The organism is Streptomyces sp. NPDC093801 (assembly GCF_040701585.1).
Taxonomy (GTDB): Bacteria; Actinomycetota; Actinomycetes; order Streptomycetales; family Streptomycetaceae; genus Streptomyces.
In genome coordinates, this window is sequence record NZ_JBFBDP010000003.1 from 1 (window position 1) to 56,472 (window position 56,472).

The 56,472-nt window shown below is 73.4% G+C and carries 53 protein-coding genes and 1 pseudogene (1 of these 54 only partly in view); 24 read left to right on the forward strand and 30 right to left on the reverse strand.

The genetic code is table 11. The annotated features are described in order from the left end of the window. The first annotated feature begins 779 nt into the window (after window positions 1–779). Window positions 780–1,778, forward strand: a complete 999-nt coding sequence (gene trpS / locus AB0469_RS03465; protein WP_366449637.1) for a tryptophan--tRNA ligase — start codon at window positions 780–782, stop codon at window positions 1,776–1,778. 60 nt (window positions 1,779–1,838) lie between these two features. Here trpS and proC read toward each other — a convergent pair whose 3' ends face one another. From proC to AB0469_RS03490, 5 genes are all read right to left on the reverse strand, one after another. After that, the gene (gene proC, locus AB0469_RS03470) at window positions 1,839–2,648 is read right to left on the reverse strand and encodes a pyrroline-5-carboxylate reductase (protein WP_366449638.1); all 810 of its coding nucleotides are present in this window, start codon (window positions 2,646–2,648) and stop codon (window positions 1,839–1,841) included. Window positions 2,649–2,752: 104 nt separating this feature from the next. After that, on the reverse strand, window positions 2,753–3,490 hold the full coding sequence (locus AB0469_RS03475) for an ABC transporter permease (RefSeq protein WP_366449639.1): 738 nt from the start codon (window positions 3,488–3,490) through the stop codon (window positions 2,753–2,755). Further along, a complete protein-coding gene (locus tag AB0469_RS03480; RefSeq protein ID WP_366449640.1) occupies window positions 3,487–4,329 on the reverse strand; it encodes an ABC transporter ATP-binding protein in 843 nt (280 codons plus the stop codon). The genes AB0469_RS03475 and AB0469_RS03480 overlap by 4 nt, the downstream gene beginning before the upstream one ends. A gap of 84 nt (window positions 4,330–4,413) precedes the next feature. Beyond that, complete coding sequence (locus AB0469_RS03485; protein ID WP_366449641.1) at window positions 4,414–4,944, reverse strand: hypothetical protein; 531 nt, start codon at window positions 4,942–4,944, stop codon at window positions 4,414–4,416. Window positions 4,945–5,023: 79 nt separating this feature from the next. Then, a complete protein-coding gene (locus AB0469_RS03490) occupies window positions 5,024–5,329 on the reverse strand; it encodes a peptidase (RefSeq protein WP_366449642.1) in 306 nt (101 codons plus the stop codon). A gap of 106 nt (window positions 5,330–5,435) precedes the next feature. Between AB0469_RS03490 and AB0469_RS03495 the strand changes: the two genes are divergently transcribed. After that, window positions 5,436–7,583 (forward strand): PQQ-binding-like beta-propeller repeat protein, encoded by a 2,148-nt coding sequence (locus AB0469_RS03495; protein WP_366449643.1) that lies wholly within the window; start codon window positions 5,436–5,438, stop codon window positions 7,581–7,583. Between the two features lie 85 nt (window positions 7,584–7,668). On the opposite strand, the gene ilvD is transcribed toward AB0469_RS03495, so the two are convergent. The 5 genes from ilvD to AB0469_RS03520 all read right to left on the reverse strand — a co-directional run bounded on the left by ilvD (window position 7,669) and on the right by AB0469_RS03520 (window position 11,868). Next, the gene (ilvD, locus tag AB0469_RS03500; RefSeq protein WP_366449644.1) at window positions 7,669–9,519 is read right to left on the reverse strand and encodes a dihydroxy-acid dehydratase; all 1,851 of its coding nucleotides are present in this window, start codon (window positions 9,517–9,519) and stop codon (window positions 7,669–7,671) included. Between the two features lie 186 nt (window positions 9,520–9,705). Beyond that, window positions 9,706–10,323 (reverse strand): TetR family transcriptional regulator, encoded by a 618-nt coding sequence (locus tag AB0469_RS03505; RefSeq protein ID WP_366449645.1) that lies wholly within the window; start codon window positions 10,321–10,323, stop codon window positions 9,706–9,708. Next, a complete protein-coding gene (locus tag AB0469_RS03510) occupies window positions 10,320–11,141 on the reverse strand; it encodes a sugar phosphate isomerase/epimerase (protein ID WP_366449646.1) in 822 nt (273 codons plus the stop codon). Before AB0469_RS03510 ends, AB0469_RS03505 begins: the two co-directional genes overlap by 4 nt. A gap of 86 nt (window positions 11,142–11,227) precedes the next feature. Further along, window positions 11,228–11,434 carry a hypothetical protein gene (locus AB0469_RS03515; protein ID WP_366449647.1) on the reverse strand — a complete coding sequence of 69 codons (207 nt, stop codon included), beginning with the start codon at window positions 11,432–11,434 and terminating at the stop codon, window positions 11,228–11,230. Beyond that, the gene (locus AB0469_RS03520; protein WP_366449648.1) at window positions 11,395–11,868 is read right to left on the reverse strand and encodes a hypothetical protein; all 474 of its coding nucleotides are present in this window, start codon (window positions 11,866–11,868) and stop codon (window positions 11,395–11,397) included. Before AB0469_RS03520 ends, AB0469_RS03515 begins: the two co-directional genes overlap by 40 nt. A gap of 149 nt (window positions 11,869–12,017) precedes the next feature. Here AB0469_RS03520 and AB0469_RS03525 point away from each other — a divergent pair, with 149 nt between their 5' ends. Continuing rightward, window positions 12,018–12,500: an SLATT domain-containing protein gene (locus AB0469_RS03525; RefSeq protein ID WP_366449649.1), complete on the forward strand. Its 483-nt coding sequence runs from the start codon at window positions 12,018–12,020 to the stop codon at window positions 12,498–12,500. Between the two features lie 59 nt (window positions 12,501–12,559). Here the strand turns inward: AB0469_RS03525 and AB0469_RS03530 are convergent, their stop codons facing one another. Continuing rightward, window positions 12,560–13,486 (reverse strand): Ppx/GppA phosphatase family protein, encoded by a 927-nt coding sequence (locus AB0469_RS03530; protein WP_366449650.1) that lies wholly within the window; start codon window positions 13,484–13,486, stop codon window positions 12,560–12,562. 62 nt (window positions 13,487–13,548) lie between these two features. Here AB0469_RS03530 and AB0469_RS03535 point away from each other — a divergent pair, with 62 nt between their 5' ends. Further along, entirely contained in the window at window positions 13,549–14,349 is an 801-nt protein-coding gene (locus AB0469_RS03535) for a hypothetical protein (protein ID WP_366449651.1), read from the forward strand. Window positions 14,350–14,456: 107 nt separating this feature from the next. Here the strand turns inward: AB0469_RS03535 and AB0469_RS03540 are convergent, their stop codons facing one another. Further along, complete coding sequence (locus AB0469_RS03540) at window positions 14,457–16,580, reverse strand: hypothetical protein (protein ID WP_366449652.1); 2,124 nt, start codon at window positions 16,578–16,580, stop codon at window positions 14,457–14,459. A gap of 148 nt (window positions 16,581–16,728) precedes the next feature. Here AB0469_RS03540 and radA point away from each other — a divergent pair, with 148 nt between their 5' ends. Further along, window positions 16,729–18,153, forward strand: coding sequence for a DNA repair protein RadA (gene radA, locus AB0469_RS03545; protein ID WP_366449653.1), 1,425 nt, complete (start codon window positions 16,729–16,731; stop codon window positions 18,151–18,153). Window positions 18,154–18,317: 164 nt separating this feature from the next. Beyond that, a complete protein-coding gene (gene disA / locus AB0469_RS03550) occupies window positions 18,318–19,442 on the forward strand; it encodes a DNA integrity scanning diadenylate cyclase DisA (RefSeq protein WP_366449654.1) in 1,125 nt (374 codons plus the stop codon). A 77-nt stretch (window positions 19,443–19,519) separates the two neighbouring features. Here disA and AB0469_RS03555 read toward each other — a convergent pair whose 3' ends face one another. Beyond that, on the reverse strand, window positions 19,520–20,308 hold the full coding sequence (locus tag AB0469_RS03555; protein ID WP_366449655.1) for a hypothetical protein: 789 nt from the start codon (window positions 20,306–20,308) through the stop codon (window positions 19,520–19,522). Between the two features lie 159 nt (window positions 20,309–20,467). On the opposite strand from AB0469_RS03555, the gene AB0469_RS03560 reads away from it, so the two are divergent. The 7 genes from AB0469_RS03560 to AB0469_RS03590 all read left to right on the forward strand — a co-directional run bounded on the left by AB0469_RS03560 (window position 20,468) and on the right by AB0469_RS03590 (window position 26,777). Further along, window positions 20,468–21,082 carry a phosphatase PAP2 family protein gene (locus AB0469_RS03560; protein WP_366449656.1) on the forward strand — a complete coding sequence of 205 codons (615 nt, stop codon included), beginning with the start codon at window positions 20,468–20,470 and terminating at the stop codon, window positions 21,080–21,082. A gap of 22 nt (window positions 21,083–21,104) precedes the next feature. Continuing rightward, window positions 21,105–22,007, forward strand: coding sequence for an A/G-specific adenine glycosylase (locus tag AB0469_RS03565; RefSeq protein ID WP_366449657.1), 903 nt, complete (start codon window positions 21,105–21,107; stop codon window positions 22,005–22,007). A 245-nt stretch (window positions 22,008–22,252) separates the two neighbouring features. Then, window positions 22,253–22,813, forward strand: a complete 561-nt coding sequence (locus AB0469_RS03570) for a SigE family RNA polymerase sigma factor (RefSeq protein WP_366449658.1) — start codon at window positions 22,253–22,255, stop codon at window positions 22,811–22,813. Beyond that, window positions 22,801–23,502, forward strand: coding sequence for a hypothetical protein (locus AB0469_RS03575; protein ID WP_366449659.1), 702 nt, complete (start codon window positions 22,801–22,803; stop codon window positions 23,500–23,502). The genes AB0469_RS03570 and AB0469_RS03575 overlap by 13 nt, the downstream gene beginning before the upstream one ends. 37 nt (window positions 23,503–23,539) lie before the next feature. Further along, complete coding sequence (cseB, locus tag AB0469_RS03580) at window positions 23,540–24,253, forward strand: two-component system response regulator CseB (protein ID WP_366449660.1); 714 nt, start codon at window positions 23,540–23,542, stop codon at window positions 24,251–24,253. Between the two features lie 10 nt (window positions 24,254–24,263). Then, the gene (cseC, locus tag AB0469_RS03585) at window positions 24,264–25,577 is read left to right on the forward strand and encodes a two-component system sensor histidine kinase CseC (RefSeq protein WP_366449661.1); all 1,314 of its coding nucleotides are present in this window, start codon (window positions 24,264–24,266) and stop codon (window positions 25,575–25,577) included. A gap of 108 nt (window positions 25,578–25,685) precedes the next feature. Beyond that, a complete protein-coding gene (locus AB0469_RS03590; RefSeq protein WP_366449662.1) occupies window positions 25,686–26,777 on the forward strand; it encodes a LamG-like jellyroll fold domain-containing protein in 1,092 nt (363 codons plus the stop codon). 10 nt (window positions 26,778–26,787) lie between these two features. On the opposite strand, the gene AB0469_RS03595 is transcribed toward AB0469_RS03590, so the two are convergent. Beyond that, the gene (locus tag AB0469_RS03595) at window positions 26,788–27,348 is read right to left on the reverse strand and encodes a M23 family metallopeptidase (RefSeq protein ID WP_366449663.1); all 561 of its coding nucleotides are present in this window, start codon (window positions 27,346–27,348) and stop codon (window positions 26,788–26,790) included. A 446-nt stretch (window positions 27,349–27,794) separates the two neighbouring features. Next, window positions 27,795–30,320 carry an ATP-dependent Clp protease ATP-binding subunit gene (locus AB0469_RS03600; RefSeq protein ID WP_045949250.1) on the reverse strand — a complete coding sequence of 842 codons (2,526 nt, stop codon included), beginning with the start codon at window positions 30,318–30,320 and terminating at the stop codon, window positions 27,795–27,797. 451 nt (window positions 30,321–30,771) lie between these two features. Here AB0469_RS03600 and AB0469_RS03605 point away from each other — a divergent pair, with 451 nt between their 5' ends. Continuing rightward, a complete protein-coding gene (locus AB0469_RS03605; RefSeq protein WP_366449665.1) occupies window positions 30,772–31,365 on the forward strand; it encodes an SCO3374 family protein in 594 nt (197 codons plus the stop codon). Here the strand turns inward: AB0469_RS03605 and AB0469_RS03610 are convergent. The 12 genes from AB0469_RS03610 to AB0469_RS03665 form a co-directional block, all read right to left on the reverse strand. Further along, entirely contained in the window at window positions 31,344–31,682 is a 339-nt protein-coding gene (locus AB0469_RS03610) for an Lsr2 family protein (RefSeq protein ID WP_042811087.1), read from the reverse strand. The two genes, AB0469_RS03605 and AB0469_RS03610, sit on opposite strands and share 22 nt — an antisense overlap. A gap of 164 nt (window positions 31,683–31,846) precedes the next feature. Next, entirely contained in the window at window positions 31,847–32,377 is a 531-nt protein-coding gene (locus tag AB0469_RS03615; RefSeq protein ID WP_366449666.1) for an amino-acid N-acetyltransferase, read from the reverse strand. A gap of 10 nt (window positions 32,378–32,387) precedes the next feature. After that, window positions 32,388–32,876 carry a BlaI/MecI/CopY family transcriptional regulator gene (locus tag AB0469_RS03620; RefSeq protein ID WP_366449667.1) on the reverse strand — a complete coding sequence of 163 codons (489 nt, stop codon included), beginning with the start codon at window positions 32,874–32,876 and terminating at the stop codon, window positions 32,388–32,390. 79 nt (window positions 32,877–32,955) lie between these two features. Further along, window positions 32,956–33,120 (reverse strand): hypothetical protein, encoded by a 165-nt coding sequence (locus AB0469_RS03625; protein ID WP_366449668.1) that lies wholly within the window; start codon window positions 33,118–33,120, stop codon window positions 32,956–32,958. A gap of 14 nt (window positions 33,121–33,134) precedes the next feature. Next, a complete protein-coding gene (locus AB0469_RS03630) occupies window positions 33,135–33,764 on the reverse strand; it encodes a hypothetical protein (protein WP_366449669.1) in 630 nt (209 codons plus the stop codon). 88 nt (window positions 33,765–33,852) lie between these two features. Next, on the reverse strand, window positions 33,853–34,044 hold the full coding sequence (locus AB0469_RS03635) for a DUF397 domain-containing protein (RefSeq protein ID WP_366449670.1): 192 nt from the start codon (window positions 34,042–34,044) through the stop codon (window positions 33,853–33,855). A gap of 129 nt (window positions 34,045–34,173) precedes the next feature. Next, the gene (locus AB0469_RS03640) at window positions 34,174–34,926 is read right to left on the reverse strand and encodes a GntR family transcriptional regulator (protein ID WP_366449671.1); all 753 of its coding nucleotides are present in this window, start codon (window positions 34,924–34,926) and stop codon (window positions 34,174–34,176) included. Between the two features lie 223 nt (window positions 34,927–35,149). Continuing rightward, window positions 35,150–35,959, reverse strand: coding sequence for a type III pantothenate kinase (locus AB0469_RS03645; RefSeq protein ID WP_366449672.1), 810 nt, complete (start codon window positions 35,957–35,959; stop codon window positions 35,150–35,152). Window positions 35,960–35,962: 3 nt separating this feature from the next. Continuing rightward, a complete protein-coding gene (gene nadC, locus AB0469_RS03650) occupies window positions 35,963–36,931 on the reverse strand; it encodes a carboxylating nicotinate-nucleotide diphosphorylase (RefSeq protein ID WP_366449673.1) in 969 nt (322 codons plus the stop codon). A 2-nt stretch (window positions 36,932–36,933) separates the two neighbouring features. Then, window positions 36,934–38,724, reverse strand: a complete 1,791-nt coding sequence (locus tag AB0469_RS03655) for an L-aspartate oxidase (RefSeq protein WP_366449674.1) — start codon at window positions 38,722–38,724, stop codon at window positions 36,934–36,936. Then, window positions 38,721–39,728 carry a pantoate--beta-alanine ligase gene (gene panC, locus AB0469_RS03660; RefSeq protein WP_366449675.1) on the reverse strand — a complete coding sequence of 336 codons (1,008 nt, stop codon included), beginning with the start codon at window positions 39,726–39,728 and terminating at the stop codon, window positions 38,721–38,723. Before panC ends, AB0469_RS03655 begins: the two co-directional genes overlap by 4 nt. Beyond that, complete coding sequence (locus AB0469_RS03665; protein ID WP_366449676.1) at window positions 39,725–40,669, reverse strand: DUF2520 domain-containing protein; 945 nt, start codon at window positions 40,667–40,669, stop codon at window positions 39,725–39,727. Before AB0469_RS03665 ends, panC begins: the two co-directional genes overlap by 4 nt. A gap of 327 nt (window positions 40,670–40,996) precedes the next feature. On the opposite strand from AB0469_RS03665, the gene AB0469_RS03670 reads away from it, so the two are divergent. Next, the gene (locus AB0469_RS03670) at window positions 40,997–42,133 is read left to right on the forward strand and encodes a beta-eliminating lyase-related protein (RefSeq protein WP_366449938.1); all 1,137 of its coding nucleotides are present in this window, start codon (window positions 40,997–40,999) and stop codon (window positions 42,131–42,133) included. Between the two features lie 32 nt (window positions 42,134–42,165). Here the strand turns inward: AB0469_RS03670 and AB0469_RS03675 are convergent, their stop codons facing one another. Then, entirely contained in the window at window positions 42,166–42,375 is a 210-nt protein-coding gene (locus AB0469_RS03675; RefSeq protein ID WP_366449677.1) for a hypothetical protein, read from the reverse strand. A gap of 183 nt (window positions 42,376–42,558) precedes the next feature. Between AB0469_RS03675 and AB0469_RS03680 the strand changes: the two genes are divergently transcribed. Then, entirely contained in the window at window positions 42,559–43,677 is a 1,119-nt protein-coding gene (locus tag AB0469_RS03680; RefSeq protein WP_366449939.1) for a DUF5937 family protein, read from the forward strand. Between the two features lie 182 nt (window positions 43,678–43,859). Then, a complete protein-coding gene (locus AB0469_RS03685; protein ID WP_366449678.1) occupies window positions 43,860–45,401 on the forward strand; it encodes a M28 family metallopeptidase in 1,542 nt (513 codons plus the stop codon). 87 nt (window positions 45,402–45,488) lie between these two features. Here the strand turns inward: AB0469_RS03685 and AB0469_RS03690 are convergent, their stop codons facing one another. Next, a complete protein-coding gene (locus AB0469_RS03690) occupies window positions 45,489–46,247 on the reverse strand; it encodes a hypothetical protein (protein ID WP_366449679.1) in 759 nt (252 codons plus the stop codon). A 320-nt stretch (window positions 46,248–46,567) separates the two neighbouring features. Between AB0469_RS03690 and AB0469_RS03695 the strand changes: the two genes are divergently transcribed. The 5 genes and pseudogenes from AB0469_RS03695 (at window position 46,568) to AB0469_RS03715 (ending at window position 53,940) form a co-directional block, all read left to right on the forward strand. Further along, window positions 46,568–47,836 (forward strand): CapA family protein, encoded by a 1,269-nt coding sequence (locus tag AB0469_RS03695; protein WP_366449680.1) that lies wholly within the window; start codon window positions 46,568–46,570, stop codon window positions 47,834–47,836. A gap of 215 nt (window positions 47,837–48,051) precedes the next feature. Continuing rightward, window positions 48,052–50,340: a HAMP domain-containing protein gene (locus tag AB0469_RS03700; protein ID WP_366449940.1), complete on the forward strand. Its 2,289-nt coding sequence runs from the start codon at window positions 48,052–48,054 to the stop codon at window positions 50,338–50,340. Window positions 50,341–50,346: 6 nt separating this feature from the next. After that, window positions 50,347–51,534 (forward strand): annotated as a pseudogene (pgsB, locus tag AB0469_RS03705) (poly-gamma-glutamate synthase PgsB); the annotation flags it as partial. An 806-nt stretch (window positions 51,535–52,340) separates the two neighbouring features. Next, on the forward strand, window positions 52,341–52,823 hold the full coding sequence (locus AB0469_RS03710) for a poly-gamma-glutamate biosynthesis protein PgsC/CapC (RefSeq protein WP_042813656.1): 483 nt from the start codon (window positions 52,341–52,343) through the stop codon (window positions 52,821–52,823). Between the two features lie 31 nt (window positions 52,824–52,854). Beyond that, window positions 52,855–53,940 carry an NlpC/P60 family protein gene (locus AB0469_RS03715; RefSeq protein ID WP_366449681.1) on the forward strand — a complete coding sequence of 362 codons (1,086 nt, stop codon included), beginning with the start codon at window positions 52,855–52,857 and terminating at the stop codon, window positions 53,938–53,940. Here AB0469_RS03715 and AB0469_RS03720 read toward each other — a convergent pair. Then, window positions 53,937–54,953, reverse strand: coding sequence for an SAM-dependent methyltransferase (locus AB0469_RS03720; RefSeq protein WP_366449682.1), 1,017 nt, complete (start codon window positions 54,951–54,953; stop codon window positions 53,937–53,939). The genes AB0469_RS03715 and AB0469_RS03720 overlap by 4 nt on opposite strands. 107 nt (window positions 54,954–55,060) lie before the next feature. Here AB0469_RS03720 and AB0469_RS03725 point away from each other — a divergent pair, with 107 nt between their 5' ends. Both AB0469_RS03725 and AB0469_RS03730 read left to right on the forward strand, forming a co-directional pair. Continuing rightward, the gene (locus AB0469_RS03725) at window positions 55,061–56,272 is read left to right on the forward strand and encodes a sensor histidine kinase (RefSeq protein WP_366449683.1); all 1,212 of its coding nucleotides are present in this window, start codon (window positions 55,061–55,063) and stop codon (window positions 56,270–56,272) included. Continuing rightward, window positions 56,272–56,472 carry the 5' portion of a response regulator transcription factor gene (locus AB0469_RS03730; protein WP_042813661.1) on the forward strand. 477 nt of this gene lie beyond the right edge of the window, so the window shows 201 of its 678 coding nt (coding positions 1–201); the start codon lies at window positions 56,272–56,274; its stop codon lies beyond the right edge, outside the window. The genes AB0469_RS03725 and AB0469_RS03730 overlap by 1 nt, the downstream gene beginning before the upstream one ends.

The window sequence follows — 56,472 nt, forward strand, 5'->3', positions numbered from 1 at the left end:
CCCGACAGGTCTTTTTCAAAGGAACCTCATCCACCGGAGTGGACGGGGTATCAACTTCTGGCGTTGATTTTTGGCACGCTGTTGAGTTCTCAAGGAACGGACGCTTCCTTTGTACTCACCCTCTCGGGCTTTCCTCCGGGCTTTCGTTCTTGTGATTCAGACTCTATCAGAGTCTTTCTCACTCGCTTTCCAGGTCCTTCGCTTTCGCGTTTTCCCTTTCCGGCGGTTCCGACTCTATCAGATCCTTTCGGGCCTGACTCCCAGTCAGCGGGATGTGCTTTCCGGGCCGTTGGGCCCTTCCGGCGAGTGAGACAGTAGCGGATTCCCTGCCCCCGAAGCCAATCGGCGGCTGCGTCCTGGAACGCGGATTCCTCATTCGCAAATACGCATGAAAACGAGACGACACAGTGCGTCGTTCGTTCGAATGAGTAGTGCGGGATGGCTGTCCGGGGACCGACCGGAGTCGGCGCTCACGTCGGACAACTCGAAGAACCTTACGGACCTGGCACAGGCGTGTCAACCCCTGGCCGGCCGTCCAGCGAAACCCACCCGCTCCTCATGTGCCGGCGGCTACGCTGCCTCCCATGACCACGCATGCACCCACGCTCAGCCTTCGTTGGTGGCCCGCCTGACGGCGGCCGACCATCCACGCGAGCACGCATGCGCTCACGGCCGCCGCTACGGCGGCCGTTTCTGTTCCTCCCCCTCCTGGGAGTGGCTCGGTCGCCCGACGCGGCGGCCCCGACACCACACCGCAGGACACGAAGGAGAGACAGGACATGACGAGGATCTTCAGCGGGATCACCCCGTCCGGGCACCTGACGCTGGGCAACTACCTGGGGGCGCTGCGGCAGTGGGTCGCGGCCGAGCACACGCCCACGGACGCGCTGTTCTGCGTCGTCGACCTGCACGCCCTGACCGTGGAGCACGATCCGGCGCGGGTGCGGCGGCTCACCCGGCAGAACGCCACGCTGTTCCTCGCCGCCGGGCTGGATCCACGGCGGTGCACCCTCTTCGTCCAGAGCCACGTCGCCGAGCACACCCGGCTGTCCTACCTGCTGGAGTGCACCGCCACCGACGGCGAGCTCCGGCGGATGATCCAGTACCGGGAGAAGTCCGCGAAGGCGGAGTCGGCCGGCCACGGCGTACGGCTGTCGCTGCTGACGTACCCCGTGCTCATGGCCGCCGACATCCTGGCCTACGCCGCCGACGAGGTGCCGGTGGGTGAGGACCAGCGGCAGCACGTGGAACTGACCCGGGACCTGGCGGTGCGGTTCAACCAGCGGTACGGGCATGCCTTCACCGTGCCCAGGGCGACGCTGCCCGCCGTGGGCGCGCGGGTCATGGACCTCCAGGACCCGACGTCGAAGATGGGGAAGTCCAGTGAGAACGGCGCCGGGATCGTCTATCTCCTGGACGAGCCCGCGGTGATCACCAAGAAGGTGATGCGGGCCGTGACGGACAGCGGCGCGGACGGGGTGGTCTACGACCGTGCCGCGCGGCCCGGGGTGGCGAACCTGCTGGACGTCCTGGCCGCCTGTACGGGCGGGGACCCGGAGAAGCTGGCCGAGGGCTACGCCCAGTACGGGCCGCTGAAGCGGGACGTCGCCGAAGCCGTCGTGGAGCTGCTGCGGCCGCTGCGCGAGCGGCACGCCGGGCTGGCGGCGGATCCGGGCGAGGTGGACCGGGTGCTGCGGGAGGGGGCCGAGCGGGCGCGGGGCATCGCGCGGCCCGTGGTGGACCGGGCGTACGAGGCCATCGGGCTGCTGCCCGCATGAGAGCGGGGGAGGCCGGTCCCGGTGCGGGGCCGGCCTCCGTCCCCGCGTGCGTGCTGTACGTCAGCTGTTGCCGGTGGCGAGTTCGCGGCTGCGGTCGCGGGCCGCTTCGAGGGCGGCGATGAGGGCCGCGCGGACGCCGTGCTTCTCCAGTTCGACGATGGCGTTGATCGTCGTACCGGCGGGGGAGGTGACGGCCTCGCGGAGCTTCACGGGGTGTTCGCCGCTGTCGCGGAGCATGACGGCGGCGCCGATGGCGGCCTGGACGATGAGGTCGTGGGCCTGGGCGCGGGGCAGGCCGAGGAGGATGCCCGCGTCGGTCATGGCCTCGACGAGGAAGTAGAAGTAGGCGGGGCCGGAGCCGGAGAGGGCGGTGGCCGCGTCCTGCTGGGACTCCGGGACCCGCAGGGTCTTGCCGACGCCGCCGAAGATCTCCTCGGCGTGGGCGAGGTGCCCGGCGGTGGCGTGGCTGCCGGCCGAGATGACGGACATGGCCTCGTCGACGAGGGCGGGGGTGTTCGTCATGACGCGGACGACGGGGGTCCCGGGGGCCAGCCGCTCCTCGAAGAAGGCGGTGGGGATGCCGGCGGCGCCGCTGATGACGAGGCGGTCGGCGGGGACGTGGGGGGCGAGCTCTTCGAGGAGCTTGCCCATGTCCTGCGGCTTGACGGTGAGGATGAGGGTGTCGGCGCGCTTGGCGGCCTCCGCGTTGCTGACGGCCTCGACGCCGTAGCGGGTGTGGAGTTCGGCGGCGCGCTCCGGGCGGCGGGCGGTGACGAGCAGTTTGGCCGCGGGCCAGCCGCCGCGGATCATCCCGCTGAGCAGGGCCTCGCCGATCTTGCCGGTACCGAGGACTGCGACTGTCTGGGTCATGCCCGATTCACCTCGCCGAACGAACGTGGAGACGTACGGGATCATCCTCGCACCGGGCGGCGTCCGGCGGGACGGGTGTCCGGTCCGTGGGCGCGGGGCCGGTGTCAGGGGGTCCGGCGGCGGAGGGTGGCGGCGCCGAGGGCGAGGACGAGCAGGGCGCAGGCGGCGACGATGACGGCGTCGCGGACGAAGGCGGCGGTCATGTCGGTGTGGGTGAGGACCTGGGTCATGCCGTCGACGGCGTAGGACATCGGCAGGACGTCCGAGATGCCTTCGAGGACCGGGTGCATGGTGCTGCGGGCGGCGAACAGGCCGCACAGGAGCAGCTGGGGGAAGATCACGGCCGGCATGAACTGGACGGCCTGGAACTCGGACGCGGCGAAGGCGGAGACGAACAGGCCGAGGGCGGTGCCGAGGAGGGCGTCGAGCAGGGCGACGAGCAGCAGCAGCCAGGGCGAGCCGATGACGTCGAGGCCGAGGACCCAGAGGGCGAGGCCGGTGGCGAGGAGGGACTGGACGACGGCGACGGCGCCGAAGGCGAGGGCGTAGCCGGCGATGAGGTCGCCCTTGCCGAGGGGCATGGCGAGGAGGCGTTCGAGGGTGCCGGAGGTGCGTTCGCGCAGGGTGGCGATCGAGGTCACGAGGAACATCGTGATGAGGGGGAAGATGCCGAGGAGTGAGGCGCCGATGCTGTCGAAGGTGCGCGGGCTGCCGTCGAAGACGTAGCGGAGCAGGGTCAGCATCAGGACGGGGACCAGCAGCATCAGGGCGATGGAGCGCGGGTCGTGGCGCAGCTGGCGCAGGACGCGGGCGGCGGTGGCGAGGGTGCGGGCGCCGTTCATCGCTGGGTCTCCCGGGTGAGTGCGTCGTCGTTCTGGTCCGTGTTCCGGTCCGTGTTCCGGTCGCGGGTGGCGTTGGCCTCGTCGACGAGGCGGAGGAAGCCCTCTTCGACGGTGGCGCTGTGGGTGCGGGCGCGGAGGGCTTCGGGGGTGTCCTGGGCGAGGATGCGGCCTTCGCGCATGAGGAGGAGGTCGTGGCAGCGCTCGGCCTCGTCCATGACGTGGGAGGAGACGAGGAGGGTGGTGCCCCGGGCGGCGGCGAGGTGGTGGAAGAGGTCCCACAGGTCGCGGCGCAGGACGGGGTCGAGGCCGACGGTGGGTTCGTCGAGGACGAGGAGCTCGGGGGTGCCGAGGAGGGCGACGGCGAGGGAGACCCGGCTGCGCTGGCCGCCGGAGAGGTTTCCGGCGAGGGCGGTGGTGCGGCTGGTGAGGTCGACGTCGGCGATGGCCCGTTCGACGGCGGCGCGGCGGCGGTCGGCGGCGGCGCGTCCGGGGTCGAGGACGGCGGCGAAGTAGTCGAGGTTCTGCCGGACGGTGAGGTCGTCGTAGACGGAGGGGGCCTGGGTGACGTAGCCGACGCGGGCGCGGAGCTCGGGGTGGCCGGCGGGGCGGCCGAGGACGTCGAGGGTGCCGGTGACGTGGGCCTGGGTGCCGACGACGGTGCGCATGAGGGTGGACTTGCCGCAGCCGGAGGGACCGAGGAGGCCGGTGATGCGCCCGCGGGGGACGTCGAAGGCGATGTGGTCGAGGACGGTGCGGGGGTGGCGGCCGGTGCCTCGGCGGACGGTGAGGTCGCGGGCGTGGACGGCGGGCGGGGGTCCGTCCGACTTCTTATTCATCATGCGATGAATAATGCTCCCGGGGGTGCCGGGGCGTCAATCGGCCTGACGTCGGAAGGTGCGGATGCTCCGTGCGCCGGGGTGCGGCTACTTCTTGCGCTTCGGGCGGCGGCGGGCGGCAGGGTTGCCCGTGCGGGCGCTGCGGCGGCGGTCGTACTCGGCGGCGGCGCGCTCGTACTCGGCGCGGCGGAGCTTCTCGCCGGGGGCCTCGGTGAGGCTGCGCAGGAAGTAGGCGAGGAGGGAGCCGATGAAGCCGATCGTCTTCAGGCCCTTGAGGGCCGCCTCGTCGGAGGACGGGGCGGGGCGGCGGCCGAAGGACTCCCAGGTCTTGGCGAAGGCGATGGCGGTGGCGATCGCGAAGAGCACGATCACGGAGATGCTGAGGAAGGGACCGACGTTGCCGATCTCCAGGCCCTGGTAGGCGAGGCGCAGGAGGTACGCGCCGATGGCGGCGGCGACGAGCGAGCCGACGGCGACGGCGGCGCGGCGCGGGGCGTAGCCGCCCGTGTGGTCCACCCAGGTGGTGCCGAAGAACCGGATCGGCTCGGGCTGCGGCCCGGCGGGCGGCTCGGCCGGCGCGGCGGGGGTGCTCTGGTCTCGCTGCTGCTCTTCGCTCACGTCCGCGATTATCCCCCGGCGGGCGGAACCCGCCGGGGGTGTCTCAGCTGGCAGAACGGGTGACCGTCCGGCTACGGGGTCAGCCGCAGCGGCCGGCGACGTAGCCGTCGGAGCCGGTGTGGACGTAGGCGTCGGAGACGAACTGGCCGTTGCCGATGCAGTCCCACAGGTCGGTCGTGCCGTACGGGCCCGAGACCGTGGTGCCGGGGCACTGGCAGCGGATCGTGACGCTGGCGCCCAGGGGCAGGACCCGGACGAGGGAGTAGTTGGTGCCCGGGCCGGAGCGGACGTTCACCTGGTAGCCCGGTGCGACCTGGTAGCTCTGGAAGCCCGAGTCGGCGGCCGCGAGGCTCTCGATCTGGCTGGAATCGTTCTCTACGGACATATGGATTCTCCCCCCATGGGTGTTGCTCCGCGCAACGCGCGCAGGGTAGCAAGCCCTTGGATGTTCCCATGGGGCATCGACTAGGCTCCGTCGGGGGTGATGAGCGGTGCAGTCGCTGCGCGCGGAATCCGCCGGGTTTCCGGAGTATGCCGGGCAGTACCGGCTCGAATCCGTGCTCGGCTCCGGCGGCATGGGCGTCGTCCACCTGGCCGCCTCCAGTTCGGGGCTGAAACTCGCCGTCAAGGTCGTGCACGCGCAGCACGCCGTGGACCCGGAGTTCCGGGCACGGTTCCGGCAGGAGGTCGCGGCCGCGCGCAGGGTGAGCGGGGCCTTCACCGCTCCCGTCGTGGATGCCGATCCGGATGCCGAACGGCCTTGGATGGCCACCCTGTTCATCGACGCGCCGACCCTTTCCGAGCGGGTACGGGAGCGCGTGCTCGACGCCGTCGAGCTGACCCGGCTCGCGGCCGGGCTGGCGGAGGCGCTGCGGGACATCCACCGGGCCGGGGTGGTGCACCGGGACCTGAAGCCGAGCAACGTGCTGATGGCCCCGGACGGGGTGCGGGTCATCGACTTCGGCATCTCGCGCCCGGCGGACAGCGACCTGCGGACGGAGACCGGCAAACTGATCGGGACCCCGCCGTTCATGGCGCCCGAGCAGTTCCAGCGGCCGCGCGAGGTGGGGACGGCGGCGGACGTGTTCGCACTGGGCGCGGTGCTGGTGCACGCGGCGACCGGGCGCGGGCCCTTCGACTCCGACAGCCACTACCTCGTGGCGTACCAGGTCGTGCACAGCGAGCCGGACCTGACGGGGCTGCCGGCCCGGCTCGTGCCGATCGTGACGCGCTGCCTGGCCAAGGACCCGGCCGAGCGGCCGACCGCCGAGGCGCTGATCGCGGAGGTCCGGGCCGCGACGAGCCCGACGGCCGAGGACACCCAGGCCTTCATACCGCGACCGCGCCTGCCCGTCGCCGACGAGGTCCTGACCCACCAGCGCGACGGCGGGACCGCACCCGCCGCGGGACCGGCCCCGGAGGCGGGTCCCCCGCCGAAGACGCGCAGGCGCCGCCCCGCGCTGCTCGCGGTCGCCGCCGGGCTGGCCCTGGCCGTCACGGCCGCGGGCGGGTACCTGTACCTGGAGGCGGGCGACGGCCCGTCCCGCCCGCAGGCCGCGCACGGGGCGGGGACGGCGCAGCGCTCGGCCCCCTGGACCGCCGAGGTCGGCGATCGGGGCACCGGCAACCGGGCCGCGGCCTGCTCCTGGCTGGCCGACGGGCTGTACTGCTCGGGGCGGGGCCTGGCCGTGGCGCGACTGGACCCCGCGAAGGGAGCGGCGATCTGGTCCGTGCGGTCGGCGGCCGGAGGCGAGCGCACGGCGGCGGACAGCGTCCCCCGGTACGGGGGCGGGGTGCTCCTGTCGGTGGCTTCGGGGAGCCGGCTGCTCCAGGCGCTGGACCCCGGCAACGGGACGGAACGCTGGAAGCGGACCCTGCCGGACGCCACCCAGACGGTGGTGGCCGGCGACCGGGTGCTGCTCGCCGGGCCGACCGGGGAGGTGACCGCCCTCGACGCGGCCACGGGCGCCCCGCACTGGACGAAGCGGATCGGCGGAGTGGGCTCCGTCTGGTGGTCGGGGCCGGACGAGGCGGGGCGGCCCGCCTTGTACGTGGCCTCGCGGGACGCCGACGGCCGCTCGACGCAGCTCGCCTCCGTCGCCCCGGACAGCGGCGCCGAACGCTGGCAGCTGCGCACGTCGGGGCTGCTGCGCCCGGCCGGGGTGGCGGGCGGTGCCGCGTACCTGCTGGACGACGACGCGGCCGGCCGGACCAGGGCCGTCGTACGGGTGGACCTGGCGACCCGTGCCCAGCACCGCACCACGCTGGCAGTGCCGCTGTTCGACGCCGAGGCGGCCATCGGCCCCGACGGCACCGCCTACGCCTTCGGGACGGGCGGGCGGCTCATCGCCGTCGGCCCGGACGAGGAGCGCTGGCAGCTGGAGACGGGCATGGCCTCCGCCTCCCGGCCGGTGTTCGCGGACGGGCGGGTCTACCTGTCGGCCGGGGACGGCCGCCTGCTGGCCGTCGACGCCGGCGCGGGGCGGCTCGTCGGCCAGACCAAACCCCGCATGGCCGCCGCCCAGGGCACCTTCAGCGCCACCCTCCCGGCCCCCGTCGTCGCCGACGGCCGGGTGTACGCGTCCGCCCCCGACGGCACCGTGTTCGCCCTGGACGCGCGGAACCCCGCCGCGTGGTGAGACCCGGCGCCGCGCGGTGCGGGGAACGCGGAACCCCGGCTCCGGGGGCGGCGTCCCGCCCCCGGAGCCGGGGTTCCGACCGGGCTCAGCCCAGCTTCGAGACGTCGCGGACCGCGCCCTTGTCGGCGCTGGTGGCCATCGCCGCGTACGCGCGCAGGGCCGCCGAGACCGTGCGCTCGCGGGTCTTCGGGGCATAGACGCCGCCGAGGGCCTCGTGGCGGGCGGCCAGCACGGCCCCGTCCACCAGGAGCTCGATCGACCGGTTCGGGATGTCGATGCGGATCCGGTCGCCGTCCTCGACGACCGCGATGTCGCCGCCCGAGGCCGCCTCCGGGGAGGCGTGGCCGATGGACAGGCCCGAGGTGCCGCCGGAGAAGCGGCCGTCCGTCACCAGCGCGCAGACCTTGCCGAGGCCGCGGCCCTTGAGGAAGGAGGTCGGGTAGAGCATCTCCTGCATGCCGGGTCCGCCGCGCGGGCCCTCGTAGCGGATGACGACGACGTCACCGGGCTGGATCTGCTTCGTGAGGATCTTCTCGACGGCCTCGTCCTGCGACTCGCAGACGACCGCGGGGCCCTCGAAGGTCCAGATCGACTCGTCGACGCCGGCCGTCTTCACGACGCAGCCGTCGGCCGCGATGTTGCCGCGCAGGACGGCGAGGCCGCCGTCCTTGGAGTACGCGTGCTGCACGGAGCGGATGCAGCCGCCCTCGGCGTCGAGGTCGAGGGTCTCCCAGCGCTCGGACTGGGAGAAGGCGGTCGCCGAGCGCTTGCAGCCGGGGGCCGCGTGCCACAGCTCCATGGCCTCCTCGGACGCCGTGCCGGAGCGGGCGTCCCACTGCGCGAGCCAGTCCTCCAGGCCCTTGGAGTGGACGGTGGTCACGTCCTTGTTGAGGAGGCCGCCGCGGTGCAGCTCGCCGAGGATGGCGGGGATGCCGCCGGCGCGGTGCACGTCCTCCATGTAGTACGTGCCGCCGGGGGCGACGTTCGGGGCGACCTTGGCCAGGCAGGGGACGCGGCGCGAGACGGCGTCGATGTCCTTGAGGTCGTAGTCCAGGCCCGCCTCCTGCGCGGCGGCCAGCAGGTGCAGGATCGTGTTGGTCGAGCCGCCCATGGCGATGTCCAGCGCCATCGCGTTCTCGAAGGCCTCGCGGGAGGCGATGTTGCGCGGCAGGACGGACTCGTCGCCGTCCTCGTAGTAGCGCTTGGTGATCTCCACGACCGTGCGGCCGGCGTTCTCGTACAGGGCGCGGCGGGCGGTGTGCGTGGCGAGGACGGAGCCGTTGCCGGGGAGGGCCAGGCCGATGGCCTCGGCGAGGCAGTTCATCGAGTTGGCGGTGAACATGCCGGAACACGAGCCGCAGGTCGGACAGGCGTTCTCCTCGATGCGCAGGATGTCCGCGTCCGAGACGTTCTCGTTGGAGGCGTCGACCATGGCGTCGATCAGGTCCAGCTTGCGGACGGTGCCGTCGACGAGGGTGGCCTGGCCGGCCTCCATCGGGCCGCCGGAGACGAAGACGACGGGGATGTTCAGGCGCATCGCGGCCATCAGCATGCCCGGGGTGATCTTGTCGCAGTTGGAGATGCAGATCAGCGCGTCGGCGCAGTGCGCCTCGACCATGTACTCGACGCTGTCCGCGATCAGGTCGCGGGAGGGCAGGGAGTACAGCATGCCGGCGTGGCCCATGGCGATGCCGTCGTCGACCGCGATCGTGTTGAACTCGCGCGGGATGGCGCCGGCGGCGCGGATCGCGTCGGAGACGATGCGGCCGACCGGGGCCAGGTGGGTGTGGCCGGGGACGAACTCGGTGAAGGAGTTGGCGACCGCGATGATCGGCTTGCCGATGTCCTCGCTCGCTACGCCCGACGCGCGCATCAGCGCACGAGCGCCTGCCATGTTGCGGCCGTGGGTGACGGTGCGGGACCTCAGCTCGGGCATGCGGTTTCACTCCCCATGGGTGCGGCCGTACGGTCAGCCGCGAATGTGGATATGGCTCGGTTACGAGGCTACGCCCACCGCCCGCGATCCGGACGCCCGGTCCGGATGCCGGGACGGCGGGGTCGCTCCTCGGTCACCCTCCCGGCCGGGCCCCTCCCCCTCCCGGTCAGGCCGGCCCCTCCCCGGTCAGGCCTCGGTGAGGTAGCGCTGGAGGGTCGGGGCCACCAGCGCCACGATCTCCTCCGGGTCCGCGGACGCGAGGGGCTCCACCCGGACGACGTACCGCACGAAGGCGATCCCGATCAGGTGCGAGGCCGCCAGCTCGGCGCGGAAGGTCGGGTCCGGGACGTCGAGGTCGGCGGCGACCCGCTCCAGGACCCGGCGCAGGATCAGGGTCCGCAGCACCTTCGCGGCCGCCTCGTGGGTGAGCGCGGAGCGGATCACGGCGAGCAGCGGGGCGCGCGTGGCCGGGTTCTCCCACACCCCCAGGAAATAGCGGGCCAGCCGCTCCCCGATGCCGTCCGGGCCCTCGCCGACGACGGCCGGGACCACCAGGGCGGGCTCCATCGTGAGCTCGATGGCGGCGGCGAAGAGGTCGTCCTTGCTGCCGAAGTAGTGGTGCACCAGCGCCGGGTCCACCCCGGCCACCTTCGCGATGCCCCGCACGGAGGTCTTGTCGTACCCGCGCTCCGCGAACACCTCGCGGGCCGCGAGGCGGATGCGCTCCTGGGTGCCGGGCCCCTCGTCCGCCTCGTCCTGGCGGGGCCGCCCGGGACCGCGCCGCCGCCGGGCCGGCTCGCTCACCGCCGGCCCCCGTCCGGGGCGGCGAGGTGGCGGCGGGTGAAGGCCAGCGCCTCGGCGAGGTCGGCTTCCCGCTCGGCGGAGGACATGGCGCGCCGCGTGTTGACCTCGATGACGATGTGCCCGTCGAAGGAGCTGCGGGCCAGGCCCGTCAGCAGCTCGGCGCAGGGCTGGGTGCCGCGCCCGGGGACCAGGTGCTCGTCCTTGGCGGAGCCGTTGCCGTCGGCGAGGTGGATGTGGGCGAGGCGGTCGCCCATCCGGTCGATCATGGCGCCGGCGTCGGTGCGGGCGGTCGCGGTGTGCGACAGGTCGACGGTGAAGTGGCGGTAGTCGTCCTTGGTCACGTCCCACTCGGGCGCGTAGGCGAGCATCTCGCGGTCGCGGTAGCGCCAGGGGTACATGTTCTCGACGGCGAACCGGACGTCGGTCTCCTCGGCCATCCGCCAGATCCCGGTCACGAAGTCGCGCGCGTACTGGCGCTGCCAGCGGAACGGCGGGTGCACGACGACGGTGGACGCCCCCAGCTTCTCGGCGGCGGCCCGGGCCCGCTGGAGCTTGGTCCACGGGTCGGTGGACCACACCCGCTGCGTGATCAGCAGGCAGGGCGCGTGCACGGCGAGGATCGGCACCCGGTGGTGGTCCGACAGCCGGCGCAGGGCCTCGACGTCCTGGCTGACCGGGTCCGTCCAGACCATGACCTCGACGCCGTCGTAGCCGAGGCGGGCGGCGATCTCGAAGGCCGTCGCCGTGGACTCCGGGTAGACGGAGGCGGTGGACAGGGCGACTTTCGGGGCGCTGCTGCTGCTCGGATTACGGACCACGGAGCCAGGTTACGGGCCGCCCGCCCGGCGCCCGGCACGCAAACCGACTCTCGTCATACTTTTCACATCAACGCCTGCGGCGGGTTTCAGCCCCCGCGCAGGACGCGGTACCCGAGCGACGGGGCGAAGCGCAGGAGCGCGTGCAGGAGCCCCACCTTTCCGATCCGGACCTCCGCGCTGTCGCGGCGGATGCCCCGGATCACGGCCCCGGCGGCCTCCGCCGCGCTGATCTTGCCGCGGCCCCGGCCGCGGGTCATGTCGGTGTCGACCAGCGGCAGTACCGCGTCGACCACGCGGATGCCGGAGCCGGCGACCTGCTGGCGGTGAGCACCCCCAGCACGAGGGCGTCCGCCGCCGGCCCGGGCGGCGCCCCCGGCGGGCCGACGTGCGCGGCGCACACCTCCCGCTCCCGGACCCCGCCGAGCACGACCCGGTTCCGCGAGCCGGTGAACCGCTCCAGCCGGCCCCAGCGTTCGAACAGGTCGGCCGGCCCATCGGCGGCGAGCAGCACCGAAACGGCCGGGTCGCCCCGCATCTCCGGCAGCACCCGCCCCACCCGCAACAGGGGCGGCAGCCCGTACCGTGCCACGACGTCGGCCAGGTACCGGCGCTTCACCTCGTACGACAGCACCGCCCCGCCCACGTCCGGCAGCGGGACCACGCCCCCGTCCCCGCCGAGCGCCCGCCCCACGGCCGCGACGAGCGCGGAACTCCCGAATCCGTCCATGCCCTCCCCCGTCCTCCTGCTGGAGGAGACGCTGGGCGGCCATCCCCGGGCCGTCTTGAACGATCACGCCACGCACCGCCCGTCCCTCTCGTGTGATAGGGCTATCGGACGATGAACCGCGAGGCGGCGACAGGACTTTGGGGGACGCAGTGCAGCCGGACAGTGGGCCAGCCACCCATCTCGGACCGAGCGGGACGGCCGCCCTCCTCCTGGACAAGATCCGCCAGGGCAACGACTACGCGCGCAGCCGCAAGAAGCGGTTCGGCCGAGGGGCGACCGCCACCAAGGTGGCGGCCCTGGTCCTCTCCGCCGCGTCCACCGTGGTCCTGGGCCTGCAGAACCTGAACGCGTGGACCGGCCTGGCCCTGGCGTGCGTGGCACTGGTGACGCTGCTGGGAGCCCTCGAACCGTTCTTCAACTGGCGGTCGCGGTCGGTCCTGATGGAGGAGGCCCAATACCGCTTCCGACGCCTCGCGGACGACCTCGAATACCTCCTGGCCTCGACGGCCGCGGACGACCTCACGTTCGATCAGCTGGACGAACTCTTCCGCCGCTACCAGACGATCTGGGACGACCTGAGCCTCAGCTGGCTGGAACACCGCCGCGAACCCGCACCTTCGAACCGCAGCTGAGCGGGGCCGCGGGGAACCCCCGGTCCCTCTCGGGACCGCCCGGCCGGGACGCCGCCCCTCTACGGCAGGTGGTCGAGGCGGCGGAGGATGACGCCCTCGCGGAGGGCCCAGGGGCAGATCTCCAGGGTGTCGACGCCGAAGAGGTCCATCGCCGCCTCCGCCACCAGGGCGCCCGCCAGGAGCTGGGAGGCGCGGCCGTCCGAGACGCCGGGGAGGGCGGATCGTTCCGCCGTCGTCATCGTCGCCAGGCGGGGGACCCACTCCTCCAGGGACTTCCGCGTCAGGTCGCGCTGGACGTACAGGCCGTCCGCCTCGCGGGCCGCGCCGGCGATGCGGGCCAGCTGCTTGAAGGTCTTCGAGGTGGCCACCACGTGGTCCGGCGCCCCGAACCGGCTGAATTCTCCGACCGTGCGGGCGATCTGCGCCCGCACGTGGCGGCGCAGCGCCTTCACGTCCGCCGGGTCCGGCGGGTCGCCCAGGAGCCAGGCCGAGGTGAGGCGGCCCGCGCCCAGGGGGAGGGAGACGGCGGCGTCGGGGTCCTCGTCGATGCCGTACGCGATCTCCAGCGAGCCGCCGCCGATGTCCAGGACCAGCAGCTTGCCCGCCGACCAGCCGAACCAGCGCCGGACGGCGAGGAAGGTCAGCCGGGCCTCGTCCTCACCGCTGAGGACCGGCAGCTCGACGCCGGTCTCGGCCTTGACGCGGGCCAGGACCTCGTCGGCGTTGGGGGCCTCGCGCACGGCGCTGGTCGCGAAGGGGAGGACGTCCTCGCAACCCTTGTCCTCGGCGGCCTGCACGGCGTCGCCGATCACCGAGACCAGGCGCTCGACGCCCTCCGGGGTGATCGCCCCGGACTCGTCGAGCAGCTCCGCGAGCCGCAGCTGCTCCTTGTGGGAGTGCGCGGGCAGCGGGCGCGCGCCGGGGTGCGCGTCCACCACGAGCAGATGGACCGTATTCGAACCCACATCCAGGACACCGAGTCTCATACGGGAAACGCTACTGGGCCGGACGCGGGGCGGTGGAGTAAGGGGCGCTTACGCTTGACTTTGTGCCAAATACGAAGAAGGCCATCAAGAACCAGTCGAAGAAGAGCAAGGGCAAAGTGGCGGACGAGAAGGGCCTCGACTTCCCCCGGGCCTGGGTGGAGTTCCCCGATCCCGCCGACGAGGAGCAGGTCTTCCGCTGTGACCTGACCTGGCTGACCTCCCGCTGGACCTGCATTTTCGGCAGCGGCTGCCAGGGCATCCAGGCGGGCCGGGCCGAGGACGGCTGCTGCACGCTGGGCGCGCACTTCTCCGACGAGGACGACGAGAAGCGGGTCGCCGAGAACGTGGCGCGGCTGACGCCGGAGCTGTGGCAGTTCCACGACGTCGGCAGCGAGAGCGGCTGGACGCAGCTCGACGACGACGGGGAGAAGCAGACCCGCCGCTGGGACGGGGCGTGCATCTTCCTGAACCGGCCCGGCTTCCCCGCCGGGGCGGGCTGCTCGCTGCACATCCTGGCGCTGCAGAGCGGGCAGGAGCCGTTGGAGACGAAGCCGGACGTGTGCTGGCAGCTGCCGATCCGGCGTACGTACGACTGGATCGACCGGCCGGACGACACCCGGGTGCTCCAGGTGTCGATCGGGGAGTACGACCGGCGCGGCTGGGGGCCGGGCGGGCACGACCTGCACTGGTGGTGCACGTCGGCCACCTCGGCGCACGGGGCCGGTGAGCCGGTGTACGTGTCGTACCGGGCGGAGCTGACGGAGCTGATGGGCGAGGCGGGGTACGCGGAGCTGGTGAAGCTGTGCGAGGCCCGGCTGGCCTCGCTGCTGCCGATGGCCCCGCACCCCGCCGATCCGGTGTAGCCGCCGCGCGGTCCCCCGCGCAGCCGGTGTCGTCCCCCGCCCGCCGCGCCAGGGCCTGTCGTCGAAGTCCCGTCGTCGCCCGGAGGGCGGCGGTGTGACGACGGGCCCTAGGGCGCGGGGGGTGTCGGGGCGGGGGAAACCGTTCCTCCTGGGCCGGAGGACGGCGCCGGGTCCGTGGGGTCCGGGGTCGGCGTGGGCGTCGGCGTCGGCGTGGGGTCCGGTGTCGGCGTGGGCGTCGGGGTCGGCGTGGGGTCCGGTGTCGGCGTGGGGTCCGGTCCGGGCGGGGTCGGGTCGGTGGCGGGTGCGGGGCGGCCGCGGCCCGAGACCGAGACGACGGCTCCGCCCGGGTCGACGCCGACGCGGGCCGTCCAGGCGCCGACGGGCTGGGCCCCGGTGTCGACGGTGATCCGCAGGGTGACCGTTTCCCCAGGGGCCAGGGTGCCCGCCGTCTGGCTCGCGCGCAGCCAGGGCGCGTCCGACCAGAGCCGCCAGTGGACGGGGCCGCCGCCGGACGCGCTGAGGGTGAGCAGGGTGGTGCCGCCGTGGCCGGCCGCGGCGACGGTGAGCCGGCCGGGGGCTGCGGGGCCGTCGGCCTCGGGGGTGGCGGGGGCGCCGCTGCTGATGACCTCGACGGAGACGTCGGGGCCGGCGGGGCCGGGGGCGAAGCCGGGTTCGCCGGTGGTGCGGGCGGTGTTGCCGGTGTTCTCGTACGCGGTGAGCGGGCGCCCCTCGGCGAGCGGGGGCGGGATCTGGGCCTCGCCCACGGAGATGCGGGTGCCGTCGCCGACGGGTTCGGCGATGGTCGGGGCGCCCCGGTAGGCGGCCCATAGGGCGATGACGGGGGCGGCGACGACGGTGGCGACGACGGTGGTGGTCACGGCCCGGGACCGCAGCCGGTCGCGGCGGGCGGCGCGGTCCTTGGGGTCCATGGGGAAGCCGGTGCGGTCGAAGCGCGGGCCGGGGCGGCCGCCGCGGCGCCGGCCGGAGTGCAGCATGGCCGCGCGGACGGCGCCGCGGGGGGCGGGGACGAGGGGGAGCGCGGCGTGCAGGCCGCCGGAGCCGGGCCAGGGTGCGGCGGCGCCGACGCGTTCGGCGACGCGGCGGCAGCGCGGGCAGTCGTCGACGTGGCGGACGAGCTCGGCGCGCAGGGTGCTGGACAGCAGGACGTCGCGGTCGCCGTCGTCGCCGGTGAGGCGGGAGACGGCCGGGCAGTTGCCGGTCTCGACGACGGCGAGGGCGGCGCGGGTGCGCTCGACCTCGCAGGCCGCGGCGGACAGCAGCTCGCGGGCGGCGGCGGGGGCGGTGCCGAGGACCGCGGCGAGCTCGGCGACGCCGAGGCGGTGGCGGACGGCGAGTTCGAGGGCCTCGCGCTGCTCCGGGGTGGTGCCCGCGGCCTCGGGCCAGGCGAGGCGGGCGAGCTCGGTGCGACGACGGGCGGCCGCCTGGGCGGAAGCCTGGGCCGCCGCGTGGGCCGCCGCCTGCGCCGCCGCCTGAGCGCCCTCGTGGGCGGACGCGTGGGCCGCCGCCTGCGCCGCCGCCTGAGCGCCCCCCTGAGCGGACGCCTGCGCCGCCGCCTGAGCGGACATCTGGGCAGACGCCTGGCCGGACGCCTGAGCGATCCCCTGCGCCCCCGCCTGAGCGGACCACTGGGCGATCCCCTGGGCCGACGCCTGAGCGGACCACTGGGCGGACCCCTGGGCGGTTCCCCGGCCGGTTGCGTGAGCGGGCGGCCGGGTCGTCGCGTCGAGCGGGCGGTGCGCGTGGGGCGCATGCCCGGGGTCGGTGTGCTCCGGCGCGCGCCGGGCGGAGTGCGCCCCCAGGCGGGCGCGCCGCTGTTCGGCCAGCCGGCGCAGGCAGGCCCAGCGGGCGAGGGCGTACAGCCAGGCGCGCCGGTCGCCCTCGTGGGGACATCGGCCGGGGTACCGGTCGGCGACGGCGAGGACGTCGCCGAGGGCGTCGGTGGCGGCGTCGTGGTCGCACAGGACGGAGAGGCAGTAGGTGAACAGCCCGTCCAGGTAGGGCTCGTACGGGGAGGGCGGCGGGTCGGGGTCCGCGGTGCGCGCGCCCGCCGGATCCGCGGGGGCCGCCGGCCCGGCCGGGCCGTCCGTCCGGGGAAGGGCGGCCGTCGCCGCCGTCTCCTCGGGCCGGGGCACACCTGCTCGGGGTGTGCGCCGGTGCGCCCGGTGTGCGCCGGTGCGTGATGCGGGGTCTCCCTGGTCGCTGCTGTTCACCTGGCGAAGGTAGGCGGCGCGCCGGTGGGGCTCCGGAAGCCTTCCCCACTTTTAGCCCTTACGGGTGAACAGATCGGTACCGCGCTGACCGCTCCCCTGACGCCCGGCCGGCACCGCGTTGTCGGCGGCGCCGGTTACCGTGGGCGGCATGGCTGCCCGTACCTCCCGCTCATCCGCCAAGGACCGCCCGTCCTTCCGCTGCACCGAGTGCGGCTGGACGACCGTGAAGTGGCTCGGCCGCTGCCCGGAGTGCCAGGCGTGGGGCACCGTCGAAGAGATGGGCGCGCCCGCGGTGCGCACCACCGCGGCCGGCCGCGTCACGGCGGCCGCGCTGCCGATCGCGCAGGTCGACGGCAGGACGGCGACCGCCCGCAGCACGGGCGTGGACGAACTGGACCGCGTCCTGGGCGGCGGCCTCGTCCCCGGCGCGGTCGTGCTCCTGGCGGGCGAGCCGGGCGTCGGCAAGTCGACGCTGCTGCTCGACGTCGCGGCCAAGGCGGCCACCGGCGACCACCGCACCCTGTACGTCACCGGCGAGGAGTCGGCGAGCCAGGTGCGGCTGCGGGCCGACCGGATCAACGCCCTGAACGACCACCTCTACCTCGCCGCCGAGACCGACCTGTCCGCCGTCCTCGGCCACCTCGACGCGGTGCGGCCGTCGCTGCTGGTGCTGGACTCCGTGCAGACCATCGCCTCCCCCGAGATCGACGGCGCGCCCGGCGGCATGGCCCAGGTCCGGGAGGTGGCGGGGGCGCTGATCCGCGCCTCGAAGGAGCGGGGCATGGCCACCCTCCTCGTCGGCCACGTCACCAAGGACGGGGCCATCGCCGGCCCCCGCCTGCTGGAGCACCTGGTGGACGTGGTGCTGAGCTTCGAGGGCGACCGGCACGCCCGGCTGCGCCTGGTGCGCGGCGTGAAGAACCGCTACGGGGCGACCGACGAGGTCGGCTGCTTCGAGCTGCACGACGAGGGCATCACCGGGCTCGCCGACCCCAGCGGGCTGTTCCTGACCCGGCGCGCGGAGGCGGTGCCCGGGACCTGTCTGACCGTGACGCTGGAGGGCAAGCGCCCGCTGGTCGCGGAGGTGCAGGCGCTGACCGTGGACTCGCAGATCCCCTCCCCGCGCCGCACCACCTCCGGCCTGGAGACCTCGCGCGTCTCGATGATGCTGGCGGTGCTGGAGCAGCGCGGCCGGATCACGGCGCTGGGCAAGCGGGACATCTACAGCGCGACGGTGGGCGGGGTGAAGCTGACGGAGCCGGCCGCCGACCTGGCGATCGCGCTGGCGCTGGCCTCCGCGGCGAGTGACGTGCCGCTGCCGAAGAACCTGGTCGCGATCGGGGAGGTCGGGCTGGCCGGCGAGGTGCGGCGGGTGACCGGGGTGCAGCGGCGCCTGGCCGAGGCGCACCGGCTCGGGTTCACGCACGCGCTGGTGCCGGCGGATCCGGGGAAGGTCCCGCCGGGGATGAAGGTGACCGAGGTCGCGGACGTGGGGGACGCGCTGCGGGTGCTGCCGCGCGGGCGGTCCCGTACGCCGGCGAAGGAGCGGGCCGCGGCCGCCCCGGCGGAATGAGGGACTCCGCCGGGTGGTCCGGGGCGCAGGTCAGCGGGGCCGTACGGGCTGCCGCCACGGCGGTGCGGGCCAAGGCCCGGCGGGCGCACAGGTGGCGCCGGTAGACTTTGTGCTGGTCCGCCCGGCCCTACGCAGGCGGCGCAACCCGCGACCGGAGGAGTGCAGTGGCAGCCAAGGACGGGGCAGCAGCATCCGGCAAGTCGGGCGCGAGCTCCAAGCACGAGGCGTTGATGCGCGCCTCCCTGACCGCGGTCGCCCCTGGTCAGCCGCTGCGTGACGGCCTCGAACGGATCGTCCGCGGCAACACGGGCGGGCTCATCGTCCTCGGCATGGACAAGACGGTCGAGGCGATGTGCACCGGCGGCTTCGTCCTGGACGTGGAGTTCACCGCGACCCGGCTGCGGGAACTGTGCAAGCTCGACGGCGCCCTGATCCTGGACAAGGACCTGACGAAGATCCTGCGGGCCGGCGTGCAGCTGGTGCCGGACGCGTCGATCCCGACGGAGGAGACGGGCACCCGTCACCGGACCGCGGACCGCGTCTCGAAGCAGTGCGGGTTCCCGGTGGTGTCGGTGTCCCAGTCGATGCGGCTGATCGCGCTGTACGTGGACGGGGAGCGGCGCGTCCTGGAGGAGTCCGGGGCGATCCTGTCCCGCGCGAACCAGGCGCTGGCCACGCTGGAGCGGTACAAGCTGCGGCTCGACGAGGTCGCGGGGACGCTGTCGGCGCTGGAGATCGAGGACCTGGTCACGGTGCGCGACGTGACGGCGGTGGCCCAGCGGCTGGAAATGGTCCGCAGGATCGCGACCGAGATCGCCGAGTACGTGGTCGAACTGGGCACGGACGGGCGACTGCTGTCGCTCCAGCTGGACGAGCTGACGGTGGGGATCGAGCAGGAGCGGGAGCTGGTGGTCCGGGACTACGTTCCGGAACCGACGGCGAAGCGCTCCCGCACGGTGGAGGAGGCTCTGCCGGCGCTGGACGCGCTGACGCATCCGGAACTGCTGGAGCTGGGGATCGTGGCGAAGGCGCTCGGGTACACCGGGTCGCCGGAGACCCTGGACTCGGCGGTGTCGCCCCGCGGGTACCGGCTGCTGGCGAAGGTCCCGCGGCTGCCCGGGGCCATCATCGAGCGGCTCGTGGAGCACTTCGGGGGGCTCCAGAAGCTGCTGGCCGCCAGCGTGGACGACCTGCAGACGGTGGACGGGGTCGGCGAGGCCCGGGCCCGGAGCGTGCGGGAGGGGCTCTCGCGGCTCGCGGAGTCGTCCATCCTGGAGCGCTACGTCTAGGCTCTGCCGCGCCGCGGGCGTCGAGCGCCGACGGGGCCGCACCGCGCGCCCTGCGCGGTGCGGCCCCGTCGGCGTTCTCAGTCCTGCTTCAGGACGAAGGACGTGCGGGCCACCGGGAGGCCCGGGGAGCGGGCCTCGACCACGTAGGTGTCGGGGGCCGGGGTGCCCGCCGGGGGCGACTGGCACTGGTCGGCCGCGCTGAGCCTGCGGTCCCATTCCAGCGACTGCCTGGCCTCGCCCTGCGCCGGGACCCGGAAGTACGCGTTGGCCGGGCCCGACGGGCAGTCGGCCGAGGACCAGACCTGCTTGGCCCCGGTCGTCTGGAAGATCGTCACGACGGCCTGCTTCGGGCCGAGCCCGACCTTGCAGGTGCTGCCGGTGATGTTGCGGACGATCAGTTCGAGGCGCGGCTTCTCGTTCGTCTCGTACTCGTTCTTCACGCTCTTGACCTCCCACTGCACCGCGCTCGCCGCGCAGGTGGGGAGGGGGGAGTCGGCCGGGAGGGCCGCGGCCGCGCCCGTACCGCCGGAGGAGGAGCCCGAGTTGGCGCCGCCGCCCTGCTCGGGGTTCTTCGACGTGCCGCCGCCCGAGCCGGTGCCCGCGCCCGTGCCGGTGCCCGACTCCGCCCGTCCGCCCGGGGCCTGACTGATCGCCGGGCCGGATCCGGAGGGGCCCGGGGTGATCGTCCGTACCGGGCCGGAGCCGTCGCCGCCGCCCTTGCCGTTCGTGCTCGTGCCGGCCCCGCCGGAACTGACGAACCATACGGCGAGCAGCGCGACGAGCGCGGCTACGGACGCCAGAACAGCCCTCCGCCGCCAGTAAATGGAGGAGGGAAGCGGCCCGACCGGATTGCGCAGAGATCCCACGTACCGAACCTTACGAGAACTCGCGCCGCGATCAGTGCCCCACATGCCGTGCATACGACGGGTTTTGGCGATGATCATCCCGGGGGGTGACCGCGGAGCGACAGGATCAGGCCAGGGTCTGACGTGGCCCCGACCAGCGGTTGAGTACGGTCAGTCACCATGGACACCTCCGACCTCTACCGCGACATCACCGACTTCGCCCACGACACGCCCCCCTGGGTGCAGTCGGCCTTCGAGGTCTGGACCGAATACGGGCTGCTGCTCTTCGGTCTGCTCTACATAGCCGTCTGGTGGCGTGCGCGCGGGCGCCGCGACCCCCGCGCCGTGGCGCGCGCGGTGCTCGCGCCGCTGGTCACGGCACTCGTGTACGTCGCCTCCGAGGTGGTGAAGTCGACCATCGACGAGGAGCGGCCCTGCCGGGCGGTGGCCCGGGCGGCCGCCCCGCTGGTCCCGTGCCCGCCGTACGGCGACTGGTCCTTCCCCAGCAACCACTCCGCCATCGCGGGCGCCGCCGCCGTCGCGCTGGCCCTGGCCGTGCCGCGCCTGGCGGCGCTGACCCTGCCGATGGCGGTGCTCATGGCCTTCTCGCGGGTGTTCGTGGGCGTGCACTACCCGCACGACGTGGGGATGGGCCTGCTGCTCGGCGCCTCGCTGGGCGCGCTGGCCGTGGCCCTGCTGACCGGCCCGCTGACCCGGGTGATCGCCGCCGTACAGGGGAGCGGGATCCGCGCGGCCGTCTGGTTCACCGGTCCGGGCCCCGCGCGCCACCCGTAGAACGTGCCAGGATGCCTCTGACATGACTGCATCCGCCGAATCCACCGCGTCCGCGTCCCCCCTGCACGAGCCCGTCATCGCGTGGTTCGACGAACACGCCCGCGACCTGCCCTGGCGCCGCCCCGAGGCCGGCCCCTGGGGGGTCATGGTCAGCGAGTTCATGCTCCAGCAGACCCCCGTCAGCCGGGTGCTGCCGGTGTACGAGCAGTGGCTCGCCCGCTGGCCCCGCCCCGCCGACCTGGCCGCCGAGGCGCCGGGCGAGGCCGTACGGGCCTGGGGGCGGCTCGGCTACCCCCGGCGGGCCCTGCGCCTGCACGGGGCGGCCGCGGCGATAACGGAGCGCCACGGCGGGGACGTGCCGCGCGACCACGCGCAGCTGCTCGCGCTGCCCGGGATCGGCGAGTACACGGCCGCCGCGGTGGCCTCCTTCGCGTACGGGCAGCGGCACGCCGTCCTCGACACCAACGTGCGCCGGGTCTTCGCCCGCACGTCGACCGGCATCGAGTACCCGCCGAACGCGACCACCGCCGCCGAGCGGCGCCTGGCCCGGGCCCTGCTGCCCGAGGACGAGCCCACGGCGGCCCGCTGGGCGGCGGCCTCGATGGAACTGGGCGCGCTGGTCTGCACGGCCAAGAGCCCCGACTGCGTCCGCTGCCCGGTGGCCGGGCTGTGCGCCTGGCGGCTGGCCGGGAAGCCCGCACACGACGGGCCGCCGCGGCGCGGGCAGACGTACGCGGGGACCGACCGTCAAGTGCGCGGCCGGCTGCTGGCCGTCCTGCGCGAGGCGACGGGGCCGGTGGCCCAGGCGCAGCTCGACGCCGTGTGGGACGAGCCGGTGCAGCGGGCCAGGGCCCTGGACGGCCTGGTCTCCGACGGGCTGGTCGAGCCGCTCGCCCGCGGGATGTACCGCCTGCCGCAGGGCTAGACCGCGGATTCCGGGGGCCCGGCCCCCGGAATCCGCAGGTGGGCCGGGTGGGCCCGGGGGCGGCCCGAAGTTGACGGATGCATTCCGTTTCGGCGCGGGAAACCCCAGCTCACGGGCACTGTTACACAACCTACGGGTGTCCGTGCGCCCACCGCAGGCTGACCCGCACAGTGCCGTGACAACCCCTCCGTACCTTCGGATCCGTAAGGCAGCGGGTCACGGGGACGGCAGCGGAGGCGATCTAGATGGCGCACGGAGATGTACTCGAGTTCGAGGAGTACGTACGCACGCGGCAGGACGCCCTCCTGCGCAGTGCCCGGCGCCTGGTCCCGGACCCCACGGACGCCCAGGACCTCCTCCAGACCGCGCTCGTACGCACGTACGGGCGCTGGGAGGGCATCGCCGACAAGTCCCTGGCCGACGCCTACCTGCGCCGCGTCATGATCAACACGCGGACCGAGTGGTGGCGGGCCCGCAAGCTCGACGAGGTCCCCACCGAGCAGCTCCCGGACGCCTCCGTCGAGGACGGCTCCGACCAGCGCGCCGACCGCGCCCTGCTCATGGACATCCTCAAGGTGCTCGCGCCCAAGCAGCGCAGTGTCGTGGTGCTGCGACACTGGGAGCAGATGAGCACCGAGGAGACGGCCGCGGCGCTCGGAATGTCGGCGGGAACCGTGAAGAGCACACTGCACCGCGCACTGGCCCGGCTCCGCCAGGAGCTGGAGAGCCGGGACCTGGACATGCGTGCGCTCGAACGCGGTGACCACACCACGCGTTACGAGGGGCGGGAGCGGTGCGCGGCCTGAACGGCCAAAGCCTGAGCGGTAGAAGCTCGCTGGTACTGACGTCGGCGGGGACGGTCGTCCTCGTCGGCACAGTGCTGTTCGCGGCCGGCTGTTCCACCGGCGGGACCGGCCTACGCGACGGCGGCCCCGCCCGCACGGAGTCGGTGACGCGCAACAACCAGCCGACCACCGCGCCCACCGGGCCGGTGGCCCCGGGCCACTCCCCCGCCGCGGGGACGGCGAACCCCCTCAAGAAGGTCGACCCGGTGGCCCTGCTGAAGGCGGACCCCAAGGTCAGCGCCGAGATCAAGCGGGACCTCAAGCCCTGCACGGGCAAGGAGTACCCGGTCGACGTGAGCTACGGGAAGATCACCGGGAGCTCCGTCGTCGACATCGTCGTCAACGTCCTGTCCTGCGCCGATGCCCTGGGCAGGGGCTCGTACGTGTACCGGTCGGACGGCGGGACGTACGAGAATGTCTTCGCCGACGAGCAGCCGCCCGTCTACGCCGAGATCGACCGGGGCGACCTGGTGGTCAGCAAACCCGTCTACGGCAAGAGCGACGCGGCCGCCTACCCCTCCGGCGAGGACGTGATCACGTACCGCTGGAACGGGGAGAAGTTCGCCGAGCAGGACCGCGTCCACTCGGAGTACAGCAACGTGGGCGACGGGGCGGGCCAGCCGGCTCCGGCCGTCAGCCAGAAGAACTGACCGCACAAGCAGACGGAACGACGGAGTGAGGCTGGGCATGGCCGAGACCCACGTGCTGTTCGTGGAGGACGACGACGTCATCCGCGAGGCCACGACCCTGGCGCTGGAACGCGACGGGTTCGTGGTCACCGCCATGCCCGACGGCCTGTCCGGGCTGGAGTCCTTCCGGGCGGACCGGCCGGACATCGCGCTGCTGGACGTGATGGTGCCCGGCATGGACGGGGTGAGCCTGTGCCGGCGCATCCGCGACGAGTCCACCGTCCCCGTCATCATGCTGTCGGCGCGCGCCGACTCCATCGACGTGGTCCTGGGCCTGGAGGCGGGCGCAGACGACTACGTCACCAAGCCCTTCGACGGCTCGGTCCTCGTCGCCCGGATCCGCGCCGTGCTGCGCCGCTTCGGCCACGCGGGCGGCACGCAGAACGGCGGCAACGGGTCGTCCGACGGGGACGGCTCCGACGAGCGCGGGGTGCTGTCCTTCGGCGACCTGGAGGTCGACACCGAGGGCATGGAGGTCCGCCGGGCCGGCTCCCCCGTCGCCCTGACCCCCACCGAGATGCGGCTGCTGCTGGAGTTCTCCTCCGCTCCCGGCACCGTCCTGTCCCGCGACCGGCTCCTGGAGCGGGTGTGGGACTACGACTGGGGCGGCGACACCCGCGTCGTGGACGTCCACGTCCAGCGACTGCGCACCAAGATCGGCCAGGACCGGATCGAGACGGTCCGCGGCTTCGGATACAAGCTCAAGGCATGAGAACCACAGCATGAGGCGTTTCACCCTGCGCACGGGGATCCGCTGGAAGATCACGCTCGCCATCGCCGCCGTCGGCGCCCTCACCGCGCTCGCCCTGAGCCTGGTGGTGCACAGCGCCGCCCGCGTGTCGATGCTGGAGAGCGCCCGCGACTCGGAACTGGAGCGGGTCCAGTACATCGCCCGCACCCCCGACGCCGGCCGCAAGCCGATCTGGGGCGCCAAGGTCAACGACCCCGAGCTGCCCGCGGAGCTGCGCGAGAAGGCCCGCTCGGGGCGGCGCGGCACCTACATCCAGGAGACCCCCAAGCGGGCCCCCGAGGTGTGGGCGGCCGTACCGCTCGGCAACGGGCAGGTGCTCTCCATGCACCACCAGTTCCGCGAGAGCGCCAACATGGTGCGCGACCTGGACCGGGCCCTCGTCGTCGGCTCCCTCGCCGTCGTGATCGGCGGCTCGGCGCTCGGCGTGCTCATCGGCGGGCAGATCTCGCGCCGGCTGCGCAAGGCGGCCGCCGCCGCCCAGCGGGTGGCGCACGGGGACCCGGAGGTCCGCGTACGGGACGCCGTGGGCGGTGTGGTGCGCGACGAGACCGACGACCTCGCGCGGGCGGTGGACGCGATGGCCGATGCCCTCCAGCAGCGGCTGGAGGCCGAGCGTCGGGTCACCGCCGACATCGCGCACGAACTGCGGACCCCGGTGACGGGCCTGCTCACCGCCGCGGAACTGCTGCCCCCGGGCCGGCCGACGGAGCTGGTGCGCGACCGCGCGCAGGCGATGCGGGCCCTCGTCGAGGACGTCCTGGAGGTGGCCCGGCTGGACGGCGCGTCCGAGCGGGCCGAACTGCAGGACGTGGCGCTGGGCGAGTTCGTGACCCGGCGGGTCACCGCACTGATGCCGGAGGCCACGGTACGGGTCGTCGCGGACGAGATCGTCAGCACCGACCCGCGCCGGCTGGAGCGCATCCTCGGCAACCTCCTCGCCAACGCCGCGCGGTACGGGCAGCCGCCGATCCAGGTCGACATCGAGGGACGCGTCGTGCGGGTACGGGACCACGGGCCGGGCTTCCCCGAGGCGCTGCTGCGGGAGGGCCCGAGCCGCTTCCGGACCGGGTCCACGGACCGGGCGGGCGTCGGGCACGGGCTCGGGCTGACCATCGCGGAGGGCCAGGCCCGCGTCCTGGGCGCCCGCCTCACCTTCCGCAACGTGGCGGCCCCGGGCGGTGCGGAGAACGAGGGCGCGGCGGCGGGTGCGGTGGCGGTCCTGTGGCTCCCGGAACACGCCCCGACGGCGACGGGCAGCTTCCCGATCATCCAGCTCCCCGGCTGACCCCTGTTCCTCACGGGGCACGGGTCGGCGGGGTCGGGGCTGACCGGGGTCCCGGGCAGGTGCGGGGTCCGGCCTCCCGGTTCGCGGTGATGTTCTAGCATCCGTGCCATGACCGACGGTACGGATCGCCCGAACAGCCCGCAGCCCGGCCCCGCCCCCGGCGGGTACGGCTATCCACAGCCGGGGCCGTCCAACCCCTACCAGCCCGAGCCCGCGCCGGGGCAGCCCGGGCAGGGCTTCGGGCCGCCGCCCGTGGCGGACGAAACGTTCCCGCCTCCGATACCGGAGACCTTCAGCGCCCCCTCGACGCCGGACTGGCAGGCGATGGCCGACGCCTCCGAGGCGCAGCGCAAGAAGCGCCGGCTGCTGACCATAGGCGGCGGGGCGCTGGCGGTGGTGCTGCTGGCGGGCGGGGCGACGTTCTTCCTCACGCGCGGAGGTGACGCGCCGGACGACAAGCCGACCGCCTCGTCCTCGGGCTCCCCCAGCCCCTCGGGTGGGGCGAAGTCCCCGACCCGCAACCCGGACGACGACTACCCGACCCTCCCCGGCGAGCCGAACGTCCTGCGCGACTACAACGGCAAGACGGGCATCGCCCTGGGCCCGGGCGCCTCACTGGGCGAGCTGTCCATGCGCACCGAGGTCCGCTTCAAGGGGGCGCCGGACTCGTACGCGCAGGGCGCCGAGGCGGCCGTGGACGTCACGAAGAGCTTCAGCGTCTCCACGCGCGCCTACAACACGACCGAGGGGGGCTCGCACATGGCCGTCAGCCAGGGAGACGGGGACTCGTACTCCTTCGAGCTGGGCTTCGAGGTCGTGAACGGCAAGAAGGCCTGGGTGTTCCGGGTCCAGACCGGCGACAAGGGCCAGGCGGCGACGGCCCAGCAGGTCGTCGCGGACAACGTGGACACCACGAAGAAGTGGGCGCTGCTGACGGGCACCTACGACGCGGAGAAGAAGACCATCGCGCTGTGGGTGGACGACAAGCAGGCCGGTCAGGCGCAGGTCTCGGGGATCTGGGCGGGCCCCGGTCCGCTCCAGCTGGGCCGGGCCCGCCACCACGGCATCTGGAGCGCCCCCTGGGAGGGGGCGCTGGACCACATCCGGGTCTTCGACCAGGTGCTGGGCCAGGAGCAGCTCACGGTCCTGAAGAACAACAAGCTCGTCAAGATCAAGCCGACGCACGCCTGGCTGGTCTGAGCCGGGAGGGTCAGACGGTGATGCCGACGTTGCGCAGGAAGACGACCGGGTTGACCGCGGAGCCGTAGTTCGGCGTGGTCCGGATCTCGAAGTGCAGGTGCGGACCGCTGGAGTTGCCGGTGTTGCCGGACAGGGCGATCTGCTGGTCGACGGAGACCTTCTGGCCGATCTTGACCTGGATCTTCGACAGGTGCGCGTACTGGGAGTACGTGTTGTTCGCGTGCTTGATCACGACGGCGTTGCCGTAGGCCGGGCCGTCGCCGCCGCCGTTGGGGCCGGCCTTGACGACGGTGCCGGCGGAGGCGGCGTGCACCGGGGTGCCGACGGGGACGGCGAAGTCCTGGCCGGAGTGCTTGTGGGACCACATGGTGCCGCCCTTGCCGAAGGTCGCGGAGAGCGTGTAGCCCTTGACGGGCTTGTCCCACAGGCCGGTCTTCACGGCGGTCTGGGCGGCGGGGGCCTCGTCGGCGAAGGCGGCGGTCGTCCCGGCCCCGAGGGCCAGCGCCGCACCGAGGGCGGTGGCGACGACGGCGGTGCGGGTACGACGGGTGTTGACGCGCTTCGCGGACATGCGGGACCTCCGGGGCCGGGGACAGGATGCGGGCAAGAAAGATCCCGGCGCTGCGGCGTGTGCCGCGACTGCCGGGCTTGCCCCACCTTGGTAACCCGTGCCCCCGGACTTCCCCAAACACCCGATTTACTACCCCGGCTCGTAGGCGAATGTCTCACTCCGCCCCGGTTGACGCCTCCCGGACAGCCCCAACGCCAGGACAATCCGGACACCAAACCCTACGGAGCCGCCTAGTAGGTCCGTTTTGTTCTGTGCGGCTTGTCACCGCCCCCGGCCACCCGAGCACCCCGCAGACCGCCCGCACCGGCACCCGCCGGACGCGGCAACCCGAACGCCCCCACCCGCCGGCCCGCACCACCCACCCCCCGCACACACCGAAGGGGCGGCCCCGGGACCGTAAAGGTCCCGGGGCCGCCCCTCGTGCGCCGCCTACCGCTTACGCGTCCTTACGCGCCCTTCGACAGGTCCGGGCCGGAGCCCGTGGCCTCGATCGGGGGGAGGTCCGGCAGGGCCGACTTCTCCTCGCCGCGGAAGGTGAACTTGGCTTCGTCGCCCTCACCCTCCACGCCGACGACCACGATGTGACCGGGGCGCAGCTCGCCGAAGAGGATCTTCTCCGACAGCAGGTCCTCGATCTCGCGCTGGATGGTCCGGCGCAGCGGGCGGGCACCCATGATCGGGTCGTAGCCGCGCTTGGCCAGGAGCAGCTTCGCGTCACCGCTGAGCTCGATGCCCATGTCGCGGTCCTTGAGGCGCTCGTCCACCTTGGCGATCATCAGGTCGACGATCTGGATGATGTCTTCCTGGCTGAGCTGGTGGAAGACGACCGTGTCGTCGACGCGGTTGAGGAACTCGGGCCGGAAGTGCTGCTTGAGCTCTTCGTTGACCTTCGCCTTCATCCGGTCGTAGCCGGTCTTGACGTCGCCCTGGGCGGCGAAGCCCAGGTTGAAGCCCTTGGAGATGTCCCGCGTACCCAGGTTGGTCGTCATGATGATGACCGTGTTCTTGAAGTCCACCACCCGGCCCTGGGAGTCGGTCAGGCGGCCGTCCTCCAGGATCTGGAGCAGGGAATTGAAGATATCCGGGTGCGCCTTCTCGACCTCGTCGAAGAGGACGACGGAGAACGGCTTCCGGCGGACCTTCTCGGTCAGCTGGCCGCCCTCTTCGTAGCCCACGTAGCCGGGGGGCGAACCGAAGAGACGCGAAACCGTGTGCTTCTCGCTGAACTCCGACATGTCGAGGGAGATCAGCGCGTCCTCGTCACCGAAGAGGAATTCGGCGAGGGTCTTCGACAGCTCGGTCTTACCGACACCGGACGGGCCGGCGAAGATGAACGAGCCACCGGGGCGCTTCGGGTCCTTCAGGCCGGCCCGCGTACGGCGGATCGCCTGCGAAAGGGCCTTGATGGCGTCCTTCTGGCCGATGACGCGCTTGTGGAGCTCGTCCTCCATGCGCAGCAGGCGCGAGGACTCCTCCTCGGTCAGCTTGAAGACGGGAATGCCGGTCGCGGTCGCGAGGACCTCGGCGATGAGCTCGCCGTCGACCTCGGCGACGACGTCCATGTCGCCGGCCTTCCATTCCTTCTCGCGCTTGGACTTCGCGGCGAGCAGCTGCTTCTCCGAATCACGGAGCGAAGCCGCCTTCTCGAAGTCCTGGGAGTCGATGGCCGACTCCTTGTCGCGGCGCACGGCCGCGATCTTCTCGTCGAACTCGCGGAGGTCCGGCGGCGCGGTCATCCGGCGGATGCGCATCCGGGAGCCGGCCTCGTCGATCAGGTCGATCGCCTTGTCCGGCAGGAAGCGGTCCGAGATGTACCGGTCGGCCAGCGTCGCGGCCTGCACCAGGGCCTCGTCCGTGATCGAGACGCGGTGGTGGGCCTCGTACCGGTCACGGAGACCCTTGAGGATCTCGATGGTGTGCGGCAGCGACGGCTCCGCGACCTGGATGGGCTGGAAGCGGCGCTCCAGCGCGGCGTCCTTCTCCAGGTGCTTGCGGTACTCGTCGAGCGTGGTGGCGCCGATGGTCTGGAGCTCACCACGGGCCAGCATGGGCTTCAGGATCGAAGCGGCGTCGATCGCGCCCTCCGCGGCACCCGCACCGACCAGCGTGTGGAGCTCGTCGATGAACAGGATGATGTCGCCGCGGGTGCGGATCTCCTTGAGGACCTTCTTCAGGCGCTCCTCGAAGTCACCGCGGTAGCGGGAACCGGCGACCAGCGCACCCAGGTCCAGGGTGTACAGGTGCTTGTCCTTGAGGGTCTCGGGCACCTCGCCCTTGACGATGGCCTGGGCCAGCCCCTCGACGACGGCGGTCTTGCCGACGCCGGGCTCGCCGATGAGGACCGGGTTGTTCTTGGTCCGGCGGGACAGCACCTGCATGACCCGCTCGATCTCCTTCTCGCGCCCGATGACCGGGTCGAGCTTGGATTCGCGGGCAGCCTGGGTGAGGTTGCGGCCGAACTGGTCGAGGACCAGCGAGGTCGAGGGGGTGCCCTCGGCCGGGCCGCCTGCGGTGGCCGACTCCTTGCCGCCCCCGGTGTAGCCGGAGAGCAGCTGGATGACCTGCTGCCGGACCCTGTTCAGATCGGCGCCCAGCTTCACGAGGACCTGGGCGGCGACGCCCTCGCCCTCGCGGATCAGGCCGAGCAGGATGTGCTCGGTGCCGATGTAGTTGTGGCCGAGCTGGAGGGCCTCTCGGAGCGAAAGCTCCAGGACCTTCTTCGCCCGCGGCGTGAAGGGGATGTGCCCGGACGGGGCCTGCTGGCCCTGACCGATGATCTCCTCAACCTGCTGGCGAACAGCCTCGAGCGAAATCCCGAGGCTCTCCAGGGCCTTAGCGGCGACACCCTCACCCTCGTGGATCAAGCCCAGGAGGATGTGCTCGGTGCCGATGTAGTTGTGGTTGAGCATCCGGGCTTCTTCCTGAGCCAGGACGACAACCCGCCGCGCGCGGTCGGTGAACCTCTCGAACATCGTTTATCGCTCCTCAGAGCGGTCGGGCAGTTCGGGGTCGGTCCCCGCCCTGTCCTTCCGCATGCTAGTCCCGCGGGACGGGACAGCTCATTCCAACTGCCGACATCCGTCCACGGCTCACCCCCACGTCGGTGAGGAAAACCGGCTGTAAGAGCCGACTACTGCTCCAACCCGATGGTGCGAGACGATGTTCCCGCAGGCCAGGCAGATACCCGTCACACGAGTACGCCGATGGCGAACGGAAGCCGCTCAAATCAGCGTGTCGCCCCGATCCACTAGGAATGTCTTACCCGTAAGGACTGACACTCCATGCCGGTCAGCACGGTTCCCTCCGCTACGGGCGAACACGCTTGTGTCCCGAATGTGGGACTCCGCTCCACGGATGTTTACGTTCCGCATTGATTCGGCTGCACTGCGTAACCCGGCGGCGGTGGTCGGAGTTCATCCGTTCATGGCCGTCGTCAACACCGTGAACGCCGTTCCCCCGCACCGCGTTCCCTCCGGGCCGGACACCCGCACCTGGTACGAGCGGGTGCTCGGATGGACCGTGGCGGCCGGGCCGCCCGTGCGGCTGGTCACCGGGATCCGGTTCGACGTGCTGGAGCTCCCGGCGGACGCCGGGGCCGGACTGCTGCGCCGTCCCGGCCTCGTCACCGGTCCGGTGGCGCTGGCGGGGCGCAGGATGGGCCTCCTCGTCGCCCCGGGGGCCGCCGAGGAGCTGGAGGGGCTGCTCGACTGGCTGGAGTGGGGCGGGGTGGAACTGGACCTCGCCGCGCTGGGGGCGGGGGGCGGGATCACCCCCCCCGTTCCGCCCGGACGCGTGCCGGGAGGGAGCCCTCAGGGAGCCGCCGTATGGCTGCGGCCCCCCGGGCCGGGGTGCGAGGCCTCGCTGCCGGCCCTGCCCGGTCCGGGGCACGGCCGCGGGCCCGGGAGGTCCGGGAGGTCCGGCGGGCCCGATCTCGTACGCCTGGTGGCCGCGGCGGCGACGGAATGCCACCGCGCCCGCCTGTGGCGGCGTACGGATCAGCCCTTGGCGTTCTCGTAGGCCTCGCGGATCTCCGCCGGGACGCGGCCGCGGTCGTTGACGCTGAGGCCCTGGGCCTTGGCCCACGCGCGGATCTCGGCGGTGTCGGGGCTGCCGGACGAAGCCGCGGCACGGCCCTTGGCGCGGCCGGCCGAGGCGCGCCCGCCGGTGCGGCGGCCGCCCTTCGTGTACGGGTCGAGCAGCCCGCGGAGCTTTTCAGCGTTGGCGGTGGTGAGGTCGATCTCGTAGGTCTTGCCATCCAGAGCGAACGTCACGGTCTCGTCCGCCTCGCCACCGTCGAGGTCGTCGACAAGAAGGACCTGAACCTTCTGTGCCACCGGATTTCCTTTCATCGAAAATGCAGTACGCGGAAAGGAAACCGCTTTTGCGTGGAAAACACAAACCCCCGGCGAGAGGTTCAGGAGCGCAACAAGGCGGGAAACGTACGCGATTCGGACATAGGCCACCGGCGCCTGCGGCCGGGAATAGCCCCCGCGCCCGATCAGAGGTGCAGCAGCATCCGGCTGTTGCCCAAGGTGTTCGGCTTCACTCGTTCGAGACCGAGGAACTCGGCGACTCCCTCGTCATAGGAACGCAGGAGCTCCATGTAGACATCGGTCTGCACCGGGGTCTCGCCGATCTCGACGAACCCGTGCTTCGCGAAGAAGTCGACTTCGAAGGTCAGGCAGAATACCCGGCTCACCCCGACCCGGCGGGCCGTCTCCAACAACTTGGCGAGCACCCGGTGGCCGACTCCGGCGCCCTTCAGGTCGCGGTCGACCGCCAGCGTGCGCACTTCGGCGAGGTCTTCCCACATGACGTGGAGAGCTCCGCAGCCCACCACCTGGCCGTCGGAGTCGCGTTCCGCGACCCAGAACTCCTGGATGCCCTCGTAAAGGGCGACCGGGGCTTTGTCGAGGAGGATCCGCTGCTGCACGTACTGGTCCAGCAGGCGGCGCAGGGCCGGAACATCTCCGGTGCGCGCACGGCGGATGGTCACTGTTTTCGCGTCTGTGGTGGAAAGGTCTCCCATAGGCCGGACGCTATCGCCCCGGCTCGCTCCGGCGTGCGCCGGAGCCCCCTTCTTCTGCGGGTCCGCCCCCGGTTCCGCCGGGGCCGGCGGCGGGGGGCGCGGGCTCGGGGGCTTCGGCGGGGTCCGGGGGCTCGGGCTCGTCGTGCTGGACGATCCGTACGGCGTCGCGGAGGGCCTCGCGCTGTTCCGGGGACATCATGCCGAAGAAGGCGACGAGGGCGGCCGCGGGGTTGTCGCTGGTCGACCAGGCTTCGTTCATCAGTGCGGCCGAGTAGGCGGCGCGGGTGGAGACCGCCGTATATCGATAGGCGCGGCCTTCGGCTTCCCGGCGGACCCAGCCCTTCTGATGGAGATTGTCCATAACGGTCATGACCGTGGTGTACGCGATGGACCGTTCCTGCTGGAGGTCTTCGAGGACTTCCCGAACGGTGACCGGGCGGTTCCACTGCCACACCCGCGTCATGACTGCGTCTTCGAGTTCTCCCAAGGGGCGAGGCACAGCAGCACGATAGTGCGGAATGGGCTGAATTGCCCGACTATTCGTCGTGCAACGCGCGGCCAATACCCGGGCGGCGGCGTTACTTCCGGGGCTGGCCCGCTTCGGCGCGCGCGAGCGCGGCGTCCACGGCCGCGTCCTCCTTGGCCTTGTTGGCGCCGCCCTGGCTCTTCACGATCGTCCTCACGAGGAAGATGAAGAACGTGGCCATCACGATGGGGGGCACGAGCGCGGAAACGTAGTCCATGCCCCCCAGCGTAGCTATACCGCCGCGCGGCCGGCCGCCGGGGGCGGGGCGGGCTTGCGGCGCGGCGGGAAGACCTCGCCCGGGGTGGGCACGGGCCGTCCGGGGCGCGGGGGCTCCTTCGGCGAGGGCTCGGGGCGGGGCGGCTCGGGGCGCGGGTCCTCGGGGCCGGGGGCCGTCCCGCGCGGCTCCTCGCGGCCGCCGGCGAAGGCCAGCAGGCGGGTGCGGGGCGCGGGGGCGACGGCGGCGAGGCGGCGGCGCACGGAGCGCTCCGCGACGCCCCGGGCCCGTTCCAGCACGGCGGCGGCGACCTTGTTGGCCCGCAGGGCGCGCAGGGCGGCGAGGTCGTCCGGGTCGGGCTCGTACCCGGCGGCGAGGGCGTCCTGGAGCAGTTCCAGGTAGCCGGACAGGCTCCCGGGGAGGGCGCGCCGGTAGCGGACGAGGTCGTCGAGCAGGAAGGCCCTGAGCCGGCCCGCCTCCTGGACCGCGTCGTCCACCGACGCCGCGAGGCGCAGGCAGTCCTGGACCTCGTCGGCCGTCAGGGGGGCCGTGGAGGACTGGAGGGCGTGGGCGAGGCTACGCCTGAGCACGTGCAGCTCGGCGGCGCTGAAGGCCATGCCGCCGCGGGATCCGTAGGGCGTGGGCATGGGCCGAAGATACGCGCTAATCGGACAAAATCCCCTGATGGTGGGGATGTGCGGCGCGGCGCAGCGCGCGCCGCGGGCCCCGCCGGAGTCAGCCGCTCTCCTTCACGGCCTCGACGAAGTCGGCCCAGGCGGCGTGGGTGGTGGCCATGACGAGGTGCGCGGGGTCGGCCCGGTCGGCCACCCGTACGAGGGTGCCGGGGGCGGCGGCCACGTAGACGCAGGCCTCTCCTTCGCCACAGTACGACGATTTGCGCCACTCGGTCGGGGCGTTCGCGGTCATGGTGTCTCCTCCGCTGTGGACGAGGCCACGGTGCCTCTCCAGCGGGACGCTACCTCTGCCGGAGTCGCACTCCGGCCACTTTCGGTAAAAAACACAGCCGATAAATGTCACTCGGCTGTCACGGGGCCGTCACTCGACCGGGAAGGCGTAGGCGATCTCGTAGCGGGAGTCGGGGACGACGAGGTCCGCGGTCTCCACCGGGCGGCCGTCGGAATCGAGGTAGGTCCGCTCGATCCGGGTGATCATCGAGCCGAGGCTGATCCCCAGCAGGTTGGCCTGGTCCTGGGTGGCGCGGGAGGGGCGCGGGACCTCCACCACCGAGGTGACGGTGATGCCGATGGAGCGCATCCGCGCCACGACGCCGGCGCCGCGCAGCTCTCCTGCCTCCGGGAGCACGATCGGGGTGCCGGAGGTGATGGCGAGGGGCTCCCAGGACTCGGAGAGCTCGGCGGGGCTGCCGTCGGCCATGAACTCGTAGCGGGTCAGCACGCAGGGGGCGCCGGGTTCGATCGCCAGCCGGGCGGCGATCCGCTCGGGGGCGGGGACCTGGGGGTGGGTCTTGGAGTCCCAGGAGGCGGCGATGCCGTGCGCGGCGGCCTCGGAACGGAAGGTGTTGCCGGCCCCGGGGACCCGGCGGCGGGTGCGGAGCATCCGCATGCGGCGGCGCGGGGTGCGCACGTAGGTGCCGGAGCCGGCGCGGCCCTCCAGGAAGCCCTCGATGATCAGCTGTTCCATCGCCCGCTGGGTGACGCCCTGGCCGACCCGGTACTCCTCGGCGAAGCGGGCGCGGGAGGGAAGCCGGTCCCCGATCTTCCACTCGCCCGCCTCGATGCGGCTCCGGAGGGACGCCACCACCTTCAAGTACGGTGATTCACGGGGCATTTCGGGCCGTCCTCTACCGTCTCGTCCGTGCCGCTCGGGAGCGCGTGCGTCCGACGCCGCCAAGCTAACCGATCAGCTTGAAGCTGAGCACTCGGGATGACGGTGGGTACGGGGCGGGGCGGGGCGGGGCGGGAACAGCCGCGGTCCGGGGCCGCGGTCCGGCCCCGGACGGCACTCCGCCCGCCGCGCCCCGGCAGGGGCGGGCGGGCGGAGTGCCGTGCGCTCAGTCGAAGTTGGGCGCGTTGCGCTCGTACACCAGCCGCAGGCCCATCAGGGTCAGCCACGGCTCGTGCTCGTCGATCACCGAGGTCTCCCCGAGGACGATCGGGGCCAGCCCGCCGGTGGCGATGACGCGGACGTCGTCCGGATCGCCGTCGGGGCCCACCAGGTCCCGGGCCATGCGGTGGACGATCCCGTCGACCTGGCCCGCGAACCCGTAGACCACGCCCGACTGCATGGCCTCGACCGTGGACTTGCCGATCACGTTGCGCGGCCGGGCCAGCTCGATCTTGCGCAGCTGGGCGCCGCGCATCCCGAGGGCCTCCATCGAGATCTCGATGCCCGGGGAGATCACCCCGCCCACGTACTCGCCGCGCGCGGAGATCGCGTCGAAGGTGGTCGCCGTCCCCATGTCGACGACGATCGCCGGCCCGCCGTACAGCTCGACGGCCGCGACCGCGTTGACGATGCGGTCGGCGCCGACCTCCTTCGGGTTGTCCATCAGGATCGGCACACCCGTCTTGACGCCGGGCTCCACCAGCACCGCCGGCACGTCGCCGTAGTAGCGGCGGGTGACCTCGCGCAGCTCGTGCAGGACCGACGGGACCGTCGCGCAGATCGCGATGCCGTGGATGCCGTCGCCCAGCTCGCTGCCGAGCATCGGGTGCATTCCCATCAGGCCCTGGAGCAGGACGGCCATCTCGTCGGCCGTGCGGCGCGGGTCGGTCGAGACCCGCCAGTGTTCGACGATCTCCTCGCCGTCGAACAGGCCCATGACGGTGTGGGTGTTGCCCACGTCGATGGTGAGCAGCACGGACTACACCGCCTCGCGCAGGTCGAGGCCGATGTCCAGGATCGGCGAGGAGTGCGTGAGCGCGCCCACCGCCAGGAAGTCCACGCCGGTCTCGGCGTAGGCGCGGGCGGTGTCCAGGGTGAGGCGGCCCGAGGACTCCAGGACGGCGCGGCCGGCCACGATCGTGACGGCCTCCTCGGTCTCCGGGACGGTGAAGTTGTCCAGCAGGATCAGGTCGGCGCCCGCGTCCACGACCTCGCGGACCTGGTGCATCGTGTCGACCTCGACCTCGACCGGGACGTCCGGGAAGGCCTCCCGGACGGCCTTGAAGGCCTGGGCGACGCCGCCGGCCGCGACCACGTGGTTGTCCTTGACCAGCGCCGCGTCCGACAGGGACATGCGGTGGTTGACGCCGCCGCCGCAGCGGACCGCGTACTTCTCCAGGGAGCGCAGGCCAGGGGTGGTCTTGCGGGTGTCGCGGACCTTGGCCTTCGTGCCCTCCAGGACGTCCGCCCAGCGGCGGGTGGCGGTCGCGATGCCGGAGAGGCGGCACAGGATGTTCAGGGCGCTGCGCTCGGCCGTCAGCAGGTCGCGGGTGCGGGAGCGGACCGACAGCAGCAGCTGCCCGGCCTCCACGCGGTCGCCGTCCTCGGCGTGCCGCTCGACCTCGAAGGCCTCCGTGCACACCACGGAGAACACCGCCTCGGCGATGCGCAGGCCGGCGACGACGCCGGCCTCGCGGGCCACGAAGTCGGCGACGGCCTCTGCCTCTTCGGGGACGGTGGCGACGGTCGTGACGTCGACCCCGCCGTCCAGGTCCTCGGACAGCGCCATGTGCGCGATGTCCTCGACCTCGATCGGGTCGAGGCCCGCGTCCACGAGCAGCTGGGCCAGCGCCGGGTCGAGGCCGCTCTCCTCGCCCTCGGCGCAGCCGCAGTCGTCGCCGCAGCCGCCTTCGTTCTGCTCGATCAGGGGGAGTTCGGGGGTGCTCACGGTCAGTGCTCCTGGCTTGAGGGGTTGGGCGTGGGAAACGTCCACGGGCGGGGGGCGCCGGAGGCGTCCGCGTCCACGGGCGGGAAGTCCGCCGAGTCGGTGGGGGTGACGACCAGGGCCCGCCGCTCCGTCGCCGAGAGCCGCACCACCAGGTGGCGGCGCCAGGCGTCGTCGTCCCGGCCGGGGTGGTCCTCGCGCCAGTGGCAGCCGCGGGTCTCGGCGCGCCGCTGGGCGGCGGCGACCAGGACGCGGGCCACGCACAGGAGGTTCGTCGCCTCCCAGGTGTCCACGCCCGGTTCGGCGGTCTTGCCGTGGGCCTCCAGCTCGCCCAGGGCCGTCGTGTACAGGGTCTCCAGCGCCTCGGCGGCCTCGCTCAGGGACTCCGCGGAGCGCAGTACTCCGGCGCCCCGCGTCATGATCCGCTGGACCTCGTAGCGGGCCGTCGCGGGCTGGAGCGGGCCGGTGGCGGGCACGGGTATGCCCGGGCCGCTGCCCTCGGCCGCGCGGGAGGTGATGTCCTCCGCGATCCGCTCGGCGAAGACCAGGCCCTCCAGGAGGGAGTTGGAGGCCAGGCGGTTCGCGCCGTGCACGCCGGTGCAGGCGACCTCGCCGCAGGCGTACAGGCCCGGGACGGTGGTGCGGCCGTGCAGGTCGGTGCGGACGCCGCCGGAGGCGTAGTGCGCGGCCGGGGCGACCGGGATGGGCTCGGTCACCGGGTCGATGCCGTGGGAGCGGCAGGCGGCGAGGATCGTGGGGAAGCGGTTCTCCCACATCTCGGCGCCGAAGTGCCGGCCGTCCAGGTACATGTGGAGCGTGCCCTGCTCCTGCATGCGGCGCGTGATGCCCTTGGCGACGATGTCGCGGGGGGCGAGCTCGGCGAGCTCGTGCTGGCCGAGCATGAAGCGGACCCCGTCGGCGTCGACCAGGTGGGCGCCCTCGCCCCGCACGGCCTCCGAGACCAGGGGCTGCTGGCCCTCGGCGTCCGGGCCCAGGAAGAGGACGGTCGGGTGGAACTGGACGAACTCCAGGTCGGAGACCTCGGCGCCGGCGCGCAGCGCGAGGGCGACGCCGTCGCCGGTGGAGACGGACGGGTTGGTGGTCGCGGAGAAGACCTGCCCCATGCCGCCGGTCGCGAGGATCACCGCGGGGGCGTGGACGGCGCCGACGCCGTCGTGCTGGCCCTCGCCCATCACGTGCAGGGTGACACCGGCGGTGCGGCCCTCGGCGTCCTGGAGCAGGTCCAGGACCAGCGCGTTCTCGACGGTCTCGATGCCGGCCGCGTGGACGGCCTCGACGAGCGCGCGGGAGATCTCGGCGCCGGTGGCGTCGCCGCCCGCGTGCGCGATCCGGCGGCGGTGGTGGCCGCCCTCGCGGGTCAGCTCTATCTCGCCGGTCTCGGCGGAGGTGTCGAAGACGGCGCCGGCCGCGATGAGCCGGCGGACCGCGTCCGGGCCCTCGGTGACCAGGAGCCGCACGGCGTTCTCGTCGCACAGTCCGGCGCCGGCGACGAGGGTGTCGTCCAGGTGCTGCTCGGGGGTGTCGCCCTCGCCGAGCGCGGCCGCGATGCCGCCCTGGGCCCAGCGGGTCGAGCCGTCGTCGAGGCGCGCCTTGGTGACCACGACCGTACGGCGGCCCGCGGCGGCGCAGCGCAGCGCCGCGGTCAGGCCGGCGACGCCGGACCCGACGACCACGACGTCCGCGTCGACGGCCCAGCCGGGGGCGGGGGCGTGCAGCCGTATGCCGGTCCCGGTGCCTGCGGCGCCCGGGGTGCCTGGGTTGCCTGTGGTGCTCACGCGTGTGCTCCGAACTCCAATGGGATGTTGTCGATCAGCCGGGTCGTGCCGACCTTCGCCGCGACGGCCAGCACGGCCTGTCCGGTGAAGTCGGGGCCGACGTCGGTGAAGTCCTTCGGGTCCACCAGGGCCAGGTAGTCCAGGACGAGCGGCGGCTCGTGGCGGCCCGCCTCCTCCAGGACGTGCCGGGCCGCGGCCCGTACGGCGTCCGGCAGGCCGGCGGCGCCGGTGGCGGCCGCCGACACGGCGTGGGCGTCGGCGGAGGCGCGGATCTCGCCGAGCCGGGCCAGGGCGGTGGCGCGCTCGCCGCTGGCGGGGGCGGCCTCGGCGCGGGCGCGCAGCGCGGCCTGCGCCGCGAGCCGGTCGCGGCCGGCGAACAGGGCGTGGGAGAGGGCGAGGGCGGCGTGGCGCTCGGCCGGGGAGAGGTAGCGGTTGCGGGAGGACAGGGCGAGCCCGTCGTCCTCGCGGACGGTGGGGACGCCGGCCACCTCGACGGGGAAGTTGAGGTCGGTCACCATGCGCCGGATCAGGGCCAGTTGCTGGGCGTCCTTCTGGCCGAAGAGGGCCAGGTCGGGACGGGTGAGGTGGAGCAGCTTGGCGACGACGGTGAGCATGCCGTCGAAGTGGCCGGGGCGGGTGGCGCCCTCCAGCCGGCCGCCCATCGGGCCGGCGGTGATCCGCACCTGCGGGTCGCCGCCCGGGTACACCTCGTCGACGGAGGGCGCGAACACGGCGTCGGCGCCCGCCGCTTCGGCGATCGCCAGGTCGGCGTCGAGGGTGCGCGGGTAGCGGTCGAGGTCCTCGTTGGCCCCGAACTGGAGGGGGTTGACGAAGACGGTGACGACGACCTGCCCGTCGGGGCCGGCCTGTTCGCGCGCGGTGCGGACGAGGGTGGCGTGGCCCTCGTGCAGGGCGCCCATGGTCATCACGACGGCGCGGCGGCCGGTGCGCGGCAGCTTGTGGAGCTCTTCGGCGGTGTTCAGCAGCTGGAGCGGGCCGGTCATCGCTCCCCACCCTTCGGATCGGCGGTGTCGGCGGTGTCGGCGAGCACGCCGAGCAGGTCCTCGGCGAGCTCGGGCTTGAGCAGGCCGTGCGCGAGGGCCCGGTCGGCGGTGGTGCGGGCCATCGCGAGGTACCCGGCGACGGTGGCGGGGGCGTGCTTGCGCAGCTCGGAGACGTGCGCGGCGACGGTCCCGGCGTCGCCGCGGGCGACGGGGCCGGTGAGGGCGGCGTCGCCGGAGCGCAGGGCGTTGTCCAGGGCCGCGCCGAGGAGCGGGCCGAGCATCCGGTCGGGGTGCTCGACGCCGGCGGTGCGCAGCAGCTCCATGGCCTGGGCGACCAGGGTGACCAGGTGGTTCGCGCCCAGGGCGAGGGCGGCGTGGTAGAGCGGGCGGCTCTCCTCCGCGATCCACTCGGGCTCCCCGCCCATCTCGATGACCAGGGCCTCGGCGGCGAGCCGCAGCTCGTCGGGGGCGGTCACGCCGAAGGAGCAGCCGGCCAGGCGCTGCACGTCGACCTCGGTGCCGGTGAAGGTCATCGCGGGGTGCAGGGCCAGCGGCAGGGCGCCCGCGCGGCGGGCGGGGGCCAGCACGGCGGTCCCGTACCGGCCGGAGGTGTGGACGAGGAGCTGCCCGGGGCGCACGGCGCCCGTCTCGGCGAGGCCCTCGACCAGCCCGGGCAGGGCGTCGTCGGGGACGGTGACCAGCACCAGCTCGGCCCGCTCCAGCACCTGTGCGGGGCTGACCAGCGGGACGCCGGGCAGCATCCGCTCGGCCCGGCGGCGCGAGGCGTCGGAGACGCCGGAGACGGCGACGGGGTGGTGCCCGGCCTGCTGGAGGGCGCGGGCCAGCGCGGGACCGACGCGGCCGGCGCCGACGACTCCGACGGAGAGCCGGGCAGGTCGGGCGGACGGATCCCGGGGCTCCGTCTGATGGGGTGCGTTCACGCGGGGAATGCCTTCCGTTCCAGTCCGCGGGGGGTACCGGACGATACGTCGCCATGCTAGGCCCTCGGACCGGGGTGGCGCCGGTCAGGCCCGGGGCGGCCGGGGGGCGCGGAGCGGGCCCGGGGCGGCCGGGGGGTGGGGCGGGCCCGGGGCGGCCGGGGGGAGCGGAGCGGGCCGCGGGGGCCGGGAGGGCCGCGGGGAGACGGGGGCGGCCGGGCTCGCCCGGGGCGGGGAAATCGTTCGGGGGCGGTGCGGGGGCCGGGGGATGATCGGGGCATGACTGGCGTGACGGATGAAGGCGTACGGGACGAGGGGGGCGTCGGGGGCATGGAGGACACGGCCGACGAGGTGGCGGAGCGGACGAAGCGGGTCGTGGCGGCGTGGCGGGGAGCCTCGCGGACGCTGACCCGCAGCCCGCGGGAGGCCACCGTCGGGGAGCTGCTGGCCGAGCTGGCCGACGCCCCGTACGACAGGGACGCGCCCGGCGACCTGTACGGCGACGGGGTCGTCGCCGAACTGGAGCGGCGGGTCGCGGAGCTGCTGGGCACCGAGGACGCGGCCTTCTTCCCCTCGGGGACGATGGCCCAGCAGATCGCCCTGCGCTGCTGGGCGGGCCGCACCGGGAACCGGGTGGTGGCCCTGCACCCGATGGGCCACCCCGAGCGGTGGGAGGGGGGCGCGCTGTCGGCGGTGTCGGGGCTGCGCACCGTCCACCCGGTGCAGGAGCCGCGCCAGCCGACGCCGGAGGAGGTCCGGGACCACCCCGAGCCCTTCGGCACGCTGATGCTGGAGCTGCCGCTGCGCGACGCGGGATTCCTGCTGCCCTCGTGGGAGGAGCTGACGGGGCTCGTGGACGCCGCCCGGGAGCGGGACGCGGTGGTCCACTTCGACGGGGCCCGGCTGTGGGAGTCCACCGTCCACTTCGGCCGCCCCCTGGAGGAGATCGCGGGGCTGGCCGACTCGGTCTACGTGTCCTTCTACAAGTCCCTCGGCGGGCTGAGCGGCGCCTGCCTGGCGGGGGCCCGCGGCTTCGTGGAGGAGGCCCGGGTGTGGCGCCACCGGTACGGGGGACAGGTCTTCCGCCAGTTCCCCCAGGCCCTGTCGGCCCTGGCCGGGCTGGAGCGGGAGCTGCCCCTGCTCCCGGCGTACGTGGAGCAGGCCCGGATGGTCGCGGGGGCGCTGCGCGAGGGCTTCGAGGAGGCCGGGGTGCCGTGGTTCCGGATCAATCCCGGGGTACCGCACACGCACCAGTTCCAGGTGTGGCTCCCGTACGAACCGGACCGCCTGATCGAGGCGGGCACGCGGCTGGCGGAGGAGGAGGGCACGGTCCTGTTCCACCGCTGGTCGGCGGAGGGCATCGCGCCGGGCCTGTCGATGACGGAGGTGACGGTGACCCGGCCGGGCCTGGCCTGGACCCCGGACGACGTCCGCACCGCGCTGGCGGGGTTCCTCGGGCGGATCTAGGCCGCGTCCTGCGGCTCAGGCGGCGGGCGCGCTCAGCACGGGCGGGTCCGGTGGAGGAAGCGGGTCAGGGCGTGGCGCCAGGGGTGGCTGGTCGGCGCGCCCGAGACGGCGGCTTCGAACTGGGCCGCCGTGCGGAGCGAGCGCAGGGCGGCCACGTCGTCGCGGCCCGGGGGCGGGGGCACGGGCGTGCCGTTCCGGGTCGCGCGGTAGGTGTCGAGGAGGTACTGCTCTATCGCGGTCATGACTCCACCCTCACTCCGTCGGCCGCAGTCCGCCCGTCGATTGACGGGAGGCGTCAATCGACCCCTCCCACCTGCGGCGCAGCCCCCGCCGGTCCGCCCGGACGGCCGCGGCCCCGGCCCCGGCCCGGCCCGCACCCCGGGGCTCCGCGCGGGGGTCCGGCCGGACAGAATGGGGCGATGAGCGTGACCATCGACATCGCCGGTCTCCCCGTGGAGCGGATCGCCTTCGCACCGTCCCCGCTCGCCGAGCTCTGCATGACGCTGCACGCGCTCTCCCAGCCCGCCCACCACCCCGGGCTGCACTCCTGGACGAGGACCACTACGGCCTCGCTCGACCCCTGCTTGGCCGAGCGCCTCCTCGAGGCCGATTTCATGTGGCGCAGTTCCTTCTCCGACATCTTCATGGCCTTCGCCGGCATCCCCGGCGGCAGCGGGCGCCCCGGGGCGACCCTGGCCGAGGAGCTGGACGTCCTCGACCGGATGGACGACGAGCGGTTCGTGCTGGCGGCGCTGGAGCACTGCTGGCTGGCCCTCTACAACGACGGCGGCGCCCCCTCCCCGCTGACCGACACCGCCGCCCGGACCAAGGCGCTGGAGACGGCGGCCGCGCGGGGTCCGGCGCGGCTGGAGTTCACGCGGCGGCTGCTGGACGACCCGTCCACCGTGCGCGTCTGGCTGCGGCGGCTGCTGGAGGACTGCGACGAGGCCTTCTTCGCCGAGACCTGGCGGCGGATCGAGCCGCGGCAGACCGCGGACGTCCGGCACAAGACGGAGGTGCTGCGCCACCGGGGGCTGGCGGCGGTGCTGAAGGAGGTGTCCTCGGCCCTGAGCGTGGACGAGGCGCAGACGGTGATCACCGCCGACAAGATGGTCAACGGGCAGGCCACCGCGACCGATCCGGAGGTCGGGCAGGGCCTGCTGTTCATCCCGACGAACTTCGGCTGGCCGCACCTGCTGGTGCTGCACGCACCCGGCTGGATGCCGGTGGTCCACTACCCCCTGGAGTCCCCCGAGCTGGCCTCCGAGCCGCCTTCGGTGGAGCAGGTCCAGCGCCGGATGGAGGCGCTGGCGCACCCCATGCGGATGAGGCTCTGCCGCAGCCTGGCGAGGGCCCCGTACACGACCAGCGAACTGGCCCGGGTGTACGCGATAACCGCGCCGGAGGTCTCCCGGCACCTGGCGGTCCTGAAGCGGGCGGGGCTGATCCACACGCGCCGTCAGGGGCGGTACGTCCAGCATCAGTTGGACCTGGCCGTGGTCGCCCGGATAGGCCCCGATCTGATCGAGGGCATCCTCCGCTGAGCCGCCCCCGATCCGGCCTCCGGACGGTGGCCGGATTTCGCCGTTCCCCGTCGGCGCAGACGCACCGATATCCGGATTTCACAAACCGGAAGCAGTGAAAACCCTGGCGACGGCGGCCGGTTGCTGCCTAACGTGCCCCCACCGCTCACCCCCGCAGTCGCCCGTGCTGTGAAAGGACCTCCATGCCTTCTCGCCGTATAGCCGCAGCAACCGCCGCCCTGGCCCTCGCCTCCCCGCTGCTCCTCGCCGGCCCGGCCGGCGCGTCGAGCCCGCAGAGCGACGCCGCCCGGGGCGACGCCCTGGCCAGGAAGCTGGTCAAGGAGGCGACCGGCAAGGGCGCCAACAACCACCTGAAGGTCTTCCAGTCGATCGCCGACTACAACAACGGCACCCGCGTGGCGGGTTCGAAGGGGCACGAGCAGTCGGCCAAGTACGTCGAGGGCGTGCTGCGGGCCGCCGGGTACGAGGTCTCGCGCCACGAGTTCGAGTTCGTGTACGTGGAGACGGTCGCCGAGACGCTGAAGGTCGACGGCGCGAACGGCCGCGATGTCCCGCTCAAGCTGATGACGTACACGGCGAGCGGCCCCGAGGGCGGCATCACCGCCCCGGTCGCCGTCGTCCCGGTCGACGCGGACGGCTCCAACGGCTGCGACGCCGCCGACTTCGCGCCCGGCGCGTTCACGGGGAAGATCGCCCTGGTCAAGCGCGGCGGCTGCACCTTCGCCGCGAAGCAGGCGAACGCGGCGGCGGCCGGCGCCGTCGGCGCGGTCATCTACAACAACACCGCGGGCGCCCTGAACGGCACCCTCGGCGACCCGAACGCGGGCAAGGTCCCCACCGGCGGCATCAGCCAGGCCGACGGGGAGAAGCTGGCGGCCGAGGCCGCGGCCGGACCGGTGAACGTGACCCTCGACGTCCGCCAGTTCCGCGAGAACCGCAAGACCTGGAACGTCGTCGCCGAGACCAAGGGCGGCGACCCGGAGAACACGGTCTTCCTCGGCGCCCACCTGGACTCGGTCGCCGCCGGCCCGGGCATCAACGACAACGGCTCCGGCTCCGCGGGCATCCTCCAGGTCGCCCAGCGCCTCGCGGGGGAGCAGAAGAAGATCAAGAACAAGGTCAAGTTCGCCTGGTGGTCGGCGGAGGAGTTCGGCCTGCTCGGCTCGGAGGCGTACGTGGCCTCGCTGACGCCGGAGCAGAAGAAGCAGATCAAGCTGTACCTGAACTTCGACATGATCTCCTCGCCCAACGCCGCCTACTTCGTCTACGACGGCGACGACTCCGACAAGGTCGGCTCGGGCCCCGGCCCGGAGGGTTCGGCCCAGCTGGAGAAGCAGATCACCGACTTCCTCGACGCGCAGAAGATCCCGCACGAGGGCAGCGACTTCACCGGCCGCTCGGACTACGGCCCGTTCATCGAGGCGGGCATCCCGTCCGGCGGTACGGACACCGGCGCCGAGGGCATCAAGACCCCGGCGCAGGCCGCGAAGTTCGGCGGCCAGGCGGGCGTCGCCTACGACGTGAACTACCACGGCAAGGGCGACGACATCACCAACATCGACCAGAAGGCCCTCGACATCAACGTCGACGTGATCGCGAACGCGGTGGGCCACTACGCCTACGACCTGGCCCCGCTGTCGCAGCCGGTCGTCTCGAAGCCGACCACCGGCTCGGCCGGCGGCGGCGGTCTGCGCCCGGGCCACGACCACGAGGCCGCGCAGTAGCGGAGCGGGCCGGGCGGCCCGCGGTACGCAGGAGGGGCCGGCTTCCGGGGGGATGCCGGCCCCTCCGGCGCACCTCCCCCCGCGGGGCTACTCCCCCGCCCACCCGGCCGTGACGGACGCGATCGCGCGCGCCGCCTCCTCCCGCCGGGCGGGGTCGGCGCGGACGGAGCGGGCGAGTTCCAGGTGGAGGAAGCGCGTTCCGAGCTCGGCGGCCAGCCGGCCCTGGGCATTGCCGCGGCCCGACATCCGGCAGCTGCCGCTCCACGCCCGGCAGGGCCGCACGCCCCGGGAGGCCAGCTCCGCGGCGAGCCGTGCGGCGTCGGCTGCGGCCGCGTCGCCCGCCCCGGTGGAGACGACGGCTCCGGCGCCGGGAACGGTGGAGTCGGCGAATCCGTGCAGCTGGATGCCGGGCAGGCCGCGCCGGGTCAGCTCGGCGATGACGGCGTGGAAGACCGAGTCGGTGCGGTGTGCCATGTCGGCCTCCCCGGTGCCCCCGCCGTCCTTGCCCGCGCCCCCGCCGCCGGGCGCGTTCCCGTCACCGGTCCCGTCCCCCTCCTCGCCGTCCCCGTCGCTCGCGCCCGGGCCGCCGGCCGCCCTGCGGTGGGCGCCCGCCAGGACCATGACCCCGCCCGGGGCCCCGCGCAGGACGGCGACCCCGAGCCGTTCGGTGTCCTGGTCGGCGATCGGGTGCGGGACCTGTACCGACCAGCGCACCGGCGTGCCGAGGTCGACGTAGACCCGGCCCCAGCCCCGGTCGGCCGGGCCGGAGCGGGCGGCGGCGTCCGCGACCTCCGCGTACCGGCGGCCACCGGGGCCGTCGGTGAAGGTGTCGAGGCGGTAGTCCACCTCGGCGAGACGGGACCGGGCTTTTTCGACATCTCCATCGAAAAGGGAGGTAACGCCACCGAGAAGTGCGGCCCTCTCCGCCTCGCCGGGGGCGCGATATCCGCCCCGCACTCCGAATCCGGAGGTGAATCGGGTCACCCGGTCGAGCAGATCGGTGGCCTGCGCCACAGGCTGCGGAACGGACCCCTCCGCCTTTTTGACCGAATTGGTGGGGCGAAATGCGACATAACCGACCACCGCCATGATCATTACGCAAATGATCACAGGGATCGTTATGTTTTTCGTCAATTTCACCGTCATCACTGGCCGAAAATAACCGAATGAACGCCCGCCCCACCCGACCGGTCTCCCCCAGGGCCCTCACCGCGCTCCTCTGCGCGACGCTGAGCCTCGCCCTCGCGGGCTGCGGCCTCCTCGGCGGGGACTCCGGCGGCGGGGACTCCACGAGCGGCGGCGGGGGCGCCCGGAGCGGCGGCGGCCGGTCCTTCTCGGTCGCGGCGGCGGGGGACATCCTCATCCACCCCCAGCTCACCGACCAGGCCGCCCGGGACGCGCGGGCGGCCGGGCGCACGGGGTACGACTTCGACCGGATCATGGCGGGGGTCAAGCCGGTCATCAGCAAGGCCGACCTCGGCATCTGCCACATGGAGCCGGTCCTGGGCGAGCCGAACGGCCCGTTCCAGACCTACCCCGACTTCCTCGTCCCGCCGCAGATCGCCAAGACGGTCAAGGGCGTCGGGTACGACACCTGCTCCACGGCCTCCAACCACACCCTCGACCACGGACCCGAGGGCGTGTACCGCACCCTCGACACCCTGGACCGCGAGGGTCTGAAGCACACCGGCTCCGCCCGCAGCCAGCAGGAGGCGGACAGGCCGAACATCCTGGACGTCAAGGGCGTCAAGGTCGCCCAGATCTCCTTCGCCTCCGGGTTCAACGGCCGCGAGGTCCCCCGGGACAAGCCCTGGCTGGCCAACCTCGTCAGCGTCAAGGCCGTCGCCGCCGCCGAGAAGCGGGCCCGCGCGGCCGGCGCCGAGGTGGTGATCCTCTCCGTCCACTGGGGCCGCGAGCACCAGCCCGACCCCAGCGGCCCGCAGCTGGAACTGGCCCGCGAGATCGCCAAGGGGACCGGGGTCGACCTGGTCATCGGCCACCACGCCCACGTCGTCCAGCCGATGGAGAAGATCGACGGCACGTGGGTCGCGTACGGCCTCGGCAACCAGCTCGCCCGCCACGACGTGCCCAGCGGCCTCACCGAAGAGGGCGCCATCGGCTGGTTCGACTTCACGCAGAAGAACGGGAAGTGGGAGGTCCAGGCCCGCTTCGTGCCGACCTACACCGACATCCCGCCGGACCGCGAGGGCACCCCCGGCACCGACCTGCCCGGCTCCGGTCCCGCCCCCGCACGCGACCACCGGCTGGTCGACGTCGCCGCCGCCCTGGCCTCCGGCACCACCCCCGACGGGAAGCGGCTGCTGCCCGAGCAGCGCGCCCGCTACCGGCTGGCCTTCGAGCGCACCCGGGGCACCCTGCTCAACCGCGGGGCCGCCAAGGACGGGCTCCGCCCGCTGCGGGAGCTGCCCGACTGACCCCGCGCGGCACCCGCCCGCACGCCCCACGGGCCCAGCCCGCACGGCCGTAGGCCCGTAGGCCCGTAAGCCCGTAAGCCCGTAAGCCCGTACGACCCGAGCCCGCCGGAAGCCCCCGCTCCGTCCGGGCCCACGACCTCCCCCGCCAGGAAGGACCCTCCGCTGTGGCCGCTTCGCCCGCCAAGCGACGGCGCAAGGCCCGCCGCAGGGCCGACATGTCCCTGCTCGGCGGCATCAGGCCCCCGATCACCGTCCTGTCGGTCCTGCTGCTCGCCCTGGCGGGGTTCACCGCGATGAGCCTGGGCAGCGTCCGCGAGGACCGGCTGCCGCAGGCCGTGCTCACCTCCCAGCAGCACTTCGCCGAGGACGGCGCGATCGCGCTGCGCGCCTCCCTGGACGAGAGCGTCACCGACCTGAACCGGGCCGCGGCCCTGTTCTCCGCCGGCCGGCCCGTCACCCCCGACGCCGTGCTCGACCGGATCGGCAGCGTCTACCAGAAGTGGCGCGGCACCGCCGTCGTCGAGATCGGCTCCGGCCGGCTGCTCGCCGCGCGCGGCGAGAACCTCCCGCTGACGGCCGTCGACCGGACCAGGCTCTCCGGCGACGGCGGCCTGGCCCCCCGCATGGTCACCCTCGCCAACGGCGAGACCCGCCTGCTCACCCTCTCCCTCCTCACCTGGAAGGACCGGCCCCAGCAGCTGCTGGTCGCCTCCAGCAGCCTGCGCTTCCCCGGCATCAGCCTCGGCAACCTCCGCAGCATCGCCGTCGTCGGCGCCGACGGGACCGTCCTGAGCACCGACGGCATACCCGAGCCGGAGATGCTCCTCAGCGACAACCGGCGCGCCGACGTCAAACGGGACACCAAGCAGCTGGCCTTCTTCGCGAAGACCGCCGCCAAGAAGGCCAAGGCGAACCCGCTGACCGTCAAGGAGCCCGGCTCCGGCGGCTTCCCCGGCGTCAGCGGCAGCCTGACGGGCGGCGAGACCAGCGGCGAGCGCGCCGCCGCCGGGTACGCCCGCCTCGCCGGGCCGGAAGCGGGCGTCGGCACCAGCGCCACCAGCCTGGAACTCACCGTCGTCGCGATGATCGACATCGCGCAGAACCCCTCCCGCGCCACCGACGCCTTCGCGGGACTGGTCCTGGCCGGAGCCCTGCTCCTGGTCGGCGCGCTCGTCATCGCCCTGCTGGTCGCCACCGTGCAGCGGCCGCTGATCACCCTGTTCCTGGAGAGCCGCCGGCTGACCCGCGGCGACCTCACCCGCCCCGTGAGCATCCCCCGCGGCGGCGAGGCCGCTCGGATCGCCCTCGCCCTGGACCGGCTGCGCGGCCAGCTCCGCGACCGCGACCGCGAAGGCGGCGGCGCCCCCGCCGCGCCCGGCGCCCGCGGCCGGGACAAGCGGCGCACGGGCGCCCGTACGCTCGTCGCGGTCTGCGCCGTTCTGCTCCTCGCCTGGTGCGTGCCGCTGGGGCTGCTCGTCAACCGGGCCGGGGACTCCGTCGTCGTCCCGCAGCAGCTGGTCAACGACCAGCGCGAACGCACCGACACCCTCAACGACCGGGTCCGGCGCGCCCTCAACGAGGGCCAGGCCGACCTGGCGTCCGTGGGCGCGCTGATGGGCGCCGACGCCGACCCCGACCGCATGACCGAGGTCCTGGAGCACACCGTGCGGGAGCACACCCGCTACGCCTCCCTGTACGTGCTCGACGGCTCCGGCAAGGCCCTCGCCCAGGCGGGCGGCACCCCCCGCGCCCCCCTCGGCAAGGGCCCCCGCAAGGAGCCCGTCGCCCTCTACGACGGCGCCAAGGAGCCCGTCATCATCGCCACGGCCGAGATCCCCGGCCGGGCGGGAACGGCCGTCATCGGCGAGTTCCGCATCGACTTCCTCAATGCCCTCCTCAAGCGGCCGGGCCTCGGCGAGATCCGGGTCGTGGACTCCAAGCACCGGATCATCGGCTCCAACAGCGGCTACCGGGCCTTCCAGGGCCTCGACGACGCCCGCCTCGACGCCCTGGTCCAGGGCTCCTCCCTCAAGGTGGGCATGGCCCCGCGGCCCGGCGGCGTCCTCTACCGCAGCGGCGGCGACCACGTCATCGCGGCGGCCGCGCCCTTCTCGGGCGGCGGCGCGGCCGGGGACCTGAAGTGGAGCGTGGTCAGCTGGCAGTCCGCCAAGGGCCTGGCCATCAGCGCGTACAGCCTCCAGAACCGCACCGTCCTCGCCGGGCTCCTCGGCTTCGCGGTCGGCGCGGCGTGCCTGGGCTGGCTCCAGATCATCGTGGTCGCCCCGCTGCGCGAGCTCGCCCGCCGCGCCGAGGCCCTCGCCGACGGCGACCGCCGCACCGTGCTCTACCCGCGCCACCACGACGAGGTCGGCGCCGTGACCCGCAGCCTGGAGATCATCCGCCAGCAGCTCCAGCAGAGCGGCCGGCGGCGCGGGCAGCAGCGGACGACGAACGACACCGGGGGAGCGGGAGCCCCCTCCGCCACCACGGCCGGAAGGAACTGATCCCCCGTGCTCTTCCTCTACTGCGTCCTGCTCGTCAGCTGCCTGATCATGCTGGTCGCCGGCATCGTGGAGCAGCGCCGGCACTTCGCCAACCTGGAGCGGATACCGAACCGGGTGCTGGTCAACGGCATCCGCGGCAAGAGCTCCATCACCCGGCTGTGCGCGGGCGCGCTGCGCGGCGGCGGGCTGACGACGGTCGCCAAGACCACCGGCACCGCGGCCCGGTTCATCCACCCGGACGCCACCGAGGAGCCGGTCTACCGCAAGTTCGGCATCGCGAACGTCGTCGAGCAGATCGGCATCGTGCGGCGCGCGGCCGCCTACCGGCCGGACGCGCTGGTCATGGAGTGCATGGCCGTCATGCCGGCGCTCCAGGAGATCAACCAGTCCAAGCTGATCCAGTCCACCATCGGCGTCCTGTGCAACGTCCGCGAGGACCACGTCGCCGAGATGGGACCGACCCTGGACGACATCGCCCGCTCCCTGTCGCGTTCGATGCCGTACGGGGGGATCTGCGTGACCGCCGAGAAGGAGCGCTTCGACGTGCTCCAGGAGGAGGCGGACGCACGGGACTGCACGCTCGTCTACGCCGACCCGGAGACCGTCTCGGACGAGGAGCTGCGCGGGTTCGGCTGGTTCACGTTCAAGGAGAACGTGGCCATCGCCCTCACCGTCGCCGAGCTGCTGGGCGTCGACCGGGCCACGGCCCTGAAGGGCATGTACGAGGCCCCGCCGGACCCGGGCGTGCTGTCGGTGGAGCGGTACCTGGCCCCGGGCGGCAAGCGGCTGCGGTTCGCGAACGTCTTCGCGGCGAACGACCCCGAGTCCACCCTGATGAACATCAACCAGCTGCTGGACCTGGGCGCGGTGGACCGCCCCCTGAACGTGGTGATCAACTGCCGGCCGGACCGGGTCGAGCGCAACGGCCAGATGGGCGCGATCGTCCCCGATCTGCGGCCGGACAAGGTGTTCGTGATCGGGCACCCGGCGAAGAGCGCCATCGACGCGATCCCGGCCGAGTGGCGCGACCGCGCGGTGGACCTCGGCGGTGAGCAGCGCGACGGCGAGGAGTTCATGCACGAGCTGCTCGGACACCTCGGCGAGAGCTCCTCGCTGGTGGCCATCGGGAACATCCACGGCCAGGGCGAGGTGCTGCTGGAGCACCTGGCGGAACTGCCGCCGGACGAGACGGAGGACGCCCCGGCGCCTGCGGCGGCCGACGAGGAACCGCCGGCCCCGTCGTTCGCCCGTCCCTTCGACCCGTACGCCGACGACCCGCACGGACCGGACCCGTACGCGGGCTTCCCGGGCGGAGCCGGGGCGTACGCGGACCCGGCATACGCCCGGGCCGCGCACGGCGGGCCCGCGCAGGCACGGACCGCGTACGGCCAGACCCCGCAGGCACAGGCCCCGTACGGCCAGACCGCGTACGGCCAGGGCTCGTACGGCCAGACCCCGCACGGGCAGGCCGCGCAGGCACAGACCGCGTACGGCCAGACCCCGCAGGCACAGACCGCGTACGGCCAAGCCCCGCAGGCACAGGCCCCGTACAGCCAGACCCCGCACGGCCACGACTCGCACGGCCAGACCCCGCACGGGCAGACCCCGCAGGCACAGGCCGCGTACGGCCAGACCCCGCACGGCCACGACTCGCACGGCCAGACCCCGCACGGGCAGACCGCGTACGGCCAGGCCCCGCAGGCACAGGCCCCGCAGGCGCAGGGCGGTCACGGGCAGGCCCTGTACGGGCGGCCCCCGTACGGGCAGCCGCCCGCGCAGGGCCCGCAGCCGCACCCGCAGGACGCCCACCCGGCCCCGCAGCAGGACGCGCAGCCGTCCTCCGGCCCCTGGCCCGGGGAGCCGTACGGCGGGGGCGGGCCGCAGCGCCCGCAGCGCCCGGCCGATCCGTACGGGATCGCCGCCGCGACCCCTGTACCGGCCTGGCCGCACCAGACACCGCCGCGGCAGCAGCAGCACCCGTACCCCCCAGGAGAGCCCCGTTGATCCCCGCCGTCCTCACCCCCGAGATCGCCGCGATCGGCATCGCGCTGGGCCTGCTGTTCTCCCTGCTCTGCTACCTCACCACCAACCTCTCCCCCGGCGGCATGATCACCCCGGGGTGGCTGGCGCTCACCCTCGTCGAGGACCTCCAGCGCGCGGCCCTGGTCGTCGGCATCACGGTCATGACGTACCTGCTGACCCTGCTCACGCAGAGGTTCGTGATCCTCTACGGCAAGCGCCTGTTCGCCGCCGTGGTCCTGATCGGCGTACTGCTCCAGGCCACCGTGGTGATCGTGCTCCAGCTGGAGTTCCCGCTCCTCTACGCGAACCAGACCCTCGGGTTCATCGTCCCCGGCCTGATCGCCTACCAGCTGGTCCGCCAGCCGAAGGGCGCCACCCTCCTCGCCACCGGCAGCGCCACGCTCATGACGTACGTCGTCCTGACCGCCGGGATCCTGCTCGGCGTCATGCCCGCCGCCTGACCCCGCACCGCCCCCACCCCCGGAGCCCCCCATGACCGCCAAGCCGAAGAGCCGCCGCCGCACCCGCCCGGTGCTGCACACGGTCACCGTGCTCGCACTGCTGGCCGGCAGCGCCTACTTCACCTACGCGCTGCGCGCGCAGGAGCAGGCCAAGGCACCCTCCGTGCAGATGGTGCAGGACAAGAACATCACCGCGGCCCTCAAGGGCGGCGACGCCGGCGGCCAGAAGTGGGAGCGCGTCCAGAGCCCCAACCGGTCGCTGCTGCGCGACGCCACCGGGCAGGTCCTGGCCACCTTCACCGACGGCGCCCGCACGGCCACCCTCACCGGCCCGAGCCGCACCTTCACCGAGCCCGCCAACACCACCACCCGGGTCGTCACCGAGAACTGGGTGCGGCTGATGCCCGAGCCGTGGAAGCAGGGCGCCGAGAGCGCTCCGTGGTTCAAGGAGTGGTTCAAGAAGTACTTCGGGAGCCAGGAGGACGACATCTTCGCGGTCGCCTTCCAGTACGGCGACCAGGCCCCGGTGAAGAAGGACGCGCAGGGCGTCTCCTACGCGGGCGACGCCTCCTTCGGCCCGCTCAACCCCAACGGCTCCGAGGGCAACGACCTGCGGCTGGAGCAGTCGGACTTCTTCGACTACCTCGGCACCCCCTACACCTTCCGCAACGGCGTGCGGAAGACGCCGCAGACCGCCCGCTACCGGTCGATGGACTGCTCGGGCTTCGTCCGCACGGTCTTCGGCTACCGGGCCCGCTACCCGCTGATGCCCGACGACACCCCCGGCCCCGGCCTGCCGCGCACCGCGAACGGCATCGCCCGCTCCGCGCTGGGCGCGGACGTCATCCCGCTCAAGGGGGTGGGGGCGGAGTTCCGGCCCGCGTCGATCGACGTGATCCAGCCGGGCGACCTGCTGTTCTTCAAGCTCGACGCCCGCACGAAGGACCGCCTGGACCACACGGGCATCTACCTGGGCACCGACACCGACGGCCACCAGATCTTCATCTCCAGCCGGGAGGAGGCCAACGGCCCCACCATCGGCGACAAGGGCGGCACCTCGCGCCTCGACGGCAACGGCTACTACGCCACGACCCTGCGCAGCGTGAAGCGCCTCTAGGCCGTGGGCGGCAGGCTCCCGCCGGTGATGCCGACCGGCTGGAGCAGCCAGCCGAAGTCGCCCAGCCCGCCGCGCGCGGTGAGCTCCGCCGCCTCGCCCGCCGACTCCAGGGCCCGCACGTAGGCCGCCGGGTCGGTGGAGGCCAGGGCCAGCGGGGGCCGGCCGCCCGAGACGCCGAGGGCGGTCAGCGCCTCCCGCTGGGTGAGCAGGACCGCGCCGGGGCCCGCGCAGGAGTCGAGGGCGACGTGCGCGGTGACGTCCCGGCCCCCGTCCGGGACGGGCGCGACCTCGCGGCCCCCGCGGAAGCCGGTGAGCGTGCCGTACGGGGGGCGGGTGCCGCGCGCGTGGGCGTAGTCCACGGCCACCGCCAGGCCCCGCTCCAGGGTGGCGACGGCCGCCGCCCAGGCCTCGTCGCGGGCCCGGCCGATCTCCGCCCGGCCCTCCCGCTCCCCGCCGGGCCACCACCGCTCCAGCCAGGCCCGGTCGGCGGCCTCCAGGGGGCCTCCGGGCGTCTCCGTGCCGTCGGGGGCGACCAGGACGTAGCGTCCGTCCTCGGCGATCTCCAGCGGTACGTTGTCCAGCCACTCGTTCGCGAACAGCAGGCCCGTCGTCCCCGCGGGCGGCGCGTCCACCCAGCGGATCCGCGGGTCCAGCCCCTCGGGGGCGGCCGCGCGCTCGACGGCGTACGGGACCACCCGCGCCGCCGTCGCCTCCGGCAGGGCGGCGAGGACCCCGGCCAGCAGCTCGCCCCGCCCGGCCCCCACGTCCACCAGGTCGAGCCGCTCCGGATGCCCGAGCTCCGCGTCCACCGAGGCCAGCAGCCGGGCCACGGCCCCCGCGTACAGGGGCGAGGCGTGCACGGAGGTCCGGAAGTGCCCGGCGGGCCCCGGGCCGCCCGGGCGCACGTAGAAGCCGCCGGGCCCGTACAGCGCGGCCTCCATGGCCGCCCGCCACCGGACCGGCTCCCCGACCGGGCCCCCGACCTGCTCCCCGACACCACCCTGAGCGTTCATCCCGCCCAGGTTAAGGTCACCCTCCACCTTGGGGAGTACTCCCCCGTCACAGGGATCGCACCTGTGGTTGACTCCAGCACCTATCCCCTTTCCCTACGCTGGGTTACGTGCAACGCCTCTACGACTTCATCCGCAGACACCCGACGGGCGTCGACAGCTTCTGGGCTGTCCTCTTCTTCGGGATCTCGATGCTGAACGTCGCCGACCTGGGCGGCGGGGCGAGCACGGCGCTGCGGCTGGCCACGGTGCCCGTGGTGGCCGCGCTGAGCGCCGTCATCGCGCTGCGCCGCAAGTGGACGCAGCAGATGTTCTGGGTGACGGTGGGCGCGGGCCTCTACCAGCTGGCCATCGGGTCGCCGACGCAGTTCTGCGACCTCGCGATGCTGGTGATCCTCTACACCGTGGCCGCCTCCGGCGACGTCCCGCGCCGGGTCTCGCGCATCGCGCTGGTCTCCGGACTGCTGGCGCCCCCGCTGTACTTCCTGCGGTTCGGCGTCGACAAGACCGGCAGCGCCCCGCAGGAGGCCCTGTTCGTCGTCTTCGTGATGGTGCCCTTCGCCCTGGCCTGGGTGATGGGCGACTCGCTGCGCACCCGCCGCGCCTATTACGCCCAGCTCGTGGAGCGCAACCAGCGGCTGGAGAAGGAGCGGGAGGCGCAGGCGAAGGTGGCGGTGGCCGCCGAGCGGGCCCGGATCGCCCGCGAACTGCACGACGTCGTCGCGCACAACGTGTCGGTGATGGTGGTCCAGGCCGACGGCGCCGCCTACGTCATGGACGTGGCGCCCGAGCAGGCCAAGGAGGCCCTCCAGACCATCTCCGGGACGGGCCGGCAGGCGCTCGCCGAGATGCGCCGGCTGCTGGGCGTGCTGCGCACGGGCGAGCCGCAGGAGTCCGAGGACTACGTGCCGCAGCCGGACGTCGAGCAGATCGAGGTGCTGGTCGAACAGGTCCGGGCGGCCGGGCTGACGGTGGACTTCGAGGTGGAGGGCGCCCCCCGCAAGCTGCCCAGCGGGGTGGAGCTGACCGCGTACCGGATCGTGCAGGAGGCGCTGACGAACACGCGCAAGCACGGCGGCCCGGACGCGAAGGCGAGCGTACGGCTGGTCTACTTCGACGACGGGCTGGGCCTGCTGGTCGAGGACGACGGGCGGGGCGCCGCGCACGAGTTGTACGAGGACGGCGGCGCAGACGGCGCCGGGCACGGTCTGATCGGCATGCGGGAACGCATCGGTATGGTCGGAGGCACCCTGGACGCGGGCCCGCGGCCCGGCGGCGGCTTCCGGATCAGCGCCCTGCTCCCGCTCAAGAAAGGCAATTGATGTCCATCCGAGTGATGCTGGTCGACGATCAGGTACTGCTGCGCACGGGCTTCCGGATGGTGCTCGCCGCCCAGCCGGACATGGAGGTCGTCGCGGAGGCCGGGGACGGCCTGGAGGCGCTGGAGGTGCTGCGGGCCACGAAGGTGGACGTGGTGCTGATGGACGTGCGCATGCCCCGGCTGGACGGGGTGGAGGCGACG

Coding starts and splice junctions, on each gene's coding strand:
- AB0469_RS03715 (WP_366449681.1), top strand. CDS start 52,855: ATGACCGCCAAGCCGAAGAGCCGCCGCCGCACCCGCCCGGTGCTGCAC.
- AB0469_RS03490 (WP_366449642.1), bottom strand. CDS start 5,329: ATGTCCGTAGAGAACGATTCCAGCCAGATCGAGAGCCTCGCGGCCGCC.
- AB0469_RS03615 (WP_366449666.1), bottom strand. CDS start 32,377: ATGGGAGACCTTTCCACCACAGACGCGAAAACAGTGACCATCCGCCGT.
- AB0469_RS03700 (WP_366449940.1), top strand. CDS start 48,052: ATGTCCCTGCTCGGCGGCATCAGGCCCCCGATCACCGTCCTGTCGGTC.
- AB0469_RS03695 (WP_366449680.1), top strand. CDS start 46,568: ATGAACGCCCGCCCCACCCGACCGGTCTCCCCCAGGGCCCTCACCGCG.
- AB0469_RS03590 (WP_366449662.1), top strand. CDS start 25,686: ATGACCGACGGTACGGATCGCCCGAACAGCCCGCAGCCCGGCCCCGCC.
- AB0469_RS03600 (WP_045949250.1), bottom strand. CDS start 30,320: ATGTTCGAGAGGTTCACCGACCGCGCGCGGCGGGTTGTCGTCCTGGCT.
- AB0469_RS03570 (WP_366449658.1), top strand. CDS start 22,253: ATGGCGCACGGAGATGTACTCGAGTTCGAGGAGTACGTACGCACGCGG.
- cseB (WP_366449660.1), top strand. CDS start 23,540: ATGGCCGAGACCCACGTGCTGTTCGTGGAGGACGACGACGTCATCCGC.
- AB0469_RS03720 (WP_366449682.1), bottom strand. CDS start 54,953: ATGAACGCTCAGGGTGGTGTCGGGGAGCAGGTCGGGGGCCCGGTCGGG.
- AB0469_RS03565 (WP_366449657.1), top strand. CDS start 21,105: ATGACTGCATCCGCCGAATCCACCGCGTCCGCGTCCCCCCTGCACGAG.
- AB0469_RS03670 (WP_366449938.1), top strand. CDS start 40,997: ATGGAGGACACGGCCGACGAGGTGGCGGAGCGGACGAAGCGGGTCGTG.
- cseC (WP_366449661.1), top strand. CDS start 24,264: ATGAGGCGTTTCACCCTGCGCACGGGGATCCGCTGGAAGATCACGCTC.
- AB0469_RS03560 (WP_366449656.1), top strand. CDS start 20,468: ATGGACACCTCCGACCTCTACCGCGACATCACCGACTTCGCCCACGAC.
- trpS (WP_366449637.1), top strand. CDS start 780: ATGACGAGGATCTTCAGCGGGATCACCCCGTCCGGGCACCTGACGCTG.
- AB0469_RS03685 (WP_366449678.1), top strand. CDS start 43,860: ATGCCTTCTCGCCGTATAGCCGCAGCAACCGCCGCCCTGGCCCTCGCC.
- AB0469_RS03480 (WP_366449640.1), bottom strand. CDS start 4,329: ATGATGAATAAGAAGTCGGACGGACCCCCGCCCGCCGTCCACGCCCGC.
- radA (WP_366449653.1), top strand. CDS start 16,729: ATGGCTGCCCGTACCTCCCGCTCATCCGCCAAGGACCGCCCGTCCTTC.
- AB0469_RS03640 (WP_366449671.1), bottom strand. CDS start 34,926: ATGCCCCGTGAATCACCGTACTTGAAGGTGGTGGCGTCCCTCCGGAGC.
- AB0469_RS03475 (WP_366449639.1), bottom strand. CDS start 3,490: ATGAACGGCGCCCGCACCCTCGCCACCGCCGCCCGCGTCCTGCGCCAG.
- proC (WP_366449638.1), bottom strand. CDS start 2,648: ATGACCCAGACAGTCGCAGTCCTCGGTACCGGCAAGATCGGCGAGGCC.
- AB0469_RS03625 (WP_366449668.1), bottom strand. CDS start 33,120: ATGGACTACGTTTCCGCGCTCGTGCCCCCCATCGTGATGGCCACGTTC.
- panC (WP_366449675.1), bottom strand. CDS start 39,728: ATGACCGGCCCGCTCCAGCTGCTGAACACCGCCGAAGAGCTCCACAAG.
- AB0469_RS03530 (WP_366449650.1), bottom strand. CDS start 13,486: ATGAGACTCGGTGTCCTGGATGTGGGTTCGAATACGGTCCATCTGCTC.
- AB0469_RS03635 (WP_366449670.1), bottom strand. CDS start 34,044: ATGACCGCGAACGCCCCGACCGAGTGGCGCAAATCGTCGTACTGTGGC.
- AB0469_RS03605 (WP_366449665.1), top strand. CDS start 30,772: ATGGCCGTCGTCAACACCGTGAACGCCGTTCCCCCGCACCGCGTTCCC.
- AB0469_RS03520 (WP_366449648.1), bottom strand. CDS start 11,868: ATGGACGGATTCGGGAGTTCCGCGCTCGTCGCGGCCGTGGGGCGGGCG.
- AB0469_RS03630 (WP_366449669.1), bottom strand. CDS start 33,764: ATGCCCACGCCCTACGGATCCCGCGGCGGCATGGCCTTCAGCGCCGCC.
- AB0469_RS03675 (WP_366449677.1), bottom strand. CDS start 42,375: ATGACCGCGATAGAGCAGTACCTCCTCGACACCTACCGCGCGACCCGG.
- AB0469_RS03595 (WP_366449663.1), bottom strand. CDS start 27,348: ATGTCCGCGAAGCGCGTCAACACCCGTCGTACCCGCACCGCCGTCGTC.
- ilvD (WP_366449644.1), bottom strand. CDS start 9,519: ATGCCCGAGCTGAGGTCCCGCACCGTCACCCACGGCCGCAACATGGCA.